Origin of the sequence: Salinicola avicenniae (genome assembly GCF_023736115.1) — a bacterium.
Lineage (GTDB): Bacteria > Pseudomonadota > Gammaproteobacteria > Pseudomonadales > Halomonadaceae > Salinicola > Salinicola avicenniae.
Map to the genome: position 1 here is coordinate 56,386 of NZ_JAKQZC010000008.1, position 45,825 is coordinate 102,210.

A 45,825-nucleotide genomic window follows, 5' to 3' on the forward strand; every position below is an offset into this window, starting at 1 on the left:
GTCGGGGTGCCAGGGCAGGTCGAACATCACCAGGTGATGACAGAACTGGAAGTTGCGTCCCTCCGAGCCGATTTCCGAACAGATCAGCGCCTGACAGCCGGATTCGTCATCGGCGAAGGCGGCCGCGGCGCGGTCGCGCTCGACCAGGCTCATGCCTTCATGGAAGACCGGTGCGGTGAGACCGCCGCGGACGCGCAGCGCTTCTGCCAGATCGATGGCGGTCTGGCGAAAATGGGCAATGACCAGCACCTTAGTGTCGCTGCCCTGCGCGGCCAGCAGCGCCAGCAGCCAGTCGATACGCGGGTCGAGCTGCCACCAGGGCGTATCGCGCTGCAGCACGACATCGTCCAGCGCGCGGTAGGCGGCTTCCGGATAGAGTCGGGCGTCGCGGGTATCGAGATCGGCGGCAGTCAGGCGGGCGGCGACATGATCGTTGCCGTCGCGCAGCTCCGCCAGCGGCTCGCGGTAGGCATCCGGCATCGCCAGCGTCGTGGTGTGAAGATGCCGTTCGGGAAAGCCGCCGACATGGCGACGACTGTTGCGGAACATCACGCGACCGGTGCCGTGGCGATCCAGCAGCTGTTCGCGCAGCTGGCGCCGGGCCGCCTCGCGCTGGGCTTCGTCGCTTTCGGCCTCGACCAGGGTCGCCAGCAGGGCGCGACTGTCGGCGTCGTCGATCACCGCGGCGACCGTGGTCGCGGCTTCGGTGGCGGCCGGCAACTGCTCGAGCGCATCGATGGCGTCGGCAACCGCGGCGTAGCCGGTCTCCTCGGCGCGGAATCGCTCGAGATCGTGATAGCGGTCGGGGTCGAGCAGGCGCAGGCGCGCGAAGTGGCTCTCCAGCCCCATCTGCTCTGGCGTCGCGGTCAGCAGCAGCAGGCCGTCGATCTGCCGTGCCAGCCGCTCGACGCAGGCATAGCCTGTCCCCGCGGCGTCTGCCGACCACTCGAGATGATGCGCCTCGTCGACGATCATCAGGTCCCATTCGCCCGCTTCGGCCTGACGTTGGCGCTGCGGGTTGGCGAACAGCCAGTCCTGGCTGGCGAGAATGCACTGACCGCTATCGAACGGATTGTCGTCGCCCCAGGCGCTGCTCTGGGCTTCGTCGAGCAGCGTGACCGACAGCGAGAAGCGGCGCAGCAGTTCGATCAGCCACTGGTGGGTGAGACTGTCGGGGACCAGGATTAGCGCCCGCGAGGCGCGCCCGGTCAGCAGCAGTCGATGCAGGATCAGGCCGGCTTCGATGGTCTTGCCGAGTCCGACCTCGTCGGCCAGCATCACGCGCGGGGCGTGGCGGCGCGACACTTCGTCGGCAATGTATAGCTGATGCGGGATCAGGTCGATGCGCGGGCCGGCAAGGCCCAGCGCCGGACTGCGCGCGATACGCTGATGATGGTGCAGCGAGCGATAGCGCAGTTCGAACCAGTCGTTGCGATCGACCTGGCCGGTCAGCAGGCGATCCTGCGCCTGGTGAAAGCGCATGCTGTCGGAGAGCTTTGCCTCCGCCAGCGTGACGCTTGTGCCGCTGTCATCCTCGCCGTGGTAGACCACGCAGCCGTCGTGCTCCTCGACCTCGGTGACGTCGATGTGTCGGCCGTCGGCGGCATCGATGCGATCCCCCGGGGCGAATACCACGCGGGTCAGCGGCGCCTGGCGGGCGCTGTAGGTACGGGTTTCCTGACTGGCCGTGAACAGCACCGTTACGCTACGCGCGTCGACGCTGAGAATGGTGCCGAGCCCCAGCTCTGTCTCGCCGTCGCTGATCCAGCGCTGGCCGGGAGTGAAATCGCTCATGGTGCCTCGGTGGTGTTGTCGCTGCGGGGGTCGAATGGGCGACGCATTCTAGCGTAAAGCGAAGGCGGCCTTAAGCGCTCCGTGATCGCCCGGATCATCACTCGGCGTGCCGCCTCGGCAACGTTACACTGGGCGGGCAACGACAATCGAGACGAGGCAGGGAGCATGGCAGCAGACAGCAGGGATGACTTGCGGCGTATCGCGATCGCCAGTCAGGCCAGCGGGTTTGTCCTGATCATCGCGCTGGAGACCTGGCTGGGCGACGCCGCGAGGCCCTGGCAGGCGGTGACGCTGGCGCTGATGCTGGCGACCGCCGGCTGGCTGGCGCTGGTGCGTCGCTACCGGCGCAATCGCCGCCGCCGGCGGGCCGATGGTGAAGACGAGTGAGAGAACCGCTGTGCGACTGGCGTGCCGGCGCCAAGCGATTACGCTCAGAGGAGATGTCGTGAACCGGGGAGAGCCTCCTTGCTGTGGAATACCTTGATCGTCCTGTTCACCATTGCCGGCATGGAGATCTTCGCCGCGCTGACGCACCGCCATGTCATGCATGGTTTTGGCTGGGGTTGGCATCGTTCCCATCACCAGCCCCGGCGGCAACGCTTCGAGCGCAACGACCTCTACGCCGTGGTCTTCGCCACGATCGCCATCCTGCTGATCGCCTTTGGCACCCGTGGTGCCTGGCCGTTGCAGTGGATCGGTGCGGGCATGACCGCCTACGGGCTGCTCTATTTCATCGTCCACGATGGTCTGGTGCACAAACGCTGGCCGTTTCGTTACGTGCCGCGGCGCGGCTATCTGCGTCGTCTCTACGTCGCGCATCGCCTGCATCACGCGGTCAAGGAGCGCGAGCACGGCCTCTCCTTCGGTTTCCTCTATGCGCCGCCGACCGAGCGGCTGAAGGCCCAGCTGCGTCGGCGACAGGCCGCCGGCGCTAGCGGGGACGCTGCCACAACGCCTCGGGACGAGGACACGGCCGGTGTCGGCGAGCGCTGAGTGCCACGCCGCCGCCTGCGAGCAGCAGGCCGAGCTTTTCCGCCTTGCCGGTGCCTTGGCGCGTTGACCAGGCGTTCTCGCCGGCCACCGCCACCTTGAGGCCGATCCGCCGATAGACGCCACGTGCGGTGGCAATGGCCCACGCGGATCGCAGCGGCAGAGCGGGTAGGCCCTCGCGGGCGGAGGCGTAATAGGGCTCGGCGACGGCCACCAGGCGCCGTGCCATCTCGCCTAGCGCCGGTCGGTGTTGAGGTGCCGCGAGCTCGGCGCGTGGTACCGCGAATTCCTCAAGCCACGCCAGCGGCAGGTAGCAGCGATCCATCTGCGCATCGTCGACGATGTCGCGAGCGATATTGGTGAGCTGAAAGGCCAGCCCCAGGTCGCAGGCGCGATCGAGCACGGCGTCATCCCGCACACCCATCACGCGCGCCATCATCAGCCCCACCACGCCGGCGACGTGGTAGCAGTAGCGCAGCGTGTCGGCGAGATGCGGATAACGGTCGCCGCGCACGTCCATGGCGTAGCCGGTCAGGTGGTCGAGCGCCTGCGATTCGGGAATCTCGTGACGCAGCGCCACCTCCTGAAAGGCGGCGAAGGCGGGATCGGACATCGGCTCTCCGGCGCAGGCGCGGCGGGTCTCGGCCTCGAGTCGCGCCAGTCGCTGAGCCGGGCCGTCGGCGGCGTCCGCACCGGAACAGCCGGCCGCGAATCCAAGCTGCTGGCCGTCGATGACGTCGTCGCAGTGACGACACCAGGCGTAGAGCATCAGCGCGCTGCGCCGGGTGGCGGGATCGAAGAGCCTGGCGGCGGTCGCGAAACTCTTCGAGCCTGCGGCCATGGTCTGCGTCGCATGATCGAGTAACGGTTCGCTCATGCCGGCCTCTCCCGTTGGCCGATATCCTCGATCATCAGCCCCGCCGTTGCCTGCGCGGAGCCGATCACGCCCGGGATGCCGGCGCCCGGGTGCGTGCCGGCGCCTACCAGGTAGAGATTGTCGATCCGACTGTCGCGGTTATGCGGTCGAAACCAGGCGCTTTGGGTCAGAATCGGCTCGAGCGAGAATGCCGAGCCCTGATAGGCATTGAGCTGATCGCGGAAGTCGAACGGCGTGAAGTGCCGGTGTGTCACCAGCTGACTGCGCAACCCCGGCAGGTAGTGCTGCTCCAGGTAGTCGAAGATCCGCTCGCGCAGACGCGGCCCTTCGACGTCCCAGTCGAGAGCCGCCGTGCCCAGGTGCGGCACCGGCGCCAGCACGTAGTAGGCCCCGCTGCCCGCCGGCGCCAGCGTCGGGTCGGTGACGCAGGGGGCGTGGAGATAGAGCGAGAAGTCCTCGGCGAGCGCTGGCGCGTGGAAAATCTCGTCGATCAGCTCGCGGTAGCGGGGGCCGAAGCAGACCGTGTGATGCGCCAACTGGGTGTGGTTATGGTCGAGGCCAAAGTAGAGCACGAAGAGCGAGTTGCTCATGCGCTTGCGCTGGAGCCCCGCCGCGACCCGACGGCCGCGCGGATGATGGCCGAGTAGCCGCGCGTAGGTGTGCACGACATCGGCGTTGGAGGCGACCGCGCGTGCCGGTCGATAGTCGCCGTTGGCCAGGGTCACGCCGCGAATGCGATCGCCGCTCGTTTCGAGGCGTTCCACCGGGGCGCTCAGTTCGAGCTCGCCGCCGATATCGGTGTAGAGCTTCACCATGGCCTGAATCAGGGCGCCGGTGCCGCCACGCGGAAACCAGACGCCCCATTCGCGCTCGAGGGCGTGGATCAGGGTATAGATCGACGAGGTCGCGAACGGGTTGCCGCCCACCAGCAGCGAGTGGAAGGAGAACGCCTGACGCAGATGCTCGTCCTCGACAAAGCGGGAAACCTGCGCGTAGACGCTGCGCCAGGCCTTGAGCCTCGCCAGCTGCGGCGCGGCGCGGAGCATGTCACGGAAGGCCAGGAACGGCTTGGCACCGAGCTCGAGATAGCCTGCCTGGAAGACCTCGCGGGAGTAGTCGAGAAAGCGACGGTAGCCCGCGACGTCCGCGGGGTTGAGGCGCGCGATCTGCTGCTCCAGGTGCGTCTGATCGTTGTCGTAGTCGAAGCGCTCGCCGTTCTCCCAGCAGAGACGATAGAACGGCGTGACCGGCAGCAGCTCCACGTAGTCTTCCAGCCGTCGTCCGGCCAGCGTGAACAGCGCTTCCAGCGCGCTGGGGTCGGTGATCACCGTGGGGCCGGCATCGAAGGTGAAGCCGGCGTCTTCGTAGACATAGGCGCGTCCGCCGGGCTTGTCGCGGCTCTCCAGCAGCCGCGTCGGTATGCCGGCGGCCTGCAGGCGGATGGCCAGGGCCAGACCGCCGAAACCGGCACCGATAACGATCGTCTCGTTCATGTTGCAGCCTTCCTTGGCTTGTATTGCCACAGGGCGCCAAGCGCCTCGTGGAGGGGAACCGGCGGCTTGCCGACCAGAATCCGGGCCTTGTCGGCGAGGCGCGGATGGCCGGCGTAGAAGCGCGCGATCAGGTCTGCATCGAGCGTGTAGAAGCGCTGCATGACGCGCCAGCGCGACTCGGCGTCGCCGGCCAGAAACAGCATGCGATTGAGCATGCGGAAAAAACGCTGCTCGCGCCAGTGACCGGCGGCGAAGCGCTCGATCAGCGCTGTCAGCGCCGGCGCCTCGAGCGGCATCGCGGCGGCGATGCGCTCGGCCAGCGCCATGGCCACCGGCAGCGAGTAACCGGTCGTGGCGTGAAACAGGCCGGCGCGCAGGCCGCTTGTCGGCTGGGCGGCGAGCGCGGTCCGGAAGGCGGCCGGATCGCCCGCCAAGGTGATCGGCAGGTGGCCACGCTCTTCGCGCTCCTGCGTCGCCAGCTGCCAGCCCTGGGCAGTGGCGTAGGCGGCGATATTGCGCCGCGCACGCACGACATCCAGCGTCGCGTTGTCGACGTAGTGTGTGTCTTCGATCAGCAGGCACGTCGGCGACAGCGGCAGGGTGTAGACAAAGCGATAGCCGCCCTGCTGCTCGACGGTGGCATCCATCAGGATCGGCCGCGTCAGCCCGTGCGGGGCGGCGAGCTGCCACTGCTGGCCAACGAAGGCCTGCCAGCCGACGCGCAGGTGCGGCGAAGGCCGATAGCCGCGACCGTCGATCACCGCCGCCGCCTCGAGCCGCTCGCCGCTGTCGAGGATGACGTGGTCGGGGGCGACCTCGGCGACAACAGCGCGCGTGCGCAGCGCCTCGCCAAGCCGATTTTCCAGCTCGGCGGCGAAGCGTGCCGCGCTGATGCTGAGATAGCCGCCCTCGAGCGTGCGCGTGACGCGGGGAAAGCGGACGTCGTAGCCCGTCCAGCGGTGGGCCATCAGCGGCGCGATCGACGCATGCTGCGCCGGCGTGAGATCGCTTTGGTGAAACGACCAGGTGTGGTTGCCGCCGGCATGGGGGCCGGCCTCGAGCAGCAACACGGCCAGCTCGGGACGCTGCTGGCGCAGCTGCCAGGCGATCAGGCCGTTGGCGAGTCCGGCGCCGACCAGTATCAGATCCCAGCGCTTGCGCATCTCGCGACCTCCGGTGTCGATGATGACAGTCGCGTCTCGATCAGCTCGGCCGCACGCTGGCTGCCACCGAACGAAGGCTTCGCGGCGGCCAGGCGTTGCCGGTAGGTGGGCATCGTCAGCAGGCGCTCGAGCGTCGCCGCCAGACGCTGTCGACCCGCCCGGCGCGAGGCGCGTTCGCCGTAGCCGTGATAGACCACGCGGGCGGCCACGCCGGGCTGGTCAAAGGCGATTGGCAGTACCAGTGGCGGCGTACCGGCGGCGATGGCATCGAGCACCGTATTCAGGCCGCCGTGGGTGATGACGGCCTCCGCATGTGCCAGGGCGGTGCGCTGATCGACGAAGTCGGTGACGCAGCAGCCCTCGCGGGAGGCCAGGCGTGCGGCACGCTTGGCATTCAGACCACCACAGTGGGCGATCAACAGGCGGGCGCCGAGTTGCCGACAGGCCCCGGCGAGAGTATCGAACAGGCGGTAGCGATGCCCCTGCAGGGTGCCGAGCGAGGCGAACACGCGCGGCCGGCCGTCGGCGTCAAGCCAGGCGGCCGGGAGACCCGCTTCTGGCGTACCGTTGTCCGCTTGCGGGCGACGCAGGGCGCCAACGGCATGATAGCGCGCGGGGCGGGCGTGACGAGGGAAATCGAGCTCGGCGCCCGCCTGGCTGATCTGCAGCCGTGGCGACAGGCACTCGTGGAGGCTGCGACGCGGCGGTAGCCCAAAGCGCTCGGCGTGTCCGGCGATGACTCGGCCCAGGGGGCGCATCAGGTAGTCGTGAATCGACTCGCTGGTGCGGTACAGGCGCTGGGCCTTCTCGTCCTGCGCATAGCGAAACGGCATGACCGGCAGCGGCAGCCCCGGCTCGCGATTGATCGGCAGCGCGCAGGCCACCGACACATAGGGCAACTGCAGTGCTTCCGCGACCAGGCCGCCGGCGGCTTCCATCTGATCGGCGATCACGGCGTCGATATCGAGCCGCTCGAGCAGCGGTGGCAGCGTGCGGCAGAGTTGATCGGTGGTCGCTGCCATGTCGGCGATCAGCCGGCGGATCGATAGCCCCGATGCCCGGCGTGGACTGCGCACCGGTGCGCTGGGAGCGACGAAGCTGCCCTGACCGTCGACTGCGACGAAGTCGATATGCGGGTCATGCAGCAGACTGTCGGCACCGGCCTGATGCAGAAAAGTGACGCGATGGCCGCGGGCGATCAACGCCTCGGCCAGCGCTTGCAGGGCGGCGAAGTGGCTATAGAGTGCCGGTGCGATCACGGCGTAGTGGCTCAATCTCGCTCCCTCTCGTGAATCAGTGCGGCATGGCGTAGTGCCGCGAGATCGGCGCTGCCGGTGCAGAAGCAGGCGATACGAAGCTGCTCGATGACAACCCGGAAGTGATCGATGACGGCGTCACTCGAGTCGCCGGCGCTGGCCAGTGTCGCCGCGGCCTGGCCGACCAGGTCGGCGCCGAGTGCGAGTGCCTTGGCCACGTCGATGCCGTCGCGGATACCACCGGAGGCGATCAGCGGGACATGCGGTAGATCGGCGCGCAGGGCACGCACCGCCTCGGCGGTGGGAATTCCCCAGTCGGCGAAGGCCATGGCGACCGCTCGCTGCTGCGCGGTCGTTGCGCGCTCGCCTTCCACCGCGGCCCAACTGGTGCCCCCCGCACCGGCGACATCGAGCATGGCGACGCCGACCTCGGCGAGCTGCCGGCCGACCTCGGCGGAGAGGCCGGCGCCGACCTCCTTGACCACCACCGGTACCTCTAGCGCCTCGACGGTGCGGGCGATCGCCGCGAGCACGCCGTGCCAGTCGCGGTCGCCGCCGCGCTGTAGCGCCTCCTGTAGCGGATTGAGATGCACGATCAGCGCATCGGCATCGATCATCTCCACTGCGCGGCGGGCGTAGTCGAGCCCTCGCGCATGTCCCAGCTGGGCCGCGCCGAGATTGGCGAGCAGCGGCACGTCGGGGGCGAGGTCGCGCAGTGAGCGGTCGAGCCCCAGGTCCGCGGCCCCTTCGATCGCCACCCGCTGGGAACCGACGCCCATGGCGACGCCGAGCACCTGTGCCGCCTCGGCCAGGTGTCGATTGATACCGCGTGCCCGCTCGGCGCCACCGGTCATGGAGCTGATCAACAGTGGTGCGGCGAGCGAACGTCCGAACAGGCGGGTGGAGAGATCGATGGCATCGAGGTCCAGCTCCGGCAGTGCGCAGTGGCGGAAGTGCCAGCGGGCGAAGCCGGTACGGGCGCAAGAGGCTGCGCGGCCGGGGTCGAGCACGATGTCGAGATGGTCGTTCTTGCGCTGGAGCAGGTCGGCGTCGCTCATGTCGGGTCCGGGCCAGTGGCGGGTATCAGGGGGCGGTAAACGACACGGCAGCGGGCGCGGTATCGCCCGAGCAGGCCAGTCCGTCGAGCTGGCGCGTGAACCATGTATGGAGAAAAGCGTATGTGGCACCGTCGGCACCGCAGGCGCGAGCCAGCCCGGTGTCGACCGTTTGCAGGAGGCCCCGCAGACGGTGGCGGACTTCCTCTTCGCCGAGCAGGGCGACCAGCGTCGACTTTCCGCGATCCTGATCGGGGTCCTTGCCGGTATCGGGGGCGCCATCGGCGAGGTCGTCGAGCAGCTGGAAGCCTTGGCCGAGCGCCTGGGCTGCCTGGCGCAATGGCCGGCGCACCGCGTCGTCGGCATCGGTGGCGATGGCGGCAAGCAGCAGCGTCGCTTCGAACAGGGTGCCGGTCTTCAGGTCATTGGTGCAGGTGATCGCCTCGGCCCCGCGCGGAGCCTGACCCTCGGTGAGATCGAGAAACTGGCCGTGGACCAGCCCCTGCTGGCCGACGGCGCGCGCGAGCAAGCCGACGGCGGCGGTGCGCTGGTCGTCGCGCAGCCCGGGTGCTGCGGCCAGTGTCGCATAGGCGCTGCTGAGCAGCGCCACGGCGGCGAGAATCGCCACGCTCTCGCCGAAGCGGCGGTGGGTGGTCGGCTGGCCGCGACGCAGCGCGGCGTCGTCCATGCAGGGCAGATCGTCGAGCATCAGCGACGCGGCGTGGACCATTTCCACGGCGCAGGCCATGTCCAGCAGGCCGGTGGGCGACGGCGGGGTGCCGAAGTCGTGGGCCAACAGCAGCAGCAGTAGCGGCCGGATGCGTTTGCCGGGCGCCAGTACACCCTCACGCATGGCGGTACTGACCGGATCGCGGCAGTCCGCCGCGGGCAGGTGGTGTACGAGTCGCTCCTGCAGCGCCTGGCGCAGGGCGGCAAGGTCGGGCTCGCGCGTCGAGCGAGCGCTGGCGTGGCGTGTCATGGTCACCTTCCCTGGGCTCCTGCATTGGCGTGGGGGTTCCGGGGCACCTGTCGTCCGGGCCCGCTTGTCCGGACCGGTGCCGTCGTCGGCCGAGACACGAAACCTTACACAGGAAAGCTAGATGATGATCCGCAAGTTTGCCGGTTTGCGCACGGTTTTCGTTCTCCCTCGCGGCCGACGGGCGGATTGCCCATCGGCTGTAAGGCCCTCGGTGTCAAGTCGGCCGCGTTGGTGCATACGTCGTTCCGGCCATGCCGGATGCAGGAGCGCGACGAATTACTGCGATTCCAGGACAGGCGAGCATTGCTCGAGTGCCTTGGCGAGCTTGGGGGGGCGAGTGTCCTCGCTATCGCTGGGGTTATGTTCACGGCGCATGCGGCGAACCTCGGTCGCGGTAAAACGCTGCTGCAGTGCGTCGGTCGCACATTGGCAGTAGCGTTCGACCTTGGGGCCCTCGATGCCGGTGGCCGTCAGGTTGGCGCGACACTGGGCCTGGGCCGACTCGACGTCGCTGGTGGCCCATGGCGTGGGCGCCTCATCCGGCGTCTGCGCCAGAATGGGGAATGCGCTGAACGCCAGCGTGAACGACAGTGCCAGGCGCAGGCGGTTCGACATGGGGAGATCTCCTGTAACCAGCCCGAGGATATGGCGTGAAGGGCGTGCTTGCTGGGCGCAGGCGGTGTCGTCGCGCAATCGGTGGCCGTTCGGCCCGCCTCTCAGTTGTCATCTCTCTTCTTCCTCATCTACCACTCTAGTGGCGGTAACGACGTGCGCTATCCCTCTTTAGGCGAGCGGATCGTCTGCTGCCGCGAGCCGGGGTGGTGGATGGCGCGGCGTGGCGCTTGAGGGTGGACCGTGATTAGAAACAACAGGCTAAGGCTTGTCAAAACGCGCTCGCCGATGGAGCCAGAGCGCTCCGACCGGCGGACGCCGCCGAACATTCTGCCTGTCGAGCAAAGAAAAAGCGCCGCAAGACAGAGTCTTGCGGCGCTTTTCAAAATTCGTGGTCGGAGTGACAGGATTCGAACCTACGACCTCTGCCTCCCGAAGGCAGCGCTCTACCAAGCTGAGCTACACTCCGACGTTGTGTGTCGAGGGCGACTCGACGGGAGGGCATTATACGGATCCCGAGCCCCGGCGCAACCCCGTTTTTCAGGGAGTTGGGCGGCGCGTCATACTTGCCGGTCGACGGCGATGTGCGTCAGCTGCTCCATGCTCTCGCGATACGGGCTCGGCGCGAGAATTTCCAGCTGTTCGCGTGCCTTGGCTGCCATCTCCTCGGCGCGTTGCTGGGTGTACTCGAGGGCGCCGGTCGTGCGCACGATTTCGAGGACAGCGTCGAGCTGCTCCAGCCCGCCATCGGTGATCGCCTGACGGATCAGCGCGGCTTGGTCGGCGTTACCTTCGCGCATGGCATGGATCAGCGGCAGGGTCGGCTTGCCTTCGGCGAGATCATCGCCGACGTTCTTGCCCATGGTCTCGGCGTCGCCTTGATAATCGAGTAGATCGTCGATCAACTGGAAGGCGAGGCCGAGGTAGCGTCCGTAGAGCTGTAAAGCGCGCTCCTGCTCGGCGGTCGCGTCGGCGAGGATCGCGCCGCTGTGAGAGGCGGCCTCGAACAGCATCGCGGTCTTGCCCTGGATCGTGTCGAAGTAGTCGGACTCGGCGATATCGGCGTTGCCGATATTGGTCAGCTGTTGCACTTCGCCCTCGGCGATCACGCAGGTGGCGCTGGATAGCACCTGCATGATGCGCATCGAGCCCACCTCGACCATCATCTGGAACGAACGTGAGTAGAGAAAGTCGCCGACCAGCACCGACGGCGCGTTGCCCCAGGTATCGTTGGCGGTGGCTTTGCCGCGGCGCCGGCTGGACTCGTCGACGACGTCGTCATGCAGCAGTGTCGAGGTGTGCATGAACTCGATCAGTGTGGCCAGCGTGATGTGCCTGTCGCTCGCGTAGTCCAGCGAACGAGCGGCGAGCAGCACCAGCAGCGGGCGCAGGCGCTTGCCGCCGCTCTCGATGATGTACTGACCGATGGTTTCGACCAGAGGGATGCGCGACGCCAGTTGATTGAGAATCGTGCGATTGACGGCGGCGAAATCCTCAGCCACCGACGCATGGATGGATGCTGCGTTGGATTGCATGGTCGGCTTGTCACTGGTGCGGGTGGGGCCGTTCGAAGCCGGCCTTGGGCTGACGGGCTATGCTAGGTGGCCCCCTGGGGTGCGTCAAGCCGCGCGCCCGACGCGCGCGGGCCGTTGCGGGCTTGTGGAGAATGCTGTGAGTCGCTATAATCCGCGACCCAACTCATCCCGCTCCCTGTCAGATGGTTGCCAAAAGGGGCACCACTCGCCGCAGGCCGATCGAAGAGCACCAACCCCGATGAGTGTCCGGAGAGCAATATGTACGCTGTAATCAAAAGTGGCGGTAAGCAGTACCGCGTGCAGGAAGGTCAGACACTGAAGCTCGAGAAGCTGGAAGTGCCGACCGGTGAGACCCTCGAGCTTGACCAGGTGTTGCTGGTTGCCGACGGCGACGACGTCAAGGTCGGTGCGCCGCTGGTCGAGGGTGCCAAGGTGACTGCCGAGATCGTCTCTCACGGTCGTGGCGACAAGGTGCAGATCATCAAGTTCCGTCGCCGTAAGCACCACATGAAGCGTCAGGGCCACCGTCAGTGGTTCACTGAAGTCAAGATCACTGGAATCTCCGCGTAAGCGGATCATTCCCCCGACAGAAGAGGTATTCGCAATGGCTCACAAGAAGGCCGCCGGTAGTACGCGTAACGGTCGCGATTCCGAATCGAAACGCCTTGGTGTCAAGCTGTACGGTGGACAGAAAGCCATCGCCGGCAACATCATCGTGCGTCAGCGTGGCACCAAGTTCCACGCCGGCACTGGCGTCGGTATCGGCAAGGACCACACTCTGTTTGCACTGAATGACGGCGTCATCAAGTTCGAGCAGAAAGGTCCAAAGAACCGCAAGTTCGTGAGTGTGGTCTCCGCCTGAGACGTCACGAATGCTGCTTGAAAAAGCCCCGCCCAGGCGGGGCTTTTTCGTTTGTGCGGGATCCACATGAGCGGCGCGCCGCCGGGAGAGTGACATGCAGTTCGTCGATGAAACGTCGATTACCGTCGAGGCTGGCAGAGGGGGCAATGGCTGCCTCAGCTTCCGGCGCGAGAAATTCGTGCCCAAGGGCGGCCCGGACGGAGGCGACGGCGGCCACGGTGGCAGCGTCTATCTGATTGGTGATGAGTCACTGAACACGCTGATCGACTTCAAGTTCCAGCGCTTCTACAAGGCCCAGAATGGTCAGCCCGGACAGGGGCGCCAGATGAGCGGCAAGACCGGCGAGGACCTGCACGTCAAGGTGCCGGTCGGGACCACGGTGATCGACGAAGATACGCTCGAAGTGATCGCCGACGTCACCAGTGAAGGACAGGTCGTGCTGGTGGCTCAAGGCGGACGTCGCGGGCTTGGCAATATCCACTTCAAGTCCTCGACCAACCGTGCGCCGCGGCGTACCACGTCGGGCACGGACGGCGAGCGGCGCAAGCTGCGTCTGGAAATGAAGGTGATGGCGGATGTCGGTCTGCTCGGTCTGCCCAATGCGGGCAAGTCGACGCTGATCCGGGCCGTCTCTGCGGCCAAGCCCAAGGTCGCCAACTATCCCTTTACCACGCTGGTGCCCAACCTCGGCGTGGTCAAGCTGGGGCCGCACGAGCATTTCGTGATGGCCGACGTGCCGGGGCTGATCGAAGGCGCTTCGGATGGGGCCGGTCTCGGCCTGCGCTTTCTCAAACACCTGACGCGTACGCGGCTGTTGCTGCACGTGGTCGATGCGGCGCCGTTCGACGAGTCCGATCCGGTGGCGGCGGTCGACTCCATCGCCGGTGAGCTGGCGCGCTTTTCGCCGACGCTGGCCGAGCTGCCGCGCTGGCTGGTAATCAACAAGCTCGACCTGGTGCCGGAAGCGGAGCGCGAGGCGCGAGTTGCCGATATCGTCGAGCGCCTGGGCTGGCGCGGGCCTGTCTATCGGTTGTCGGCGATCGCCAGTGAGGGAACCGATACCCTGGTGCAGGCAGCGCACCGTTGGCTCACCGAGCAGCGTCAGCTGGAGCACGAAGACGAGACGGCGGCCGAGCGCGAGCGCGACATGCGGGCGCGCATGGAGGCAGAGTCGGTGGCCCGGGTCGAGGCGCATCAGGCACGGCTGCGGGTCAAGCGTGGCGAGGTCGAGGATGATCTCGACGATGACGACGACGATTATGACGTCGAGGTCGAGTACACCCGCTGAGCGGTGACGTCTCGGCAGTGGCGAATTACGGGCCCGCAGGGCGGGATGCCAGGGCCGGATGGCAGTGTCGGATAACAGGGTGGAGAGAGCGACGATGTCGGTGGAGCGGCAGGGCGGACGCGGGGCGCTCAAGAGCGCGAAGCGAGTAGTGGTCAAGATCGGCAGCGCGCTGTTGACCAACGACGGGCGCGGCCTCGATGAGCGCGCCATCGGCGATTGGGTTGACCAGATGGCGGCGCTGCACCAGCGCGGTATCGAGGTGGTGCTGGTCTCCTCCGGCTCGATCGCCGAGGGCATGGTGCGCCTCGGTTGGCACGAGCGGCCGACGGCCGTGCACGAGCTTCAGGCTGCCGCGGCGGTCGGTCAAAGCGGGTTGTCGCAGTGCTACGAGACGCATTTTGCGCGCCATCACCTGCGCAGCGCCCAGGTGCTGCTGACCCATGACGATCTCTCCAATCGCAAGCGCTATCTCAACGCGCGCTCGGCCCTGCGCACGCTGGTACAGCTCGGTGTGGTGCCGGTGATCAACGAGAACGACACGGTGGTCACTGACGAGATCCGTTTCGGCGACAACGATACCCTGGGCGCGCTGGTGGCCAACCTGCTCGAGGCCGATGCGCTGCTGATCCTGACCGATCAGGAGGGGCTGTTCGACGCCGATCCGCGCGGCAATCCCGATGCCCGGTTGATCAACGAGGGCGAGGCGGGCGATCCGGCGCTGGATGCGGTGGCCGGTGGTGGTGGCGTGCTCGGTCGCGGGGGCATGGCGACCAAGCTGCGCGCGGCGCGGCTGGCGGCGCGTTCCGGGGCCGTGACGGCGATCGCCAGTGGGCGTCAGCCGGCAGTGCTGAACCGGCTGCTCGACGGCGAATCGCTGGGGACGCTACTGCATCCGGATCACGCGCCGCTGGCCGCGCGCAAGCGCTGGCTGGCGGGGCAGCTTCAGGTGCGCGGGACGCTGACGCTCGATGCCGGGGCCGTGGAGGTGCTGCGCTCCCAAGGTTCCAGCCTGCTGCCCGTGGGAGTGCGTCGGGTCCAGGGGGTATTCAAGCGTGGCGACATGGTCGTCTGCGTCGATGAGCAGGGTGCGCGCGTGGCCAAGGGGCTGGTCAACTATGCGAGTGCCGACGCGGCGCGCCTGCTGGGGCAGCCGAGTCAGCGCATCGCCGAAATCCTCGGCTACGTGGAAGCCCCCGAGCTCATCCATCGCGACAACCTGGTGGTGCTCTGAGCGCGGCATGGCGCCCGTTTCTACTGGTATCGCGGAGAACGGCTGTGATAGAATCCCGCATCCTCTCAGACATGGCCCGTAAAGATCGTCGACATTGACGGTCGTCGTGACCCGAAACACCAGCGGTTCGGGCGCGATCGGAAAGATTTGGCCGAATCATTCAGGGCTCGCCTGAAGCGATTGCGAGTGGCCCTGGTGACTTAACTTACAGAATTGACTGTCAACATCTCCAAGGAGTCGACGGTGGCGAATACCAAGCAGGCGCGCAAGCGCGCACGTCAGGCGGAAGACCGCCGCATTCACAACGCCAGTCAGCGTTCCATGGTCCGCACTTATATCAAGCGCGTGATCAAAGCGATCCAGACCGGCGATCAGGCTCAGGCCAACAGCGAGTTCAAGGCGGCGCAGCCGGTCATCGACCGCATCGCCGACAAGGACGCCTTCTCCAAGAAGAAGGCCGCTCGCATCAAGAGCCGCTTGAACAAGCGAATTAAGGCGCTGGCTGCCTGAGCCGGACGCGCTTGACGAAAAAACCGGCTTCGGCCGGTTTTTTTGTGCCAGCTCTTTGCGTCGTGCGTTGGCGCTCGGGTGGGCGCAACGCCGACATGTCGAGAGCAGGACGATGGCAGGCGGGATGACGAGAAACTCTGGCGGAGTCGCGGCATGAGCGAGAAGTCCACATCGACGGCGGCCGTGGCGGCGCGTGGCGGGTTGCTGCGCTCCGGCATGGTGGTCAGCACGATGACCCTGGTGTCGAGGGTGCTGGGGCTGGTGCGTGACGTGGTCATCGCCATGCTGCTGGGCGCCGGTAGCGGGGCGGACGCTTTCTTCGTCGCCTTCAAGATCCCCAACTTCATGCGTCGGCTGTTTGCCGAGGGCGCCTTCAATCAGGCTTTCGTACCGGTACTGTCGGAGTACGCCACGCAGCGCACCCGTGCCGAGGTGCGCGAGCTGCTCGATGCCGTGGCCGGTAGCCTCGGCTTCGTGCTGGTGTTGATCACGGCGCTGGCCATTGCTGCCTCGCCCTGGCTGGTCTGGGTGTTCGCGCCCGGCTTCCAGTCCGACCCCGGTAAGCTGGCGCTGACGGCCGAGATGCTTCGGCTGACCTTTCCCTACCTGCTGCTGATCTCGCTGACCGCCTTCGCCGGCAGCGTGCTCAACACTTGGGAGCGTTTCGCGGTGCCGGCCTTTACGCCGGTGTTGCTGAATCTCTGTCTGATCGGCTCGGCGATGTGGCTGACGCCGCTGATGCGCGATCCCGCACTGGGGCTGGCCTGGGGCGTACTGATTGCCGGTGCGGCGCAGTTGCTGTTCCAATTGCCGTTCCTGGCGCGCCTGGGGCTGACGCCTAGGCCGTGGCCGAACTTCCGGCACGCTGGCGTGCGCCGCATTCTGGCGCTGATGGCGCCGGCGCTGTTCGGGGTCTCGGTGTCGCAGATCAACCTGCTGCTGGATACCGTGCTGGCCTCGTTCCTGGTCTCCGGGAGTGTCTCCTGGCTCTACTACTCGGACCGGCTGGTGGAACTGCCGTTGGGAGTCTTCGGCATCGCGATCGCCACCGTGATCCTGCCCGCGCTCTCCAAGCGCCATGCTGAACAGTCCCGTGAGCACTTCTCGCACATGCTCGACTGGGCGCTGCGCATGGTGCTGCTGATCGGACTGCCCTCGGCGCTGGCGCTGGTGCTGCTCGCCGAGCCGCTGCTGGTCAGTCTGTTCCACTACGGCGCGATGACCGATCACGACGTGGTGATGGCGGCGCGCAGCCTGCGCGCCTATGCACTGGGGCTGCTGGCCTTCATGCTGATCAAGGTGCTGGCGCCGGGCTACTACGCGCGCCAGGATACCCGCACGCCGGTAAAGATCGGTGTGGTGGCGATGTTCGCCAACATGGTGCTGAACCTGGCGCTGATCGTGCCGCTGGCGCACGCGGGGCTGGCGTTGGCGACGGCGCTCTCGGCGTTTCTCAACGCCGGGCTGCTGGGACTGGGGCTGCGCCGACGCGGAGTGTTGACGTTCCAGCCCGGCTGGGGGCGCTACGCGGTCCAGGTGCTCGGCGGCTGCACGCTGATGGGTGCCGGGTTATGGTGGCTGACGCCGGAGTGGCATGCCTGGGTTGGCTGGAGCGCCTGGCGGCGTGCTGCCGAGCTGGCACTACTGGTCGTCGGCGGTGTGATGGCCTACTTCGGCTGGCTGGCGCTGACCGGCGTGCGCCTGCACCACTTCCGATTGCGTGGCTAAGCGTGACGGCGGGCGCCGAATTGAGACAGGCTGGGCGCGGGCCCATGGTTATGTCGAGGCGAGACCCTTGGTTATAATGACATCCTTTGAGAACGGCGAGTCGGCATGCAACTGATTCGAGGTCTGCACAACCTGGCATCCGGTCGCGCGCGCGCCGCGCAGGCTTCAGCCTCGCAGGTGGCAGCGGGCTGCGTCGCGACGATCGGCAATTTCGATGGCGTGCACCTCGGGCACCAGGCGATTCTCGAGCAGCTCAAGGCGCTGTCGCGGTCGGCCGGGCTGCCACTGACGGTGGTCATCTTCGAGCCGCAGCCACGGGAGTACTTTGCCGGTGACCAGGCGCCGCCACGCCTGACTCGTCTGCGCGACAAGGTGGCGTTGCTCGCCGCGCTCGGCGTCGACCGTGTGCTCTGTCTGCCGTTCAACGCGGCCCTGCGCAGCCTCACTGCAAACGAGTTCATCGAGCGCGTCCTGATCGACGGTCTCGGCGTGCGCCATCTGGTGGTCGGCGACGACTTTCGCTTCGGCTGCGATCGTGCCGGGGACTTCTCTCTGTTGAAGGCGGTCGGCCATCAGCGCGGTTTTGCCGTCGAGCATACCCGGACCTTTACGCTCGATGACGAGCGAGTCTCTAGCACCCGGGTGCGTACCCTGCTGGCGAGCGGCAACTTCTATCAGGCAGCGCGCATGCTGGGGCGGCCCTATGCGTTTCAGGGGCGCGTAGTGCGCGACCGTCAGTTGGGGCGGACGATCGGCGTTCCCACGGCCAACATACCGCTGCCGCAGCGGCCGCTGGCGATGCGAGGCGTGTTTGCCTGTGCGACCCGCCTGCCCGACGGTGAGTGGGTCGCGGGCGTCGCCAATATCGGCTGGCGACCGACCGTCGGCGCCGAGCGCCCGATGCTTGAAGTTCATCTGCTCGATCGCGAGCTCGACCTGTACGGATCGTCCCTGACCGTGGTGCCCTGCGCGCGCCTGCGCGGCGAGATCCGCTTTGATGGCTTCGACGCGCTGGTGAACCAGATTCGCTGCGATCTGGATGGCGCCCGACGCTATTTCGTCGCGGCATCAGGTGGCGCCGGCGCGTCCGAAAGCGTCGAGTCGCCGCATGACGCCCCCACCGCGGCCATCGAAGAGACCGGCATCATCGCTGCCACGTTACCGCAATCCCGTTTCCCGCTGGCATCGGCGCCGCTGCCGCCCGAGCCCTCGAATGCCGACGCTCACGCAGGCCCGGCGCCCACCGATACCCGAGATGACTGAATCCTTGCCATGAGCGACTACAAGCACACGCTGAACCTGCCTTCGACCGACTTCCCCATGCGCGGCAACCTGCCGTCGCGGGAGCCGTCGCGCATCGCGCAGTGGAATGACATGAATCTCTATGCCCGGCTGCGCGAAGCGCGTCAGGGCTGCGAGCGCTTCGTGCTCCACGACGGCCCGCCGTACGCCAACGGCAGCATCCATATCGGCCACGCGGTCAACAAGCTGCTCAAGGACTTCATCGTCAAGTCGAAAAGCCTGGCTGGCTTCGATGCACCCTACGTGCCGGGCTGGGACTGTCATGGCCTGCCGATCGAGCATAAGGTCGAGACGACTCACGGCAAGCATCTGTCGGCGGACGAGGCGCGCGCGCTCTGTCGCGACTATGCCGGTGCTCAGGTCGAAGTGCAGAAGGAAGGTTTCGTACGGCTCGGCGTACAGGGCGACTGGGGCAATCCCTATCTGACCATGAACTACGTCAACGAGGCGGGCGAGATCCGCGCGCTGGCGAAGATGGTCGAGGGTGGCTATGTGTTCAAAGGGCTCAAGCCGGTCAACTGGTGCTTCGACTGTGGCTCGGCGCTGGCCGAAGCGGAGGTCGAATATCAGGACAAGCAGTCTGACGCCATCGATGTGGCCTTTCCCAGCGTCGATGACGACAAGCTGGCGGCGGCGTTCGGTCTCGAGGCGTTGCCCAAGCCGGCTGCCGCGGTCATCTGGACCACGACGCCCTGGACCATTCCGGCTAACCAGGCGCTCAACGTCCACCCGGAATTCACCTATGCGCTGGTCGATACCGGCGAACGCCTGCTGCTGCTGGCCGAAGAGCTGGTCGAAAGCTGCCTCGCGCGTTTTGCGCTCGCCGGCGATGTCATCGCCACCGCACCGGGCGCCCGCCTCGATCGTCTCGCTTTTCAGCATCCGCTGGCCGTCAGCGATGCCGGTTTCGCGCGCCAGTCGCCGATCTATCTCGCCGACTACGTCGAACTCGGTGCCGGTACCGGACTGGTCCACTCCGCGCCGGCCTACGGCGAGGACGACTTCGTGACCTGCCGCGCCTATGGCATGTCCTTCGACGAGATCCTCAATCCGGTGCAGAGCCACGGCGTCTACGCCGACGATCTGCCCTTGTTCGGTGGGCAGATGATCTGGAAGGCCAATCCGCAGATCGTCGCCGCGCTCGAGGCCGCTGGCGCGCTGCTGGCACATGAGAAGATTTCGCACAGCTACATGCACTGCTGGCGCCACAAGACGCCGGTGATCTACCGCGCCACCGCTCAATGGTTCGTCGGCATGGATCGCGAAGGCGCCGATGGTCGGACGCTGCGCGACAAGGCGCTGGCCGGCGTCGATGCCACCGATTTCATTCCCGGCTGGGGGCAGGCACGCCTGCACTCGATGATCGCCAACCGTCCTGACTGGTGTATCTCGCGGCAGCGCAATTGGGGCGTACCGATTCCGTTCTTCCTCCACCGCGCCAGCGGCGAGCTGCATCCGCGTACCGTCGAACTGATGGAAGCGGTCGCCACGCGCGTCGAGGCGGAGGGTATCGATGCCTGGTTCAAGCTCGAGCCGAGCGATCTACTGGGTGACGAGGCGGCCGACTACGAGAAGGTCACCGATACGCTCGATGTCTGGTTCGACTCCGGCACCACCCACTGGCACGTGCTGCGCGGTTCGCATCCGCTCGGTCACGACAACGGCCCGCGAGCGGATCTCTACCTGGAAGGTTCGGACCAGCATCGCGGCTGGTTCCACTCGTCGCTGCTGACCGGCTGTGCGATCGACGGTCACGCCCCTTACAAGGCGCTGCTGACCCACGGTTTTACCGTCGACGAAAAGGGCCGCAAGATGTCCAAGTCGCTCGGCAACGTGGTCGCGCCGCAGCAGGTGATGGACAAGCTCGGTGCCGACATCCTGCGTCTGTGGGTGGCCTCCACCGACTACTCCGGCGAGATGGCGGTTTCCGACGAGATCCTGAAGCGTACCGCGGACGTCTATCGGCGTATTCGCAACACCTCGCGCTTCCTGCTCGGTAACCTCAGCGGCTTCGATCCGGCCGAGCACCTGGTCGACTTCGACGACATGCTGGCGCTCGACCGCTGGGCGGTGGATCGCGCGGCGGTGCTGCAGTCACGGATACAGAAAGCCTACGCCGACTATCGCTTCCGCGATGTCTACCAGCAGGTGCACGACTTTTGCGCCCGCGATATGGGCGGCTTCTACCTCGATATCATCAAGGATCGCCAGTACACCACCCAGGCCGATTCGCTGGCCCGCCGCAGCTGCCAGAGCGCGCTCTACCATATCGTCGAGGCGCTCTCGCGCTGGGTCGCGCCGATCCTCTCGTTCACCGGCGAGGAGATCTTCGAGAATATCCCCGGGGCGCGTGGCGAGAGTGTACATCTCGAGACCTACTACACAGGGCTGCGCGAGCTGCCGGCGGACACAACCGGCGACGCGATGGGGCGCGAGTTCTGGGAGCAGGTGATCGCGGTCAAGCAGGCGGTCAACAAGCAGCTCGAGGACGCGCGCAACCAGGGCGTGATCAAGGGGGCGCTGGACAGCGAGGTCACACTGTACGTCGATGAGACGCTGCAGGCGCTGCTGTCGCGCTTCGAGGACGAGCTACGCTTCGTGCTGATTACCTCCGAGGCGACACTGGCGCCGCTGGCGGAGGGTGGCGACGCCCGCGCCACCGAGCTCGACGGGCTCAAGGTCGCCGTACGGCTGAGTCCGTACGAGAAGGATGAGCGTAGCTGGGAGCGTCGCCCGGACGTGGGCGCCGATCCCGCGCACCCGACGTTGTCCGCGCGCTCCATCGCCAACCTGCCGGGTGGCCCGGGCGAGGTACGCCGCTTTGCCTGATCTCTCCGCTTCCCGTGAGCCGGCGACGCCGGCGCGCATGCATCGCCCGCTGCGCTGGCTCTGGCTTTCGCTGGTCGTTATCGCGCTCGATCTGGGATTCAAGGCGCTGGCCTCGGCGCATCTCGACTACGGTCGCCCGCTCGAGGTGCTGCCGGTCTTCAACCTGACGCTGCTGCACAACACCGGGGCGGCCTTCAGCTTCCTGGCCGAGCATGCGGGCTGGCAGCGCTGGTTCTTCGCCCTGATCGCCGTCGCCGCCAGCGTCGGCCTGACGGTCTGGCTCTCCCGGCTCAAGCGCGGCGAGACGCTGACCGCGGTATCGCTCGCGCTGGTGATCGGCGGGGCAATCGGCAATCTCTACGACCGGCTTGTTCACGGTTATGTGGTCGACTACCTGTCGTTCCACTGGGGGCCACACTACTACCCGGCCTTCAACCTGGCGGATACGGCGATCACGCTGGGCGCCATCGGGCTGATTCTGCAGTCGCTGTTCGAGTCGCGCCGTCAGCGCGCCTCGCGGACAACCACCGGAGGGGACTCATGAGCGAAGCGTACCGTATCGACGAGGGGATGGAGGTCACGCTGCACTTCACGGTCAAGCTCGAGGACGGCGACGTGGTCGACTCGACACGTGACAAGGCGCCGGCCACCTTTCAGCTCGGCGACGGCAATCTGCCGCCGGGCTTCGAGGCGCCGCTCAAGGGCATGGGCGTCGGCGACGAAGGCGCCTTCTCCATCGATCCGGAGCACGCCTTCGGGCAGCACAATCCACAGAACGTGCAGCGGCTCTCCCGCGATGCCTTCGAGGAGGCGGTCGAGCCCGGCACGGTGATGTCGTTCGCCGATCCGGCTGGCGGCGAACTGCCGGGTGTGATCGCCAGTGTCGATGAGCGCCACGTCGAGGTCGACTTCAATCATCCGCTGGCAGGGCGTACCCTGACCTTCGAGGTCGAGATCATCGACGTGCGTCCGGCCACCACCCACTGACGCCTGATCCCCACTGAAGCCACGCTCCCGGTGATTGCCGGCCGGGGGCGCTTCGAATTCAGCGGTTCCCTAGCGCGAGGTTCGTATGCAAATTAAGCTGGCCAATCCCCGCGGTTTCTGTGCCGGCGTCGATCGCGCCATCGACATCGTCAACCGGGCGCTCGACGTGTTCGGCCCGCCGATCTACGTGCGCCACGAGGTGGTTCACAACCGCTTCGTGGTGGACAACCTGCGCGAGCGCGGCGCGATCTTCGTCGAAGAGCTCGATGAAGTGCCCGATGATGTCATCGTCATCTTCTCCGCCCACGGCGTCTCGCGTGCGGTGCAGGAGGAGGCAGAACGGCGCGGCCTCAAGATCTTCGACGCCACCTGCCCGCTGGTGACCAAGGTGCACATGGAAGTGCTGCGCTACGCCAAGCGTGGCCAGGAGTGCATCCTGATCGGGCATGCCGGGCATCCCGAGGTCGAAGGCACCATGGGCCGCTACGATGAGCGCTATGGCGGCAAGATTCACCTGGTCGAGCACGAGGACGACGTGCCCAATTTGCCGGTGCGCGATCCGTCCCGACTCTCGTTCGTCACTCAGACCACGCTGTCCATGGACGACACCGCCAAGGTGATCGACGCCCTGCGCGAGCACTTCCCCGAGATTCAGGGGCCGCGCAAGGACGACATCTGCTACGCCACCCAGAACCGGCAGGACGCGGTGCGCGAACTGGCCGATACGTCCGACCTGGTACTGGTGGTCGGCAGCGTCAACAGCTCCAACTCCAATCGCCTGCGCGAACTCTCGGAACGGATCGGTACGCCGGCCCATCTGATCGACGATGCCGAGCAGATCGAGGCGAGCTGGCTCGAGGGCGTTGGCACCATCGGCATTACGGCCGGTGCCAGCGCGCCGGAAGTCCTGGTCAACGGCGTGATCGAGCGGCTCAAGGCGCTCGGTGCCGACGCGCCGGAAGAGCTCGACGGTCGTCCGGAAACCATCACCTTCTCCATGCCGCGCGAACTGCGCGAGCGGGTCATCGCCAGCGCTGAGTGACGCTTCAGACGGCGCTCTTCGCTCGCGCGGCCCTGCACCAGCCGGTGCAGGGCCTGCCTAAACTTTCCCGCCGGCCGGTCGATAACGTGCTTATCGACGTGGCATTGCCGGCCTTTGCCGACACCGCCGCTTTTTCTCTCCCGAGCGCGCTACCCTGGCGCGTGACACGATCGCTGGCGTCTTGACGACGTCGCGACGAGACGGAGCTTACGAGCGATCCATGCCAATCTCGGCCGGGCCAATCTCGAACGGGCCAATCTCGAACGAACCGGCGTCGGCGCCGGTGCGTCAGCGTGGCCTGTCGCTGATCGAAGTGCTGGTTGCCGTGGCGGTGTTCAGCATCGGTCTACTGGGTACCGCGCGGCTGCTGGCCGAGCAGACCCGGCTGGGTCAGGAAGCGGGCTTTCGCAGTACCGCCACGATCTTGGCGGAAGACCTGCTCGAACGGGTCAAGCTGCGCGCCGACCACCTCGACGGCTATCTCGGTGCCTACGAAACGACGGGCGCGAGTGATGCTGGCGACGCGCCGGCTGCGACCGAGACGCCGCCGGCGGACCTGAACGCCTGGGGGCAGGAGATGCTGGCGCGTCGGTCGCTCCCCGCGCCGCGTGTCTGCGTCTCGCGCGTCGAGACAACCGAGGTCTCGGTCGTGCTGGTCTGGCAGGCTCGGCTGCCCATGACGCCGCCGGAGGCGCTGCCCGATTGCGTCGCGGCGCGCGACAATGGCCCCTATCAGCGCTGGGTTCGGCTCGATGCCTGGGTGGGCGAGTCGTGATTGGCCTGAGACGCCCACGAGGGCATGGGGCCCGTCAGGCCGGGGTTTCGCTGATCGAATTGATGATCGCGCTGGCGATCGGCGTCATCATGATCCTGGCCGTGTCGCGAATCTATCTGGCCAGCGCCGGCGGGGCACAGGAGGCCGAGGCGCGGGCGACGCTCGATGCGCGCATGCGCTTTCTGCACGGCCGACTGAGCGACGAGTTTCGACGCGCCGACTTCTGGGGGCGAGTGCCGGCGGCCGCCGAACGCACCGGCAACCTGACGCTCGATAACGACTGCGAGGGTGATTTCGCCTTCGGGCGCGGCGAGGAGGCGAGCGTCGCCACGGCGGATCGGCCGCTGGGCGTGTGGGCGTCGCGTCAGTCGCCCGCGGGCTGCTCGCTGCACGAGCCGCGCGAGGAGCAGACGTTCGTGGCCGTGCGCTATGCGTCCGAGCCCTGCGAATCAGCAGGCTGCGACGGCCCGGCCATCAGCAGTTTCTATCCGTTCATCGGATTCTTCAGCGACGGTGCGCCGCCCGCGACCCCCGAGCGCGCCGAGCCCGAAGATCACTGGCAGTACGGCGGTAGCCTCTACTATCTGAGCGAAGATAACGACGCCCTGCGTCGGCTATGGATCACCGGCAGTGGTCTGGCCAGCCAGGAGGTGCTGCAGGGCGTGGAGGCGCTGGCCTTTCGCTGGCACGACGAGAACGGTTGGAGGGCAACCGAGACGTTGTCCGCGGCGATCATGCCGAGAGTCGATGCGGTCGAGATCGACGCCGTGGTCTCGGTCGCGGTGCGTGCCACCTATCGCGAGACGGCCGTCTATCGCTTGAGCGACGGGCGTGAAGTCGCGAGCGCGCCGGGGCGCTTATATCGCCGCTTCACCTTCGTCGTACCGATCGAGATGCACCGGATGGGAGACGGCGATGCGCCATGAGCGGGGCGGCTTGCTAACGGCGCGGCCGAGGTTCGCGCAGCCGAGCGCGCGATATCAGCGTGGTGCGGCGTTGATCATGAGCCTGATCTTCCTGCTGCTGCTGGCGATCGTGGCCGCGGCACTGGTCGAGACCGTGATCTCGCAGTCGCGCATCGGCGTGGTGCAGCAGCAGTCGCGCAGCCTGTTCCAGGCGCTCGACAGCCGCTTGGTCGCGGCCAGCCGTGAGACCGAAACGATTCGTACGATCACCCAGACCGCGCAGGCGGGCGAGCCTCGAGACTGGCAGGAGGCGGTCGCGGACGAGTCGGGCGGTTCACCATCGGCTCGCGATGGCCAGACCCTGGCGCTCTCGATCGAATTGCTGCGACCCGGCTACGACTGTCTCGTTACCGGTTATTCGAGCGGCAGCTGCCTGCCTGTAGAGCTAAGTGGCACGGGTGAGCAGACGGTCAGCCGAGCTGGCTCTTCCCAGGTGTTGGGACTGCTGGTCGAGACGATCAACGTCTCTTCCGGCGGCGACAGCCGCGCGGGTATCTTCAATGGCCCACGAGGCACGCAGACGCCATGAACACAGACACCCCCGGCGCAGAGACACTAACGCTCGCTTCCCGTGTTCTGGTGCTAATGCTGCTGGTGCTCTTCGGCGGCGGCACTCACGCCGACGATACCGATATCTATCGCAGTCTCTACGATATCGAGGAGCGCGGGGGCAATCCGCAGGTGATGATCCTCTTCGATACCTCGGGGAGCATGCGCGACGTCGTGCCCAGCGAGCAGGGCAGTGAAACCAAGGTCGCCATTGCCCGGTCGGTCATCGACAACCTGGTGCGCGACAACCCCAACGTCAACTTCGGCCTGTCAATCTTCAATTACAATGGCATGTCTCCCGATGGGGGGAGGGTCATCTTTCCCTTGCCAGGGGAGGGACAGAACAGTAGCGATCAACAGCGACGTGCGCTGCTCGGGGCGGTTCAGAGTTTACAACCGCGCACGTCGACACCGCTTTGCGAGACCTACTACGAAATCTATCGCTATTTCGCCGGGGTGGAGCCTGCGAACGGGACCCGCTCTCGCGATCGCGCCGATACCAACCCAGCCTATGCCTCTTCTGCGATTGCGGGGTATCGATATCGTTCACCGCTGCGCCCCTGCGAGCCGATCTACGTGATCTACATGACGGATGGCGTTCCGCAAAATGACACTGATACCAACAACGATATCCGTTCTCTGGTGGCGGGTCAGAGCTTCTTTCGAGGCTGTCGTAGCTATCCTTCCCTGGACCGTTACGCGCAACCCACGAGTGAACAGAACTGCATGCCGGAGCTGGCCGAGTATATGCAGCGGCTCGAGACCTTCTCCGATGACGAGACCGAGCGGGGGCCGGTCACGACCTATACCATTGGCTTCGATACCGACCAGCAACTGCTGGCGGATACCGCTTCGCCGCTCAACGTCGATGGTGATAGCTGCCCGATTGCACGCCAGGATACCCGCTATCATGGCAATGGGGCCTGCGTTGGGTATTTCACCGCCACCAATGCGGACCAGCTCTATTCGGCGTTTCAGGTGGCGATCGACGATATTCTTTCGCGCAGCACGACCTTCTCCGCGCCGGCGGTCTCCGCCGCCTTCACCAGCAACACCCAGAGCTTCGACCGGCTCTACCTGCCGCGCTTTCTGCCGCGCAACACGCCGCGCTGGAGTGGCAACCTCAAGCGCCTGCGATTCGTAGCGCAGGAATCGTGGGCGGACCGGCAGGGACGCGAGGCGTTCAATCCGTCGACCGGCGATATTCTGGACACGGCCTGGACCTGGTGGAGCGATACGCTGGCTCTCGACGAGCCGGACGGCAACACGGTCGAGGCGGGCGGCGTTGGCGGGCTGCTGCGCCGTGCGGTCGACCGGTCGCTGCGAAGTGCTGGCCACGACGGCCGCCGGATCGTGACAGACGTCGATGGTGGCTTGAGTGACTTCAGCGCCGGGCAGGGGTGGATGCGCGACCCGTCGGCCTGGGGCCTGCCGGACGAGACATCGAATCAGGCGCTGGCGACGCTGCTCGACTGGAGCCGTGGCCGGGATACCGAGGATGAGGATGGGGATGGCGATCGCGAAGAGGCTCGGCCATGGCTTCTCGGCGATATCCTCCACTCGGATCCGATCGCGCTCAACTACGGCGGCGAGAGCCAGGATGACGAGAAGCTCTACCTGGCCTTCGGTACCAATGCCGGCTTCCTGCACTTCGTCGACGGCGATACCGGCGAGGAACGGTGGGCCTTCACACCGCAGGCCCTCGGGCCATTGCACGCGGTGCTGCGCGAGAATCGTGAGGTCGTTTCCTCGGACGACACGCTGCAGCACCCTTACGGCATCGATGGACCCGCGTCCTATGTGCGCATCGATACCAACGGTGACGGGCGCATTCGTGCCAGTGACGGCGATCGGGTCATCCTGGCGTTCGGCCTGCGCCGTGGTGGAAGCCGCTACTACGCCCTCGATGTCAGCGATCCCACCTCGCCGCGGCTGGCCTGGGAGATCGCGCCCACCGGCGACTTCGCCGAGCTCGGCCAGAGTTGGGCGGCGCCGATCCCGACACGGGTGCCGGGGCATGCCAATCCGGTTTTCGTGATCGGCGGTGGCTACGACGACGGGCGGGACGATCCGGGGCGCGATGCCGGCACGCCCGACCGTGCAGGGCGGGCGGTGTATATCGTCGATGCGCTCGACGGCTCGCTGGTCTATCGCGCCGATGCGAGTCTGCCCGGGCGATTCATCGGCAACGGCGTCTTCCGTCACGCCATTCCCGCCGCCCCCGAGGTGGTCGATATCGACAGCGACGGCGTCGCCGATCGCGTCTATCTCGGCGATGTCGGCGGTAGTCTGTGGCGGCTCGATCTCGCCGGCAGCACGCCCTCGGCGTGGCGTCTCCGCCAGGTCGCCGCGCTCGGCGGCGCCGGCCGCGACAATCGCCGTTTCTACAACAGCATCGATTTCGTCAGTCTGGCCGTCGGGGGGCGTCAGCAGGACCTACTGCTGGTCGGGAGTGGGGACCGCGCCAATCCCAAGTCCGGCGGCGAGGGGGGCAGCGGCGCTGCGGTGCGCGATGCTTTCTTTGTAGTACGCGACCCGGCCAGCGTCGCCGGCGTCGAGGTCGACGATGTCGTGACTCCGGCCGAGCCGACGGATCTGGCGGACGTCACGGGGGAAACCTACTGCCAGCAGCGAGACAGTGCGGAACCGGGCGATCGCTGTGCTGCCGTCTGGGCGCAAGGATCCGGCTGGGTTCTCTACCTGGACAACGCCTACGCGCTGCCGCTGCCGGGTGCCAAGGTACTTTCCGAGAGCGTGACCATCAACGGCGTGGTCTACTTCTCCGCTTATGTGCCCGAGGTGCCGACATCGATCTGCGTGCCGGTCATCGGCCGCAGTTATCTGTTCGGGCTCGAGCTGTTGACCGCTCGGGGTGCGCGGGCGGTGAACTTTCCCGACGAGGCGCTCGATCGCAATGCGCGTGCTGTCGAGGCCGGCGAGTATTTGCTGAGCCGGCCGTCGTTGATCGTGCGTGATGGCGAGCTGTTCCTGCAGGGCGTCGGCGCCGCGAATCTGGGACGGCTGGTCGGCGAAGGTGCGCGGGGCGATGCAGGCGGGCTGGCGCTGCCTTATCGCACGCGCCGCACCTACTGGTATGACATGACGGAGGCGGCTCCATGAGGCGCAAGCAGCGCGGTATGACCTTGATCGAGTTGATGATAGCCGTCGTCATCGTCGGCATTCTGGCGACGATTGCCATTCCCAGCTACCAGCAGTACATCGAGCGCTCCCGGCGCAGTGCCGCGCAGGCGCTGTTGCAGTCGGCCATGGCACGCCAGGAGAGCTACTACGGGCAGTATCTGCAGTATGCTCCCGACCTGGCGACCCTGGGCGGCACCTCATGGGAGAACGACGACTATACGTTAGCGATCTGCGGCTCACAGCCGGGGTGCGGCACGAGCGGAGAGGATGAGGATGCCGGGGTCGACGGGCAGTTCGTGCGCATGACCGCGACGCCGCGCGATACGGCGTCGGAACTCGGCGTGCTGTGGCTGGACTCGCGCGGCGATCGCGGCTTGGTCCGTGACGATATGGAGTGGGGAGCATGGTGAGGCGGGGGGCGATCTGCTTGCTGCTGGTGTTCGTCGCGGCCGGTGCCTGGGCTGACGAGCGCAAGTGCCGCGTGCGTCAGGCCGACGGGTCGCTGGAGATTCGATATATCGCGTTGACCGAAGCGGCTCGGGCCACGACGCCTCGGGCCGCGACGAACGATGCATCCCCCCAGCAGGCGGAGCGCGTGCTGGCACGTGTTCTCGCCCGCGAGGCCCCGCAGCGCTGGCAGCGCGTCGAGCAGTGCATTCCCGTCTCCCGTCCTTTCGCCACGTCCGAGGCCAGGGCTGTCGAGGCCGCCACGCCACGTTAGTGCCACGCCGTCTGCTGGCCTTCAGTCCGTGCAGCCCGTGTCGTTGCCTTCCTCGACGCGTATCCGCCCCGCATTGTTGATGGTGATACGGTTGCCGCCGCTGTCGTTGCAGAGGGAAAAGCTGCCCATGGCGGTATGGAACTGCCACGGCGCGCTGGCGAAGACCGGGTTGCCACTGTGGTTCCAATCGAGTGTCACGCCTTCGACCGCATGTCGTCCCGCCAGATGACCGCCGTCGCCGGAGACAAGATCCCACTGGTAGCCGGCCTGCCAGTTCTCGCCGCAGGCCGTGCCGCCGCCGGGCGCGAGCGGGCACAGCTGCCACTCGCGGCGTGTGGCGGTTGTCAGCTGGCGCAACGCCTCCAGGCGCTGGTGCAGGGCCTGGGTCTCTTCATCCAGATGTCGTCGATCGATCCACTGGCCGGCGGAGAAGCCGAGGCCGGCGACGATGCCTGCCACGACCAGAACGATCAGCAGCTCGATCAGCGTGAAGCCGGTCTGTCGCGAGACGAGGGCCGGTCCTGAATGGCAGGGCATGGCAAGTTCCGTGACGGCTGTGGATGATAGACTCGAGCTTTTGCAGGGATATCGGCGGGATGTCGGATTTCTTGATCGTGGGGGGCGGCGTCATTGGCATGATGACGGCGCTGCAGCTGTCCGATGCCGGGGCATCGGTGGCACTGGTCGAACGCGGCGAGTGCGGGCGCGAGGCGTCCTGGGCCGGCGGCGGTATTGTCTCGCCGCTCTATCCCTGGCGCTACTCGCGACCGATTTCGGCCTTGTCGCGCTGGTCGGAGGGCCGCTATCCCGAACTCGCCGGGCGGTTGCACGAGGAGACCGGCATCGACCCGGAGTATCGGCAGAAGGGGTTGCTCTATCTGCGCGTCGACGATGTCGAGCCGGCGTTGAACTGGGCGCGAGAGATGGCCAAACCACTGGAGCGAATCGCCGCCGAGGCCCTTTATGCGCGCGAGCCCAGTGCCGCGCCAGGCTTCGACAGCGCGCTGTGGATGCCGACGCTGGGCAGCATCCGTAACCCGCGGTTGGGGCAGGCGTTGCGCCAGCGACTCCGGCAGATGTCGCAGGTCACGCTGCACGAGGGCGTGACGGTGACCGGGTTTGCCCGCACGGGACGGGTGATTCATGGCGTACAGACGCTGACGGGCGAGTTGCACGCCGGACAGACGCTGGTCTGCACGGGGGCCTGGTCGCGCGAGCTGCTGGACACGGTCGACGTGGCGCTGCCGATACGGCCGGTGCGCGGGCAGATGATTCTGTTTCGAGCGCCGCCGGGGCTGGTCGAGCGCGTGGTGCTGAAGGACGGCCGCTACGTTATCCCTCGGGCCGATGGTCGTGTTCTGGCCGGATCGACCCTCGAGGAGGTCGGGTTCGACAAGCAGACGACGGCGGCAGCGCGAGCCTCGCTTTACGCGAGCGCCCTGTCGATCGTGCCGGCGCTCGCCGACTGTCCGGTTGAGCACCACTGGGCGGGGTTACGGCCAGGGTCGCCGGATGGCGTGCCGGCTATCGGTGCTGTGCCGGGGTTCGAAGGGCTGCACGTCAACGCGGGTCACTTTCGCAACGGGCTAGTGCTGGCGCCGGCCGCGACACGGCTGCTGGTCGATCAATTGATCGGCTGCGAGCCGATTGTCGATCCGCGTCCCTATTGGCTGTCGGCGCCCAGCTAGCCGTTCGGCGTGTGCTGTCGCGGGGCGTTGCCCCTCGCCGGTCGATGGAGCGTGAGACGAGCGAAACTGCTGCCGTTTTGCCTCTCTCCCCGGCATGCGCGAAAATAAGCCAAGAGTCGTCGTGCCGATGGCACGCACGCCGGTCGAGGATTCGCCGGCAGCGACGCCCTGTCTGGAGAAGGACGCCCCCGTCTGGAGAAGAGTGGAGCGATGCAAGAACTGACCCTGGTAATGGCGCAGTTGGATCCGCTGGTCGGCGATATCGCCGGCAATACGGCGGCCGCGATCGAGGCGGTACGCGAGGCGCGCATCGAGCACGGTGCCGACGTGGTCGTCTTCAGTGAACTGTTTCTGACCGGCTATCCGCCGGAGGACCTGCTGCTGCGCGACGCGATGGAGTCTCGCCTGCAGGCGGCGCACCAGGAGATGGCGGAAAAGCTGGCGCGCATCGCCCCGGAAACCCTGGTGATCATCGGCTACCCCGGCATGCGTGACGGGCAGCGTTACAACCTGGCCGGTGCGCTACGCGGCGGCGAGTGGCTGGGCGAATACGCCAAGCAGGCGTTGCCGAATTATCAGGTCTTTGACGAGGATCGTTATTTCGAACCCGGGCACGAGCCCATGGTCGTGACCCATGCTGGCGCGCGGCTCGGTATCCTCATCTGCGAGGATCTGTGGGATGGCGCCCCGGTTCGCCAGGTCGCCGAGGCCGGCGCCGATGTGCTGGTCACGCTTAACGCCTCGCCGTTTCATCTCGACAAGCCGGCCGAGCGCGAGCGTCTGTTCGCCGGCCGAGCGCGTGAGGTCGGCAAGCCGCTGGTCTACGTCAACGCCATTGGCGGTCAGGACGAGCTGGTGTTCGATGGCGGCTCGCTGATTCTTGACGCCGCCGGCGACGTCGCCATCCGCGCGCCGTTCTGGCAGGTGGGGCTGATGCCGGTCCGTTTCGTGCAGACCTCCCAAGGCTGGCACCCCGAGCCCGGCGAGCGCGAGCCGCTACCGGGTGCCGAGGAAAATCTCTATTGTGCGCTGGTGACGGGGCTGCGCGACTACGTCAACAAGAGCGGCTTCCAGGGCGTCGTGATGGGGCTCTCCGGCGGCATCGATTCGGCGCTGTCGCTGGCCATCGCCGTCGATGCACTGGGGCCGGATCGGGTGCACGCGGTCATGATGCCGTATCACTATACGGCGGAGATTTCGCGCGCCGATGCCGCCGAGCAGGCGAAGATGCTGGGCGTCGCCTACGAGGTGATGCCGATCGCGCCGATGGTGGAAGCATTCACCGCGACGCTGGCCGAGAGCTTCAGCGGGCTCGAGGCCGACACCACCGAGGAGAATCTGCAGTCCCGCGTGCGCGGGGTACTGCTGATGGCGATCTCCAACAAGAAGGGATTGATGGTTCAGACGACCGGCAACAAGAGCGAAATGGCCGTGGGCTATGCCACGCTCTATGGCGACATGGTCGGCGGCTACAATGCGCTCAAGGATGTCTACAAGACCTGGGTCTATCGTCTTGCGACCTGGCGCAATACGCAGGAGCCGGCGATCCCCGAGCGCGTCATTACCCGCCCGCCGTCGGCCGAGTTGGCGCCGGATCAGCAGGACAGTGACTCGTTACCGGGCTACGACGTGCTCGATGGCATCCTCGAGCGCTACATCGAGGGTGACATGAGCGCCGAGGCCATCATCGAGGCGGGATTCGCCCACGACGACGTCTATCGCGTGGTCAAACTGGTCGACCGCAACGAGTACAAGCGGCGCCAGGCCCCGGTGGGCGTTCGTGTGACGCTCAGAGGGTTTGGCCGCGACCGGCGCTATCCGATCGTCAATGGCTGGCAGCCCGGCAGCTAGTCGAGCCCTTGGCTGTCTGACGCTATCAAAAAAGCCAGCGACAGAGGTCGCTGGCTTTTTTTGGGAGCTCGACGCGGGCTGCGACGGCTAGCCCTGTGCCGTCAGCGGCGGGTCGACATCGACATGACGCGGCACGAAGGTCTGCCCGTCGAGCTGGTCGTTGTCCGGGTCGTTCTGGATCAGCGTCTGCAGCACGTTCTCGGCGCGATCTCGCATGCCGAGTCCGAGGTAGCCTTCCACCATGACGGCCAGGGCATCGCGCGTGGCGGTCGACTTCGGGTAGTGTTCGATGACCCAGCGGCCGCGCTCGACGGCGGCCACGTAGGCGCCCTTGCGCAGATAGAAGTCACCCACCTGCAGTTCGTGACGAGCCATGACGTTGCGCAGGTAAACGATGCGCTGGCGCGCGTCTGGGGCGTAGGCGCTATCCGGGAAGCGGCGGACCAGCTCGCCGAAGTCGACGTAGGCGTCGCGAGAGGCGCCGAGGTCGCGCTTGGAGATATCGATCAGCTCCAGCCCTTCGAGGCTGAAACGCCCGGCCTGATAGGCGGCCAGACCCCGCATGTAGTAGGCGTAATCGATCTGCGGATGATCCGGATGCAGACGGATGAAGCGGCTGGCGGCGGCGCGTGCCTGCTCCCAGTTCTCCACCTGATAGTAGGCGTAGATCAGCTCGAGCTGAGCCTGCTCGGCGAATCGACCGAACGGATAGCGGGTATCGAGTGCTTCGAGCTGGGTCACGGCCGTGCTGTAGCGTCCGGCGTCAAGCGAGCTCTGGGCCTGCTGGTAGAGATCCTGCTCCTGCAGTTCGGGAGCGGGTTCATTGCTGGCGCAACCGGCGAGCAGGGCGCCCGCCACCACCAGGGCGCCCAGTGCGGGGAATCGCGCTGAAAATCGCATCGTCATCCTCGTATCAACCAATCCTTGGCGGGCATGCTAGAATCCGCCGAATCCGACCCACTATAAAGGAAACGTCGCGCGAATGCCTACGCGTGTGCACCATGCCACCACGCGGGTTCGGCGCGCCATCGACCGGCACGCCAGGCCGGTTCTGCATCGCAGGGCGAGCGCGGGTTTCCGGGCCCTTTTCCCGGCAGCGGCGACACGGAACGATCACCACGTATGGCCGACATCTTGAAGCGTGACGAGCGCATCCCCGAGCATCTGGTTGGACGGCGCCTGGATCAGGCGGCGGCCGAGGTGTTTCCCGAATTTTCCCGCGAGCGTCTCAAGAGCTGGATTCAGCAGGGCGAACTGACCATCGATGGCCGCCAGGGCCGCCCCAAGGACAAGGTCCTGGGTGGCGAGCAGCTGGTGCTGGATACCCAGCTCCAGGAAGAGACCCGCTGGGAGCCGCAGGCCATACCGTTGACGGTCGTCTACGAGGACGATGCGGTACTGGTGATCGACAAGCCTGCCGGGCTGGTGGTGCACCCAGCCGCCGGCAATCCGGACGGCACGCTGCTCAACGCCCTGCTCTATCACTACCCGGGGCTGGCAGCGATACCGCGTGCCGGTATCGTCCACCGTCTCGACAAGGACACGACCGGACTGATGATGGTGGCACGCACGCTGGAGGCGCAGACCGCGCTGGTCGAGCAGCTACAGGCGCGCAGCGTCTCGCGTGAGTACGATGCTATCGTGGTCGGCACCATGACCGCCGGGGGTAAGGTGGATGCGCCGATCGGCCGCCACCCGCGGGAGCGTCAGCGTCAGGCGGTGACCGATGGCGGCAAGCCCGCGGTCACCCACTATCGGGTCAAGGAGCGCTTTCGCGGTCATACCCACGTGCGCTGTCGGCTGGAAACCGGGCGCACGCACCAGATTCGCGTCCACATGGCGCACGTGCGTCATCCACTGGTGGGCGATCCCGTCTACGGTGGTCGTCTCAAGCTGCCGGCCGGTGCCGGCGAGGCGCTGAAGACGCTGCTGCGCGAGTTTCCGCGTCAGGCGCTGCATGCGCACAAGCTGTGTTTCACACATCCGGTGAGCGGGGCGCCCGTCGAGTGTCAGGCGCCGCTGCCGGACGATCTCTATTTGCTGCTGGATGCCTTGCGCGAGGATCAGGAGGGCGGAGCATGAGCCGTGAACCGTCGAGCGAGATCGCCGCGCCGACGCTGCTGCTGCCGGACTGGCCGGCGCCGAGCACGGTCGGCGCCTTTGTGACAACCCGCGAGACCGGGCCGAGCGAGGGCGATTTCGCGGCGTTCAACCCCGCCGCGCACGTCGGCGACGATCCGGCCAGCGTGGCCCGCTGTCGCGAGATGCTGACCGCCGAGGTCGGTGACGATCGGCCGCTCTTCTGGCTCGATCAGGTTCACGGCGCTCGCGTGATGCAGCAGTATCAGGAGGTCTATCGCACACAGCCGCCGCAGGCCGATGCCACGGTCGCCTTCGACCGCCGCCACGCCTGCGTGATTCTCACGGCCGACTGCCTGCCGGTGTTCTTCTGCGATCGCCAGGGCACCCGGGTCGGGCTGGCCCACGCCGGCTGGCGCAGCCTCGCCGGTGGCGTGCTGGAAGCCTGCGTGGCGGCGATGGGGGGCGATCCGGCGGAGTTGATGGTCTGGCTGGGGCCGGCCATCTCGAATGCCCAATTCGAGGTTGGCCCGGAAGTGTTCGAGACCTTCGTTGCCGTCCAGCCGGAGGCGGAAAGCGCTTTCGAGCGCAGCCCCTACCGGCTCAACCACCATATGGCCGATCTCTATCGTTTGGCACGCCTGCGTCTCGAAAGGCTCGGCATCCAGGCCATCAGCGGCGGCCACTTCTGCACGGCCTGCGATGAATCGCGTTTTTATTCCCACCGCCGCGACGACGGGCGTACCGGGCGCATGGCCAGCGTGATCTGGCTGCGCTAAGACGGGCTTTACCGCGACGACGAGAGGCTACGCCACCGACCGAAACTCACGTGCCGAGCTTGAAAAACAGCAGCAGTCCGAAAAACAGCACACATGGGACGAGCTGCGTCACCATCAGCAGTTTGTCCAGGCGGGTGATCACGGGGGCGAGTAATGCCGGATCGAACAGATATTGTCGACGCTGATGCCGATCGAACCAGTTCGGCGTGAATGCCGCTCGCATATATAGCCAGATGCGCCCGCCCATGAGATCGAAGTGCGCGGGCGGCACGCCTGCCTGCGACAGTTGCCGGTCGTAGCGTCGGACGGTGTAAAGGCGATAGATCAGATGAATCACGAAGGCCAGTAGCAAAGCGCCGAACATCACCAGCCCCGCTATCGCCTGTTGTCGATCCGTGAGTGTCACCATCGTCGCTCTCATTGGTTGTCATGCCAGCGCTGGATCGAGCAGCGGGCCGAGATAGCGCCCTCTCCAGAAATTCGGCTCCCGCGCGGATTCGGGCGCTCCAACGCTTCAGCATACGCTTTGGGGTGCCTCGGGTCATGAATGCCATTCGCCTGCGGCAAGATGGCGCAGCGAATTTTTCATTCGACGCGCTTGAAAAGTCCAAACATACCTCCATTTTAGTGTCAACTGATGAACTAACACGCTGCCTCACGCCGAGAGGCGGCTCTTGGAGGTGAACGTATGCGTATGGATCGCATGACGACCAAGCTGCAGAATGCCCTGGCCGAAGCGCAGTCGCTGGCCGTGGGGCGCGGACACAATCAGCTCGACCCTGGCCACCTGCTGCTGGCGCTGCTCGAGATGCGCGACAGCGGCGTCAAAGCGCTGGTTCAGAAGGCCGGCGGCGACGTCAGCCGGCTGCGCGAGGGGCTGTCGAACCATCTCGACAATCTGCCCGAAGTGGGGCAGTTCGACGGCAACGTCAGCATGAGTCAGGAATTGGCGCGGCTATTCAACCTGGCCGACCGCGAGGCGCAGAGCCGTGGCGATCAATACATCGCGATCGAGCTGATTTTGCTCGCGGCGCTCGACATGAAGAGCGGTGTGGCCAAGGTGCTGACCCAGGCCGGGCTTGACCGCAAGCGCCTCGCCACGGCTATCAGCGAGGTCCGCGGCGGTGCCAACGTCGACGATGCCAACGCCGAGGAGAAGCGCGAGGCACTGGAGAAGTACACGCTCGACCTGACCGCGCGTGCCCATGATGGCAAGCTCGACCCGGTGATCGGTCGCGATGACGAGATTCGTCGCACGATTCAGGTGCTGCAGCGGCGCACCAAGAATAATCCGGTGCTGATCGGCGAGCCCGGGGTCGGCAAGACCGCCATCGTCGAGGGACTGGCGCAGCGTATCGTCAACGGCGAAGTGCCGGAGGGACTCAAGGACAAGCGCGTGCTGTCGCTCGATATGGGCGCGCTGCTCGCCGGCGCCAAGTTCCGCGGCGAGTTCGAGGAGCGCCTGAAGTCGGTGCTGAATGAACTGGCGAAGGAAGAGGGGCGCGTCATCCTCTTCATCGACGAGCTGCATACCATGGTCGGTGCCGGAAAGGCGGACGGCGCCATGGATGCCGGCAACATGTTGAAGCCGGCGCTGGCCCGCGGCGAGTTGCACTGCGTCGGCGCGACCACGCTCGACGAGTATCGCCAGTATATCGAGAAGGATGCCGCGCTCGAGCGTCGTTTCCAGAAAGTGCTGGTCGACGAGCCGAGCGAGGAGGATACGATCGCCATCCTGCGTGGGCTGAAAGAGCGCTACGAGGTGCATCACGGTGTCGATATCACCGACTCGGCCATCATTGCGGCCGCTAAGCTGTCGACGCGCTATATCACCGACCGCCAGCTGCCCGACAAGGCGATCGATCTGATCGACGAGGCGGCGTCGCGCATCCGCATGGAGCTCGACTCCAAGCCGGAGGAGATGGATCGTCTCGATCGGCGTCTGATCCAGCTCAAGATGGAGCGCGAGGCGCTGAAGAAGGAGACTGACGAGGCGTCGCGTAAGCGGCTCGAGAATCTCGAGACGCAGATTGGCGAGCTGGAGCGCGAGTATGCCGATCTCGACGAAGTCTGGAAGGCCGAGAAGGCGAGCATCCAGGGGGCCGCCCAGTACAAGGCCGAGCTGGAGCAGGCGCGTATCGACCTAGAAGCGGCACGGCGCCAGGGCGACCTGGGGCGCATGTCCGAGCTGCAGTATGGCGTCATCCCGAAGCTCGAACGTCAGATTGCCGAGAGCAGCGAGAATGAAGGTGAGGAGAGCGACGCGGCCGATCATCGCCTGTTGCGCTCCAACGTCACCGAAGAGGAGATCGCCGAGGTGGTCTCGCGCTGGACCGGGATTCCGGTCGCCAAGATGCTCGAAGGCGAGCGCGACAAGCTGCTGCGGATGGAAATGGCACTGCACGAGCGTGTCATCGGGCAGGACGAGGCGGTCAATGCGGTCTCCAACGCCGTGCGACGTTCACGCGCCGGCCTGGCCGACCCCAACCGGCCCAACGGCTCGTTTCTGTTCCTCGGGCCGACCGGGGTGGGCAAGACCGAGCTGTGCAAGTCGCTCGCCAGCTTCCTGTTCGACACCGAGGAGGCCATGGTGCGCATCGACATGTCCGAGTTTATGGAGAAGCACTCCGTGGCGAGACTGATCGGCGCACCGCCGGGGTATGTCGGTTACGAGGAGGGCGGCTATCTGACCGAAGCGGTACGCCGCAAGCCCTATTCGGTACTGCTGCTGGATGAAGTCGAGAAGGCGCACCCGGATGTCTTCAACATCCTGCTGCAGGTGCTGGAGGATGGTCGCCTGACCGATGGTCAGGGTCGTACGGTGGACTTCCGCAACACCGTGATCGTGATGACATCGAACCTGGGCTCCGACGTGATTCAGCGTATGGGTGGCGACGACGCCGACTATGCGGCGATGCGTGATGCGGTGATGACGGTAGTGGGCAACCACTTCCGCCCGGAACTGATCAACCGTATCGACGAAGTGGTGGTCTTCCACGCGCTCGGTCAGGAGCAGATCCAGGCCATCGCCTCGATCCAGCTCGATCGACTGCGCCATCGGCTGGCCGAACGCGACCTGGCCCTAGAGATCAGCGACGAAGCCATGGCGCAGCTGGCCGTGGTCGGCTTCGACCCGGTCTTCGGGGCGCGTCCGCTCAAGCGCGCGATCCAGAGCCGGATCGAGAACCCGCTGGCGCAGGATCTGCTGTCGGGCGAGTTCGCCCCGGGCGATACCATCCGGGTCACCGCCGAGGGCGATCATCTCGTTTTCACCAAGTAACCAGGCCTCGCGTTAAACGCGAGGGGCTTTCCGACGGCGGCACGGGCCGCCGTCGACCGACGATGAACGGTCGCGTCCTGACCGTCTTTCCGCCCGCGGCGCCAAGCGTCGCGGGCTTTTTTATGGCTCATCTGCGACTGCCGGCGTCGCTCGGCCTGAACCCGCAGTCGGGTCGTGCGGTCATCATCCCGTTCGCTAAGACTTTAGTCGGCGGATTGGATGTCATGCAGTGGTTTTTGCCAGGTCCGCTGCATCGGCCAGGATAGGAGGTTGACAGCCCGGGGGCGCTGGTGGAATCTAGGCGATTCCTGATGGCGGGCGCAGTCATTTCGGGCGATCCCCGGCCGCTGCGTGAAGGGTAGGTCCTGTGTGGCCTTTACCCGCCTGTCGGGAGGGCTGGCTCAGCACGCTCTCTCAGGATTTTTTCTCAGGACATAGGGGCACGGGCCAACCGCCTGTTCCCGCCAACCCCGACACGGCGATCTGCCGTGCCAGGCATCGGGCCGGCCAACGGCTTGTCCGGCGCCTATGAGTGCGGGTCCCCACCCCGGGCCCAGCCGCCAGGATGATGGCATCAGGCGCCGATTCGACATCGGCAGCGGCGTACCGCCGCGATTGAGCTTCGCTTTTACGCTTCCCGCCGAAGGAAAAGCGAAGTGGCACTCGAACCTCCAGGGGAGACTCAGCAGTGGAATTACTTTCCGGCGCCGATATGATCGCCCGCTTTCTGAAGGATGAAGGCGTCGAGCGTATCTACGGCTATCCGGGCGGGGCGGCATTGCATATCTACGATGCCCTGTTCCGTCAGGATAGCGTTCAGCACATCCTCGTCCGCCATGAGCAGGCCGCCACCCACGCCGCCGACGGCTATGCACGCGCGTCCGGCAAGCCCGGCGTGGTTCTGGTTACCTCCGGCCCTGGCGCGACCAATGCCGTGACCGGCATTGCGACTGCCTACATGGATTCGATTCCGATGGTGGTCCTGTGCGGCCAGGTCGCCAGTCATCTGATCGGCGAGGATGCTTTTCAGGAGACCGATATCGTCGGCGTGACCCGCCCGGTGGTGAAGCACAGCTTCTCGATCAAGCATCCCAGCGAGATTCCCGAGGTGCTGAAGAAGGCGTTCTATCTCGCCGCGACCGGTCGTCCGGGGCCGGTGGTCGTGGATATTCCGAAGGACATGACTGCGCCCACCGAGCGCTACGAGTACGTCTACCCGAAGAAGGTCAAGATCCGCTCCTACAACCCGGTCACCCGCGGGCATACCGGGCAGATCAAGAAAGCGGTCGAGATGATGCTCAAGGCGCGGCGCCCGGTCTTCTACACCGGCGGCGGCATTGTCACGGGGCGTGCCTCGGAGGCGCTGACGGACTTGGTCCAGCGACTCGGTTTTCCGATCACCACCACGTTGATGGGGATCGGCGGTTATCCGCAGGGCGACCGTCAATCGCTGGGCTGGCTCGGCATGCACGGCAGCTATGAAGCCAACATGGCGATGCACCATGCCGACCTGATCATCGCCATCGGGGCGCGCTTCGATGACCGCGTGACCAACAATACCTCGAAGTTCTGCCCCACGGCCAAGATCGTGCACGTCGATATCGACCCCAGCTCGATCTCCAAGACCGTGCGGGCGGACGTGCCGATCGTCGGAGCGGCGGGCAGCGTCATCAACGAGATGATCAGCCTGCTGCAGGCGCGCGAGTCGGCGGCTCCCGAGGCGCTGGCCGAGTGGTGGCAGAGCATCGACGGCTGGCGCGCCGAGCGCGAGGGCAAGCTTTACGAACCCTCCAAGCCGGGCGAGGCGCTCAAGCCGCAGGAAGTGATCGAGGCGGTCTACCGCGCGACCCGCGGCGAGGCGTTCGTGACCACGGACGTGGGTCAGCACCAGATGTTCGCGGCCCAGTACTACAAGTTCGCCAAGCCGAATCGTTTCATCACCTCGGGCGGTCTCGGCACCATGGGCTTCGGCTTCCCCGCGGCGATGGGCGTCAAGCTCAGCTATCCGCAGGATGATGTGGTCTGTTTCACTGGCGAGGGCAGCTTTCAGATGATGATGCAGGAGCTGTCGACCTGTAAGCAGTTCGGTGCCGGCGTCAAGATCGTCAATCTGAACAACCAGTCGCTCGGCATGGTGCGCCAGTGGCAGGATCTGAACTACAAGTCGCGTCACGCGCACTCCTACATGGAGTCGCTGCCGGACTTCGCCAAGCTGATCGAGGCCTATGGCTTCACCGCGCTCAAGGTGGAAACGCACGAGGAGCTGGCGCCGGCGCTGGAGCGCGCCTTTGCCGATACCAACGAGCTCGTGTTCCTCGACATCTATGTCGATCCATTCGAGCACGTCTATCCGATGCAGGTGCCCCTCGGCTCCATGCGTGACATGCTGCTTTCGAAGACGGAGCGGACCTGATGCGCCATATCATCTCGATTCTGCTGGAGAACGAACCGGGTGCGCTCTCCCGCGTGGTGGGGCTCTTCTCCCAACGCAACTTCAATATCGAAACCCTGAACGTGGCGCCGACCGAAGAGCCGTCGCTGTCGCGCCTGACGGTCACGACCGTGGGTGATGACCGGGTGATCGAGCAGATCACCAAGCATCTCAACAAGCTGATCGACGTGGTCAAGCTGGTCGACCTGACCGAGGGCAACCACATCGAGCGCGAGCTGATGCTGGTAAAGGTCAAGGCGCTGGGGGCGGCGCGCGACGAGGTCAAGCGCACCGCGGATATCTTCCGCGCGCAGATCGTCGACGTCACGCCGAGCGTCTATACGGTGCAGATCACCGGGGATGGCGGCAAGCTCGACGCCTTCGTGCAGGCGATGGCGCCGATCGGTATTCTGGAAGTGGCGCGGACCGGGGTCTCCGGCATTGCGCGCGGCGACAAGCTGCTCTCGCTCTAGCCACCGGCATGACCTCGACAAGCGCCCGACGGCAGTGATGCCGGCGGGCGCTTTTTTTGGGCGTCCCGCGTGTGTCTCTATCCCGGTAGCTGAGCCCAGAGGGCATCGATCAGCGCGTTCTTGAGGCGTCGCTTGAGTACGCAGAGGCCAACGTCGTAGTGCGGCAGCTCCGGCTTCACCGGCAGGATCGCGATACGCTCGCGCAGGGGGCTGTTGTCGAGCACGATACGCGGGACGATACCGACGCCGAAGCCGAGCCCGACCATGCTGACGATCGCCTCGTTGCCGGCGACCTGTGCATAAATGCGCGGGGTAATGCCGAGCGCGCGAAACCAGGTATCGGCGTGGTCCCGCGACAGCCCCGCCTCTGACAGGATCATCGGCACCCGTTTCCACTGCGCGGCATCGGGGGTTTCCGGCGTGGTCGGTAGCCATTCGGCGCCGTCGCGCGGTGCAATAAAGACCAGCGGTGAGGTGGCCAGCGGTTTGAACGCGAGTGTATCGGGCAGGCTCCTGGGGCGGGCGGTGATGGCCATGTCCTCGCTTTCGGCCTGGACGCGCGCAATGGCATCGGCCGGATCGCCGGTGTGCAGCTTGATCTCGATCCGCGGATGGCGCAGGCGAAACGCGCTCAAGAGGCGGTAGAGAAAGCTGTAGCTGGCGGTCACCGAGCAGTAGATGCTGATCTCTCCGGCCAGTTCCCGGGTTTCCTCCATCAGGGTGTGCTGCAGGGCCTGCCACTGCTCCAGGGCATCACGTGCATAGGCGTGGAACAGTTGGCCTTCGCGTGTCAGCGTGACATGCCGATTATCGCGCTCGAACAATGTGACGCCGAGCTCCGTCTCGAGCTGACGGATCGAGCGCGAAAGCGTCGATGGGCTGACGTGGCAGACGTTGCTGGCGCGGCCGAAATGCAGGTGGTCGGCCAGCGCGAGAAAGTGGTTGAGCGGGCGAGCGTCCATCGTTGCGATTCCTGAGATATTGCATTGCAAATATAGCGTTTTACGCAACGAGATGCCTGGCTTATCGTGGCGGCAGGCTCGACGTTTGCTTCGTTTTCGCCAGCCTAGTGGCGGCAGATGAAGCCAACGTCATGCGAGCGCCGCACGAGACGGCGCCGGTGGCCATCAACGCTGACACAGATAACGCAATACCCGTTCACCAGAATTGATTTCGGAGTCCGCCATGCGCGTCTATTACGATAAGGATTGTGACCTTTCCCTGATTCAGGCCAAGCAGGTCACGATCGTCGGTTACGGCTCTCAGGGCCATGCCCATGCCAATAACCTGAAAGAGTCCGGTGTCGACGTGACCGTGGCGCTGCGCAAGGGCTCGTCTTCCGCAGCCAAGGCGGAAAGCGCCGGTCTCAAGGTGGCCAGTGTCGCCGAGGCCTGCAAGACCGCTGACGTCGTCATGATTCTGGCGCCGGACGAGAACCAGAAGACGATCTACGAGCAGGAGATCGAGCCTAACCTGAAGGAAGGCGCCACCATCGCCTTCGCGCACGGCTTCAATATCCACTACAGCCAGGTCGAGCCGCGCGCCGATCTCGACGTGATCATGATCGCGCCGAAGGCCCCGGGCCACACCGTACGCTCCGAGTTCGTGCGTGGCGGCGGCATTCCGGATCTTATCGCGCTGCATCAGGATGCCTCCGGTCAGGCCAAGGAGATCGCGCTCTCCTACGCGGCGGCGATCGGTGGCGGTCGCAGCGGCATCATCGAGACCACGTTCAAGGACGAGACCGAAACCGATCTGTTCGGCGAGCAGGCCGTGCTGTGCGGTGGTGCGGTCGAGCTGGTGAAGGCGGGCTTCGAGACGCTGACCGAAGCGGGCTACGCGCCGGAAATGGCTTACTTCGAGTGCCTGCACGAACTCAAGCTGATCGTCGACCTGATGTATGAAGGCGGCATCGCCAACATGAACTACTCGATCTCCAACAACGCCGAGTACGGTGAGTACGTCACCGGCCGCGAGATCATCAACGAGCACTCCAAGGGCGCGATGCGCAACGCGCTCAAGCGCATCCAGGACGGCGAGTACGCCAAGATGTTCATCGCCGAAGGCGCCTGCAACTACGCCTCGCTCAACGCGCGTCGTCGTCAGACGGCGGAGCACCCGATCGAGCAGGTGGGTGAGAAGCTGCGCGGCATGATGCCGTGGATCGCTGCCAACCAGCTGGTCGACAAGGACAAGAACTGATCGCACGATCCGTTCGGTAACGCCGCGGGGCGCGACACAAGTCGCGCCCCGTTTGCGTTGTGCCCTCGTGGCGGGCATCTGTCGAGATTCCCGCTAGGCTGTAGAATGGGCGCGCTAACGTGCCCCAGCGCAACGACATCAAAGGATTTCCCGCCATGACGCAGGACGACCGCCACTCCGAGCAGGAGCCCGAGACGATCACCATTGGTGCGACCTCGCCGCTGTTCGATGACGAGGACGAGGTTATCGAGGAGACGGTGGAAAACGGCAAGCGGATCCGCCGACGCGGTATCTACCTGCTGCCCAACCTGTTCACCCTGTCGGCGCTCTTCGCCGGCTTCTACTCGATCGTCGCGGCGATCAACGGCGACTACGCCAAAGCGGCGATTGCCATTTTCGTCGCCATGGTGCTCGACGGGCTCGACGGTCGTGTCGCGAGGCTGACCAATACGCAGAGTGCCTTCGGTGCCGAATTCGACAGCTTGGCTGACATGGTCTCCTTTGGCATGGCGCCGGCGTTGGTTGCCTTTACCTGGATTCTGCAGGATGTCGGCAAGATTGGCTGGATCGCGGCGTTCATTTTCGTCGCCGGCGCGGCGCTGCGACTGGCGCGTTTCAACGTGCAGATCGGCAGTACCGACAAGAAGTGGTTCGTCGGACTGCCTAGTCCGTCCGCGGCGGCCGTCGTGGCAGGCTGTGTCTGGGTCTTTCACACCTTCGATGCGGAGTCGCTCGGCTTCAAGGTATTGATGACCATCGTGGTCGCGGCCGCCGGTGTATTGATGGTCAGCAACGTGCGCTACCACAGCTTCAAGGAGATCGACTTCAAGGGGCCGGTGCCGTTCGTCTTCCTGCTGGCCATCGTGCTGCTCTTCGTGCTGATCTCGATCGAGCCGTCGGTCATGTTGCTTACGCTCTTCGGCTGCTACGTGGTTTCCGGGCCGCTGTTCGCCATCGGTCGTCTGCGCAAGTCGCAGAAGGCGAAGCGACAGGCCGGCACGGGCGAGGTCCCGCAGGACGACTGACCGAACCGGTGCCGTGCGACCCAGTGCAATGATGACAGTGCCCGCCTTTTGTGGGCACTGTCAGTTCAGGCGCCAAAGTGATTGCAGATGCTGTCTCTTTCGGATGGGGGGAAATGGAGGTGCGGAAAAGCCCGTATGACGCAGGCTAGAGGGTAGCCGTAAGCCCCCGCCGATTTCGCCCGGCAACTTTTTGGCAAACAGGCCTTGCCAATTCGGCGTTGGGTCCGTAAAGTACGCATCCGCTGACGACGAGACAGGGTTTCGACGGCAGTGAAGAAGAAAGCCAAGCGTTTGATTTGATTGAATAAATCACTTGACGCGACGCAGCAAAGC

The 45,825-nt window shown here is 65.8% G+C and carries 41 protein-coding genes and 1 tRNA gene (1 of these 42 only partly in view); 28 read left to right on the top strand and 14 right to left on the bottom strand.

Annotated elements, in window-relative coordinates:
• On the bottom strand, positions 1-1,794 hold the 5' portion of the coding sequence (gene rapA / locus MC381_RS17900) for an RNA polymerase-associated protein RapA (RefSeq protein WP_251979120.1). It extends 1,146 nt beyond the left edge of the window; 1,794 of the gene's 2,940 nt are visible here — the first part of the coding sequence; its start codon is at positions 1,792-1,794; the stop codon falls past the left edge of the window.
• A 165-nt stretch (positions 1,795-1,959) separates the two neighbouring features.
• Here rapA and MC381_RS17905 point away from each other — a divergent pair, with 165 nt between their 5' ends.
• Positions 1,960-2,181, top strand: a complete 222-nt coding sequence (locus tag MC381_RS17905) for a hypothetical protein (RefSeq protein ID WP_251979121.1) — start codon at positions 1,960-1,962, stop codon at positions 2,179-2,181.
• A gap of 78 nt (positions 2,182-2,259) precedes the next feature.
• Complete coding sequence (locus MC381_RS17910; protein ID WP_251979122.1) at positions 2,260-2,787, top strand: sterol desaturase family protein; 528 nt, start codon at positions 2,260-2,262, stop codon at positions 2,785-2,787.
• On the opposite strand, the gene crtB is transcribed toward MC381_RS17910, so the two are convergent.
• From crtB to ispB, 9 genes are all read right to left on the bottom strand, one after another.
• Entirely contained in the window at positions 2,726-3,661 is a 936-nt protein-coding gene (gene crtB / locus MC381_RS17915) for a 15-cis-phytoene synthase CrtB (RefSeq protein WP_251979123.1), read from the bottom strand. The genes MC381_RS17910 and crtB overlap by 62 nt on opposite strands.
• Complete coding sequence (locus MC381_RS17920; protein WP_251979124.1) at positions 3,658-5,154, bottom strand: phytoene desaturase; 1,497 nt, start codon at positions 5,152-5,154, stop codon at positions 3,658-3,660. The genes crtB and MC381_RS17920 overlap by 4 nt, the downstream gene beginning before the upstream one ends.
• Positions 5,151-6,317 carry a lycopene beta-cyclase CrtY gene (gene crtY, locus MC381_RS17925; protein ID WP_251979125.1) on the bottom strand — a complete coding sequence of 389 codons (1,167 nt, stop codon included), beginning with the start codon at positions 6,315-6,317 and terminating at the stop codon, positions 5,151-5,153. Before crtY ends, MC381_RS17920 begins: the two co-directional genes overlap by 4 nt.
• Positions 6,296-7,591: a glycosyltransferase gene (locus MC381_RS17930; protein WP_251979126.1), complete on the bottom strand. Its 1,296-nt coding sequence runs from the start codon at positions 7,589-7,591 to the stop codon at positions 6,296-6,298. Before MC381_RS17930 ends, crtY begins: the two co-directional genes overlap by 22 nt.
• Positions 7,588-8,631, bottom strand: a complete 1,044-nt coding sequence (gene fni, locus MC381_RS17935; protein WP_251979127.1) for a type 2 isopentenyl-diphosphate Delta-isomerase — start codon at positions 8,629-8,631, stop codon at positions 7,588-7,590. Before fni ends, MC381_RS17930 begins: the two co-directional genes overlap by 4 nt.
• Positions 8,632-8,656: 25 nt before the next feature.
• Positions 8,657-9,607: a polyprenyl synthetase family protein gene (locus MC381_RS17940; RefSeq protein WP_251979128.1), complete on the bottom strand. Its 951-nt coding sequence runs from the start codon at positions 9,605-9,607 to the stop codon at positions 8,657-8,659.
• Between the two features lie 276 nt (positions 9,608-9,883).
• Complete coding sequence (locus MC381_RS17945) at positions 9,884-10,222, bottom strand: hypothetical protein (RefSeq protein ID WP_251979129.1); 339 nt, start codon at positions 10,220-10,222, stop codon at positions 9,884-9,886.
• Between the two features lie 389 nt (positions 10,223-10,611).
• Positions 10,612-10,688: transfer RNA gene (locus MC381_RS17950), tRNA-Pro, on the bottom strand.
• A 91-nt stretch (positions 10,689-10,779) separates the two neighbouring features.
• A complete protein-coding gene (ispB, locus tag MC381_RS17955) occupies positions 10,780-11,754 on the bottom strand; it encodes an octaprenyl diphosphate synthase (RefSeq protein ID WP_251979130.1) in 975 nt (324 codons plus the stop codon).
• 258 nt (positions 11,755-12,012) lie between these two features.
• Between ispB and rplU the strand changes: the two genes are divergently transcribed.
• The 17 genes from rplU (at position 12,013) to MC381_RS18045 (ending at position 29,684) form a co-directional block, all read left to right on the top strand.
• Positions 12,013-12,324 carry a 50S ribosomal protein L21 gene (gene rplU, locus MC381_RS17960; protein WP_251979131.1) on the top strand — a complete coding sequence of 104 codons (312 nt, stop codon included), beginning with the start codon at positions 12,013-12,015 and terminating at the stop codon, positions 12,322-12,324.
• Positions 12,325-12,358: 34 nt separating this feature from the next.
• Complete coding sequence (rpmA, locus tag MC381_RS17965) at positions 12,359-12,616, top strand: 50S ribosomal protein L27 (RefSeq protein WP_189446102.1); 258 nt, start codon at positions 12,359-12,361, stop codon at positions 12,614-12,616.
• Positions 12,617-12,710: 94 nt separating this feature from the next.
• Positions 12,711-13,904 (top strand): Obg family GTPase CgtA, encoded by a 1,194-nt coding sequence (cgtA, locus tag MC381_RS17970; RefSeq protein WP_251979132.1) that lies wholly within the window; start codon positions 12,711-12,713, stop codon positions 13,902-13,904.
• Positions 13,905-13,998: 94 nt separating this feature from the next.
• Positions 13,999-15,135 (top strand): glutamate 5-kinase, encoded by a 1,137-nt coding sequence (gene proB / locus MC381_RS17975; RefSeq protein ID WP_251979133.1) that lies wholly within the window; start codon positions 13,999-14,001, stop codon positions 15,133-15,135.
• A 243-nt stretch (positions 15,136-15,378) separates the two neighbouring features.
• Positions 15,379-15,645: a 30S ribosomal protein S20 gene (gene rpsT, locus MC381_RS17980; protein WP_251979134.1), complete on the top strand. Its 267-nt coding sequence runs from the start codon at positions 15,379-15,381 to the stop codon at positions 15,643-15,645.
• Between the two features lie 153 nt (positions 15,646-15,798).
• Positions 15,799-17,373, top strand: a complete 1,575-nt coding sequence (murJ, locus tag MC381_RS17985) for a murein biosynthesis integral membrane protein MurJ (RefSeq protein ID WP_251979135.1) — start codon at positions 15,799-15,801, stop codon at positions 17,371-17,373.
• A gap of 105 nt (positions 17,374-17,478) precedes the next feature.
• A complete protein-coding gene (gene ribF / locus MC381_RS17990; RefSeq protein ID WP_251979136.1) occupies positions 17,479-18,636 on the top strand; it encodes a bifunctional riboflavin kinase/FAD synthetase in 1,158 nt (385 codons plus the stop codon).
• Between the two features lie 9 nt (positions 18,637-18,645).
• Positions 18,646-21,504, top strand: coding sequence for an isoleucine--tRNA ligase (ileS, locus tag MC381_RS17995; protein WP_251979137.1), 2,859 nt, complete (start codon positions 18,646-18,648; stop codon positions 21,502-21,504).
• Entirely contained in the window at positions 21,497-22,048 is a 552-nt protein-coding gene (gene lspA, locus MC381_RS18000; RefSeq protein WP_374708188.1) for a signal peptidase II, read from the top strand. The genes ileS and lspA overlap by 8 nt, the downstream gene beginning before the upstream one ends.
• The gene (gene fkpB / locus MC381_RS18005; RefSeq protein ID WP_251979138.1) at positions 22,045-22,491 is read left to right on the top strand and encodes an FKBP-type peptidyl-prolyl cis-trans isomerase; all 447 of its coding nucleotides are present in this window, start codon (positions 22,045-22,047) and stop codon (positions 22,489-22,491) included. Before lspA ends, fkpB begins: the two co-directional genes overlap by 4 nt.
• 85 nt (positions 22,492-22,576) lie before the next feature.
• On the top strand, positions 22,577-23,533 hold the full coding sequence (gene ispH / locus MC381_RS18010; protein ID WP_251979139.1) for a 4-hydroxy-3-methylbut-2-enyl diphosphate reductase: 957 nt from the start codon (positions 22,577-22,579) through the stop codon (positions 23,531-23,533).
• A 220-nt stretch (positions 23,534-23,753) separates the two neighbouring features.
• Positions 23,754-24,308 carry a type IV pilus modification protein PilV gene (pilV, locus tag MC381_RS18015; protein ID WP_251979140.1) on the top strand — a complete coding sequence of 185 codons (555 nt, stop codon included), beginning with the start codon at positions 23,754-23,756 and terminating at the stop codon, positions 24,306-24,308.
• Positions 24,305-25,234, top strand: coding sequence for a PilW family protein (locus MC381_RS18020; RefSeq protein WP_251979141.1), 930 nt, complete (start codon positions 24,305-24,307; stop codon positions 25,232-25,234). The genes pilV and MC381_RS18020 overlap by 4 nt, the downstream gene beginning before the upstream one ends.
• A 76-nt stretch (positions 25,235-25,310) precedes the next feature.
• Positions 25,311-25,802: a hypothetical protein gene (locus MC381_RS18025; RefSeq protein WP_251979142.1), complete on the top strand. Its 492-nt coding sequence runs from the start codon at positions 25,311-25,313 to the stop codon at positions 25,800-25,802.
• Complete coding sequence (locus tag MC381_RS18030; protein ID WP_251979143.1) at positions 25,799-28,942, top strand: pilus assembly protein; 3,144 nt, start codon at positions 25,799-25,801, stop codon at positions 28,940-28,942. Before MC381_RS18025 ends, MC381_RS18030 begins: the two co-directional genes overlap by 4 nt.
• Positions 28,939-29,373 (top strand): type IV pilin protein, encoded by a 435-nt coding sequence (locus tag MC381_RS18040; RefSeq protein ID WP_286009810.1) that lies wholly within the window; start codon positions 28,939-28,941, stop codon positions 29,371-29,373. Before MC381_RS18030 ends, MC381_RS18040 begins: the two co-directional genes overlap by 4 nt.
• Positions 29,367-29,684 (top strand): hypothetical protein, encoded by a 318-nt coding sequence (locus MC381_RS18045; RefSeq protein WP_251979144.1) that lies wholly within the window; start codon positions 29,367-29,369, stop codon positions 29,682-29,684. Before MC381_RS18040 ends, MC381_RS18045 begins: the two co-directional genes overlap by 7 nt.
• A gap of 21 nt (positions 29,685-29,705) precedes the next feature.
• On the opposite strand, the gene MC381_RS18050 is transcribed toward MC381_RS18045, so the two are convergent.
• Entirely contained in the window at positions 29,706-30,221 is a 516-nt protein-coding gene (locus tag MC381_RS18050; RefSeq protein ID WP_251979145.1) for a prepilin-type N-terminal cleavage/methylation domain-containing protein, read from the bottom strand.
• A gap of 59 nt (positions 30,222-30,280) precedes the next feature.
• Here MC381_RS18050 and thiO point away from each other — a divergent pair, with 59 nt between their 5' ends.
• Positions 30,281-31,372, top strand: coding sequence for a glycine oxidase ThiO (gene thiO / locus MC381_RS18055; protein ID WP_251979146.1), 1,092 nt, complete (start codon positions 30,281-30,283; stop codon positions 31,370-31,372).
• A 210-nt stretch (positions 31,373-31,582) separates the two neighbouring features.
• Complete coding sequence (locus tag MC381_RS18060) at positions 31,583-33,223, top strand: NAD+ synthase (RefSeq protein WP_251979147.1); 1,641 nt, start codon at positions 31,583-31,585, stop codon at positions 33,221-33,223.
• 87 nt (positions 33,224-33,310) lie between these two features.
• Here the strand turns inward: MC381_RS18060 and MC381_RS18065 are convergent, their stop codons facing one another.
• On the bottom strand, positions 33,311-34,123 hold the full coding sequence (locus MC381_RS18065; RefSeq protein ID WP_251979148.1) for an outer membrane protein assembly factor BamD: 813 nt from the start codon (positions 34,121-34,123) through the stop codon (positions 33,311-33,313).
• Between the two features lie 222 nt (positions 34,124-34,345).
• Here MC381_RS18065 and rluD point away from each other — a divergent pair, with 222 nt between their 5' ends.
• A complete protein-coding gene (gene rluD, locus MC381_RS18070) occupies positions 34,346-35,305 on the top strand; it encodes a 23S rRNA pseudouridine(1911/1915/1917) synthase RluD (protein ID WP_251979149.1) in 960 nt (319 codons plus the stop codon).
• On the top strand, positions 35,302-36,081 hold the full coding sequence (pgeF, locus tag MC381_RS18075) for a peptidoglycan editing factor PgeF (RefSeq protein WP_251979150.1): 780 nt from the start codon (positions 35,302-35,304) through the stop codon (positions 36,079-36,081). The genes rluD and pgeF overlap by 4 nt, the downstream gene beginning before the upstream one ends.
• 46 nt (positions 36,082-36,127) lie before the next feature.
• Here pgeF and MC381_RS18080 read toward each other — a convergent pair whose 3' ends face one another.
• The gene (locus tag MC381_RS18080; protein ID WP_251979151.1) at positions 36,128-36,490 is read right to left on the bottom strand and encodes a hypothetical protein; all 363 of its coding nucleotides are present in this window, start codon (positions 36,488-36,490) and stop codon (positions 36,128-36,130) included.
• A gap of 279 nt (positions 36,491-36,769) precedes the next feature.
• Between MC381_RS18080 and clpB the strand changes: the two genes are divergently transcribed.
• The 3 genes from clpB (at position 36,770) to ilvN (ending at position 42,265) form a co-directional block, all read left to right on the top strand.
• Positions 36,770-39,361: an ATP-dependent chaperone ClpB gene (gene clpB / locus MC381_RS18085; RefSeq protein ID WP_251979152.1), complete on the top strand. Its 2,592-nt coding sequence runs from the start codon at positions 36,770-36,772 to the stop codon at positions 39,359-39,361.
• A 688-nt stretch (positions 39,362-40,049) separates the two neighbouring features.
• Complete coding sequence (locus MC381_RS18090) at positions 40,050-41,774, top strand: acetolactate synthase 3 large subunit (protein WP_251979153.1); 1,725 nt, start codon at positions 40,050-40,052, stop codon at positions 41,772-41,774.
• Positions 41,774-42,265 (top strand): acetolactate synthase small subunit, encoded by a 492-nt coding sequence (gene ilvN, locus MC381_RS18095; protein WP_251979154.1) that lies wholly within the window; start codon positions 41,774-41,776, stop codon positions 42,263-42,265. The genes MC381_RS18090 and ilvN overlap by 1 nt, the downstream gene beginning before the upstream one ends.
• 77 nt (positions 42,266-42,342) lie before the next feature.
• On the opposite strand, the gene ilvY is transcribed toward ilvN, so the two are convergent.
• A complete protein-coding gene (gene ilvY / locus MC381_RS18100) occupies positions 42,343-43,227 on the bottom strand; it encodes an HTH-type transcriptional activator IlvY (RefSeq protein ID WP_251979155.1) in 885 nt (294 codons plus the stop codon).
• Between the two features lie 223 nt (positions 43,228-43,450).
• On the opposite strand from ilvY, the gene ilvC reads away from it, so the two are divergent.
• Both ilvC and pssA read left to right on the top strand, forming a co-directional pair.
• Positions 43,451-44,467: a ketol-acid reductoisomerase gene (gene ilvC / locus MC381_RS18105; RefSeq protein ID WP_251979156.1), complete on the top strand. Its 1,017-nt coding sequence runs from the start codon at positions 43,451-43,453 to the stop codon at positions 44,465-44,467.
• A gap of 155 nt (positions 44,468-44,622) precedes the next feature.
• Positions 44,623-45,492 carry a CDP-diacylglycerol--serine O-phosphatidyltransferase gene (gene pssA, locus MC381_RS18110; RefSeq protein ID WP_251979157.1) on the top strand — a complete coding sequence of 290 codons (870 nt, stop codon included), beginning with the start codon at positions 44,623-44,625 and terminating at the stop codon, positions 45,490-45,492.
• The last annotated feature ends 333 nt before the right edge of the window (positions 45,493-45,825 follow it).

Bases quoted from the DNA above. Each gene is read 5' to 3' on its own strand.
- clpB (WP_251979152.1), top strand. From the start codon at position 36,770: ATGCGTATGGATCGCATGACGACCAAGCTGCAGAATGCCCTGGCCGAA.
- murJ (WP_251979135.1), top strand. From the start codon at position 15,799: ATGAGCGAGAAGTCCACATCGACGGCGGCCGTGGCGGCGCGTGGCGGG.
- fkpB (WP_251979138.1), top strand. From the start codon at position 22,045: ATGAGCGAAGCGTACCGTATCGACGAGGGGATGGAGGTCACGCTGCAC.
- pgeF (WP_251979150.1), top strand. From the start codon at position 35,302: ATGAGCCGTGAACCGTCGAGCGAGATCGCCGCGCCGACGCTGCTGCTG.
- MC381_RS17920 (WP_251979124.1), bottom strand. From the start codon at position 5,154: ATGAACGAGACGATCGTTATCGGTGCCGGTTTCGGCGGTCTGGCCCTG.
- ribF (WP_251979136.1), top strand. From the start codon at position 17,479: ATGCAACTGATTCGAGGTCTGCACAACCTGGCATCCGGTCGCGCGCGC.
- fni (WP_251979127.1), bottom strand. From the start codon at position 8,631: ATGAGCGACGCCGACCTGCTCCAGCGCAAGAACGACCATCTCGACATC.
- crtB (WP_251979123.1), bottom strand. From the start codon at position 3,661: ATGAGCGAACCGTTACTCGATCATGCGACGCAGACCATGGCCGCAGGC.
- MC381_RS18025 (WP_251979142.1), top strand. From the start codon at position 25,311: ATGAGCCTGATCTTCCTGCTGCTGCTGGCGATCGTGGCCGCGGCACTG.
- thiO (WP_251979146.1), top strand. From the start codon at position 30,281: ATGTCGGATTTCTTGATCGTGGGGGGCGGCGTCATTGGCATGATGACG.
- MC381_RS17940 (WP_251979128.1), bottom strand. From the start codon at position 9,607: ATGACACGCCACGCCAGCGCTCGCTCGACGCGCGAGCCCGACCTTGCC.
- MC381_RS18065 (WP_251979148.1), bottom strand. From the start codon at position 34,123: ATGCGATTTTCAGCGCGATTCCCCGCACTGGGCGCCCTGGTGGTGGCG.
- MC381_RS18040 (WP_286009810.1), top strand. From the start codon at position 28,939: ATGAGGCGCAAGCAGCGCGGTATGACCTTGATCGAGTTGATGATAGCC.
- MC381_RS18030 (WP_251979143.1), top strand. From the start codon at position 25,799: ATGAACACAGACACCCCCGGCGCAGAGACACTAACGCTCGCTTCCCGT.
- pssA (WP_251979157.1), top strand. From the start codon at position 44,623: ATGACGCAGGACGACCGCCACTCCGAGCAGGAGCCCGAGACGATCACC.
- rpmA (WP_189446102.1), top strand. From the start codon at position 12,359: ATGGCTCACAAGAAGGCCGCCGGTAGTACGCGTAACGGTCGCGATTCC.
- ispB (WP_251979130.1), bottom strand. From the start codon at position 11,754: ATGCAATCCAACGCAGCATCCATCCATGCGTCGGTGGCTGAGGATTTC.
- rplU (WP_251979131.1), top strand. From the start codon at position 12,013: ATGTACGCTGTAATCAAAAGTGGCGGTAAGCAGTACCGCGTGCAGGAA.
- MC381_RS18060 (WP_251979147.1), top strand. From the start codon at position 31,583: ATGCAAGAACTGACCCTGGTAATGGCGCAGTTGGATCCGCTGGTCGGC.
- pilV (WP_251979140.1), top strand. From the start codon at position 23,754: ATGCCAATCTCGGCCGGGCCAATCTCGAACGGGCCAATCTCGAACGAA.
- cgtA (WP_251979132.1), top strand. From the start codon at position 12,711: ATGCAGTTCGTCGATGAAACGTCGATTACCGTCGAGGCTGGCAGAGGG.
- rluD (WP_251979149.1), top strand. From the start codon at position 34,346: ATGGCCGACATCTTGAAGCGTGACGAGCGCATCCCCGAGCATCTGGTT.
- ilvN (WP_251979154.1), top strand. From the start codon at position 41,774: ATGCGCCATATCATCTCGATTCTGCTGGAGAACGAACCGGGTGCGCTC.
- MC381_RS18050 (WP_251979145.1), bottom strand. From the start codon at position 30,221: ATGCCCTGCCATTCAGGACCGGCCCTCGTCTCGCGACAGACCGGCTTC.
- proB (WP_251979133.1), top strand. From the start codon at position 13,999: ATGTCGGTGGAGCGGCAGGGCGGACGCGGGGCGCTCAAGAGCGCGAAG.
- ilvC (WP_251979156.1), top strand. From the start codon at position 43,451: ATGCGCGTCTATTACGATAAGGATTGTGACCTTTCCCTGATTCAGGCC.
- MC381_RS18080 (WP_251979151.1), bottom strand. From the start codon at position 36,490: ATGGTGACACTCACGGATCGACAACAGGCGATAGCGGGGCTGGTGATG.
- MC381_RS17905 (WP_251979121.1), top strand. From the start codon at position 1,960: ATGGCAGCAGACAGCAGGGATGACTTGCGGCGTATCGCGATCGCCAGT.
- MC381_RS18045 (WP_251979144.1), top strand. From the start codon at position 29,367: ATGGTGAGGCGGGGGGCGATCTGCTTGCTGCTGGTGTTCGTCGCGGCC.
- crtY (WP_251979125.1), bottom strand. From the start codon at position 6,317: ATGCGCAAGCGCTGGGATCTGATACTGGTCGGCGCCGGACTCGCCAAC.
- MC381_RS17945 (WP_251979129.1), bottom strand. From the start codon at position 10,222: ATGTCGAACCGCCTGCGCCTGGCACTGTCGTTCACGCTGGCGTTCAGC.
- ispH (WP_251979139.1), top strand. From the start codon at position 22,577: ATGCAAATTAAGCTGGCCAATCCCCGCGGTTTCTGTGCCGGCGTCGAT.
- ileS (WP_251979137.1), top strand. From the start codon at position 18,646: ATGAGCGACTACAAGCACACGCTGAACCTGCCTTCGACCGACTTCCCC.
- ilvY (WP_251979155.1), bottom strand. From the start codon at position 43,227: ATGGACGCTCGCCCGCTCAACCACTTTCTCGCGCTGGCCGACCACCTG.